This is a genomic window from Vibrio sp. MA40-2 (assembly GCF_047302445.1).
Classification (GTDB): domain Bacteria; phylum Pseudomonadota; class Gammaproteobacteria; order Enterobacterales; family Vibrionaceae; genus Vibrio.
Genome location: NZ_CP178628.1, coordinates 2,248,665 through 2,306,335 on the forward strand (window position 1 = coordinate 2,248,665; position 57,671 = coordinate 2,306,335).

General features: G+C 39.3%; 47 protein-coding genes and 1 pseudogene (1 of these 48 only partly in view). 31 read left to right on the forward strand and 17 right to left on the reverse strand.

Translation table 11 applies throughout. The features are described 5' to 3' along the window. The 5 genes from ACLKML_RS17865 to ACLKML_RS17885 all read left to right on the forward strand — a co-directional run. A protein-coding gene (locus ACLKML_RS17865) for an allantoate amidohydrolase (RefSeq protein ID WP_413284333.1) crosses the window boundary here: on the forward strand, positions 1-323 show its end. It extends 931 nt beyond the left edge of the window; 323 of the gene's 1,254 nt are visible here — the last part of the coding sequence; its start codon lies beyond the left edge, outside the window; the stop codon is at positions 321-323. A 46-nt stretch (positions 324-369) separates the two neighbouring features. After that, positions 370-630 (forward strand): SemiSWEET transporter, encoded by a 261-nt coding sequence (locus tag ACLKML_RS17870; protein WP_413284334.1) that lies wholly within the window; start codon positions 370-372, stop codon positions 628-630. 130 nt (positions 631-760) lie between these two features. Continuing rightward, on the forward strand, positions 761-3,589 hold the full coding sequence (locus tag ACLKML_RS17875; RefSeq protein ID WP_413284335.1) for an EAL domain-containing protein: 2,829 nt from the start codon (positions 761-763) through the stop codon (positions 3,587-3,589). A gap of 36 nt (positions 3,590-3,625) precedes the next feature. Beyond that, positions 3,626-4,468, forward strand: coding sequence for an SMP-30/gluconolactonase/LRE family protein (locus ACLKML_RS17880; RefSeq protein WP_413284336.1), 843 nt, complete (start codon positions 3,626-3,628; stop codon positions 4,466-4,468). Between the two features lie 128 nt (positions 4,469-4,596). Beyond that, positions 4,597-4,815, forward strand: a complete 219-nt coding sequence (locus ACLKML_RS17885; RefSeq protein WP_413284337.1) for a hypothetical protein — start codon at positions 4,597-4,599, stop codon at positions 4,813-4,815. Positions 4,816-4,861: 46 nt separating this feature from the next. Here ACLKML_RS17885 and ACLKML_RS17890 read toward each other — a convergent pair whose 3' ends face one another. Together ACLKML_RS17890 and ACLKML_RS17895 are read right to left on the reverse strand one after the other, a co-directional pair. Beyond that, positions 4,862-5,770: a 1-aminocyclopropane-1-carboxylate deaminase/D-cysteine desulfhydrase gene (locus tag ACLKML_RS17890; protein ID WP_413284338.1), complete on the reverse strand. Its 909-nt coding sequence runs from the start codon at positions 5,768-5,770 to the stop codon at positions 4,862-4,864. A gap of 212 nt (positions 5,771-5,982) precedes the next feature. Then, entirely contained in the window at positions 5,983-6,879 is an 897-nt protein-coding gene (locus ACLKML_RS17895) for a LysR family transcriptional regulator (RefSeq protein ID WP_413284339.1), read from the reverse strand. 103 nt (positions 6,880-6,982) lie between these two features. Here ACLKML_RS17895 and ACLKML_RS17900 point away from each other — a divergent pair, with 103 nt between their 5' ends. Both ACLKML_RS17900 and mak read left to right on the forward strand, forming a co-directional pair. Continuing rightward, entirely contained in the window at positions 6,983-7,678 is a 696-nt protein-coding gene (locus ACLKML_RS17900) for an aspartate/glutamate racemase family protein (protein ID WP_413284340.1), read from the forward strand. A gap of 179 nt (positions 7,679-7,857) precedes the next feature. Further along, positions 7,858-8,766 carry a fructokinase gene (mak, locus tag ACLKML_RS17905; RefSeq protein WP_413284341.1) on the forward strand — a complete coding sequence of 303 codons (909 nt, stop codon included), beginning with the start codon at positions 7,858-7,860 and terminating at the stop codon, positions 8,764-8,766. A 38-nt stretch (positions 8,767-8,804) separates the two neighbouring features. Here the strand turns inward: mak and ACLKML_RS17910 are convergent, their stop codons facing one another. Then, positions 8,805-10,031 (reverse strand): DEAD/DEAH box helicase, encoded by a 1,227-nt coding sequence (locus tag ACLKML_RS17910; RefSeq protein ID WP_413284342.1) that lies wholly within the window; start codon positions 10,029-10,031, stop codon positions 8,805-8,807. Positions 10,032-10,078: 47 nt separating this feature from the next. Next, positions 10,079-10,549, reverse strand: a complete 471-nt coding sequence (locus ACLKML_RS17915; protein ID WP_317717398.1) for a DUF1456 family protein — start codon at positions 10,547-10,549, stop codon at positions 10,079-10,081. 353 nt (positions 10,550-10,902) lie between these two features. Between ACLKML_RS17915 and ACLKML_RS17920 the strand changes: the two genes are divergently transcribed. Further along, positions 10,903-11,997 carry an alkene reductase gene (locus ACLKML_RS17920; RefSeq protein ID WP_413284343.1) on the forward strand — a complete coding sequence of 365 codons (1,095 nt, stop codon included), beginning with the start codon at positions 10,903-10,905 and terminating at the stop codon, positions 11,995-11,997. Between the two features lie 49 nt (positions 11,998-12,046). Beyond that, positions 12,047-12,952 (forward strand): LysR substrate-binding domain-containing protein, encoded by a 906-nt coding sequence (locus ACLKML_RS17925; protein ID WP_413284344.1) that lies wholly within the window; start codon positions 12,047-12,049, stop codon positions 12,950-12,952. 85 nt (positions 12,953-13,037) lie between these two features. On the opposite strand, the gene ACLKML_RS17930 is transcribed toward ACLKML_RS17925, so the two are convergent. The 3 genes from ACLKML_RS17930 to ACLKML_RS17940 all read right to left on the reverse strand — a co-directional run bounded on the left by ACLKML_RS17930 (position 13,038) and on the right by ACLKML_RS17940 (position 16,258). Then, entirely contained in the window at positions 13,038-14,009 is a 972-nt protein-coding gene (locus ACLKML_RS17930) for a TAXI family TRAP transporter solute-binding subunit (protein ID WP_413284345.1), read from the reverse strand. A 66-nt stretch (positions 14,010-14,075) separates the two neighbouring features. Further along, on the reverse strand, positions 14,076-14,936 hold the full coding sequence (locus tag ACLKML_RS17935) for a 3-keto-5-aminohexanoate cleavage protein (protein WP_413284346.1): 861 nt from the start codon (positions 14,934-14,936) through the stop codon (positions 14,076-14,078). Beyond that, on the reverse strand, positions 14,927-16,258 hold the full coding sequence (locus ACLKML_RS17940; RefSeq protein ID WP_413284347.1) for an aspartate aminotransferase family protein: 1,332 nt from the start codon (positions 16,256-16,258) through the stop codon (positions 14,927-14,929). Before ACLKML_RS17940 ends, ACLKML_RS17935 begins: the two co-directional genes overlap by 10 nt. 336 nt (positions 16,259-16,594) lie before the next feature. On the opposite strand from ACLKML_RS17940, the gene ACLKML_RS17945 reads away from it, so the two are divergent. Beyond that, positions 16,595-19,108: a cache domain-containing protein gene (locus tag ACLKML_RS17945; protein ID WP_413284348.1), complete on the forward strand. Its 2,514-nt coding sequence runs from the start codon at positions 16,595-16,597 to the stop codon at positions 19,106-19,108. A 49-nt stretch (positions 19,109-19,157) separates the two neighbouring features. On the opposite strand, the pseudogene ACLKML_RS17950 reads toward ACLKML_RS17945, so the two are convergent. Next, positions 19,158-21,335 (reverse strand): annotated as a pseudogene (locus ACLKML_RS17950) (YgiQ family radical SAM protein); the annotation flags it as partial. Between the two features lie 127 nt (positions 21,336-21,462). Here ACLKML_RS17950 and ACLKML_RS17955 point away from each other — a divergent pair. Next, on the forward strand, positions 21,463-22,158 hold the full coding sequence (locus ACLKML_RS17955) for a hypothetical protein (protein WP_413285924.1): 696 nt from the start codon (positions 21,463-21,465) through the stop codon (positions 22,156-22,158). A gap of 130 nt (positions 22,159-22,288) precedes the next feature. On the opposite strand, the gene ACLKML_RS17960 is transcribed toward ACLKML_RS17955, so the two are convergent. Both ACLKML_RS17960 and ACLKML_RS17965 read right to left on the reverse strand, forming a co-directional pair. Continuing rightward, positions 22,289-23,200, reverse strand: coding sequence for a LysR substrate-binding domain-containing protein (locus ACLKML_RS17960; RefSeq protein ID WP_317717403.1), 912 nt, complete (start codon positions 23,198-23,200; stop codon positions 22,289-22,291). 177 nt (positions 23,201-23,377) lie between these two features. Then, on the reverse strand, positions 23,378-23,818 hold the full coding sequence (locus ACLKML_RS17965) for an META domain-containing protein (RefSeq protein ID WP_413284349.1): 441 nt from the start codon (positions 23,816-23,818) through the stop codon (positions 23,378-23,380). A 160-nt stretch (positions 23,819-23,978) separates the two neighbouring features. Between ACLKML_RS17965 and ACLKML_RS17970 the strand changes: the two genes are divergently transcribed. Then, the gene (locus ACLKML_RS17970) at positions 23,979-24,236 is read left to right on the forward strand and encodes a DUF1289 domain-containing protein (protein WP_413284350.1); all 258 of its coding nucleotides are present in this window, start codon (positions 23,979-23,981) and stop codon (positions 24,234-24,236) included. Between the two features lie 89 nt (positions 24,237-24,325). Continuing rightward, on the forward strand, positions 24,326-24,544 hold the full coding sequence (locus ACLKML_RS17975) for a DUF1289 domain-containing protein (RefSeq protein WP_413284351.1): 219 nt from the start codon (positions 24,326-24,328) through the stop codon (positions 24,542-24,544). Between the two features lie 8 nt (positions 24,545-24,552). Here the strand turns inward: ACLKML_RS17975 and ACLKML_RS17980 are convergent, their stop codons facing one another. Further along, positions 24,553-25,110 (reverse strand): GNAT family N-acetyltransferase, encoded by a 558-nt coding sequence (locus ACLKML_RS17980; protein WP_413284352.1) that lies wholly within the window; start codon positions 25,108-25,110, stop codon positions 24,553-24,555. 47 nt (positions 25,111-25,157) lie between these two features. Next, positions 25,158-27,128, reverse strand: a complete 1,971-nt coding sequence (gene dhaR, locus ACLKML_RS17985; protein ID WP_413284353.1) for a dihydroxyacetone kinase operon transcriptional regulator DhaR — start codon at positions 27,126-27,128, stop codon at positions 25,158-25,160. A gap of 348 nt (positions 27,129-27,476) precedes the next feature. On the opposite strand from dhaR, the gene dhaK reads away from it, so the two are divergent. The 7 genes from dhaK (at position 27,477) to ACLKML_RS18020 (ending at position 35,866) form a co-directional block, all read left to right on the forward strand. Beyond that, positions 27,477-28,541 carry a dihydroxyacetone kinase subunit DhaK gene (gene dhaK, locus ACLKML_RS17990; protein ID WP_317717408.1) on the forward strand — a complete coding sequence of 355 codons (1,065 nt, stop codon included), beginning with the start codon at positions 27,477-27,479 and terminating at the stop codon, positions 28,539-28,541. A gap of 16 nt (positions 28,542-28,557) precedes the next feature. Next, on the forward strand, positions 28,558-29,181 hold the full coding sequence (dhaL, locus tag ACLKML_RS17995) for a dihydroxyacetone kinase subunit DhaL (protein ID WP_413284354.1): 624 nt from the start codon (positions 28,558-28,560) through the stop codon (positions 29,179-29,181). An 86-nt stretch (positions 29,182-29,267) separates the two neighbouring features. Further along, positions 29,268-31,814 (forward strand): phosphoenolpyruvate--protein phosphotransferase, encoded by a 2,547-nt coding sequence (gene ptsP / locus ACLKML_RS18000; RefSeq protein ID WP_413284355.1) that lies wholly within the window; start codon positions 29,268-29,270, stop codon positions 31,812-31,814. A 109-nt stretch (positions 31,815-31,923) separates the two neighbouring features. Then, a complete protein-coding gene (locus ACLKML_RS18005; protein ID WP_413284356.1) occupies positions 31,924-32,805 on the forward strand; it encodes an AEC family transporter in 882 nt (293 codons plus the stop codon). A gap of 139 nt (positions 32,806-32,944) precedes the next feature. Next, the gene (locus tag ACLKML_RS18010) at positions 32,945-33,454 is read left to right on the forward strand and encodes a lipocalin family protein (protein WP_413285925.1); all 510 of its coding nucleotides are present in this window, start codon (positions 32,945-32,947) and stop codon (positions 33,452-33,454) included. A 159-nt stretch (positions 33,455-33,613) separates the two neighbouring features. Then, positions 33,614-34,573: a transposase gene (locus tag ACLKML_RS18015; RefSeq protein WP_413284357.1), complete on the forward strand. Its 960-nt coding sequence runs from the start codon at positions 33,614-33,616 to the stop codon at positions 34,571-34,573. Positions 34,574-34,801: 228 nt separating this feature from the next. Next, positions 34,802-35,866: a formylglycine-generating enzyme family protein gene (locus tag ACLKML_RS18020; RefSeq protein WP_413284358.1), complete on the forward strand. Its 1,065-nt coding sequence runs from the start codon at positions 34,802-34,804 to the stop codon at positions 35,864-35,866. 352 nt (positions 35,867-36,218) lie between these two features. On the opposite strand, the gene rplY is transcribed toward ACLKML_RS18020, so the two are convergent. Both rplY and ACLKML_RS18030 read right to left on the reverse strand, forming a co-directional pair. Further along, positions 36,219-36,497: a 50S ribosomal protein L25 gene (gene rplY / locus ACLKML_RS18025; protein WP_317716615.1), complete on the reverse strand. Its 279-nt coding sequence runs from the start codon at positions 36,495-36,497 to the stop codon at positions 36,219-36,221. A gap of 266 nt (positions 36,498-36,763) precedes the next feature. Then, a complete protein-coding gene (locus ACLKML_RS18030; protein ID WP_413284359.1) occupies positions 36,764-38,503 on the reverse strand; it encodes a DEAD/DEAH box helicase family protein in 1,740 nt (579 codons plus the stop codon). Positions 38,504-38,580: 77 nt separating this feature from the next. Here ACLKML_RS18030 and rsuA point away from each other — a divergent pair, with 77 nt between their 5' ends. The 3 genes from rsuA to ACLKML_RS18045 all read left to right on the forward strand — a co-directional run bounded on the left by rsuA (position 38,581) and on the right by ACLKML_RS18045 (position 41,375). Next, positions 38,581-39,276 carry a 16S rRNA pseudouridine(516) synthase RsuA gene (gene rsuA, locus ACLKML_RS18035; RefSeq protein ID WP_413284360.1) on the forward strand — a complete coding sequence of 232 codons (696 nt, stop codon included), beginning with the start codon at positions 38,581-38,583 and terminating at the stop codon, positions 39,274-39,276. A 255-nt stretch (positions 39,277-39,531) separates the two neighbouring features. Next, the gene (locus tag ACLKML_RS18040) at positions 39,532-40,722 is read left to right on the forward strand and encodes a Bcr/CflA family multidrug efflux MFS transporter (RefSeq protein WP_413284361.1); all 1,191 of its coding nucleotides are present in this window, start codon (positions 39,532-39,534) and stop codon (positions 40,720-40,722) included. After that, complete coding sequence (locus ACLKML_RS18045; protein WP_413284362.1) at positions 40,722-41,375, forward strand: DUF2913 family protein; 654 nt, start codon at positions 40,722-40,724, stop codon at positions 41,373-41,375. Before ACLKML_RS18040 ends, ACLKML_RS18045 begins: the two co-directional genes overlap by 1 nt. Before the next feature lie 91 nt (positions 41,376-41,466). Here the strand turns inward: ACLKML_RS18045 and ACLKML_RS18050 are convergent, their stop codons facing one another. Continuing rightward, positions 41,467-42,894 (reverse strand): DUF2867 domain-containing protein, encoded by a 1,428-nt coding sequence (locus ACLKML_RS18050; RefSeq protein ID WP_413284363.1) that lies wholly within the window; start codon positions 42,892-42,894, stop codon positions 41,467-41,469. A gap of 169 nt (positions 42,895-43,063) precedes the next feature. On the opposite strand from ACLKML_RS18050, the gene ACLKML_RS18055 reads away from it, so the two are divergent. From ACLKML_RS18055 to fabV, 8 genes are all read left to right on the forward strand, one after another. Then, entirely contained in the window at positions 43,064-44,443 is a 1,380-nt protein-coding gene (locus ACLKML_RS18055; protein ID WP_413284364.1) for an MATE family efflux transporter, read from the forward strand. A gap of 204 nt (positions 44,444-44,647) precedes the next feature. After that, the gene (locus ACLKML_RS18060) at positions 44,648-45,319 is read left to right on the forward strand and encodes an ABC transporter ATP-binding protein (RefSeq protein ID WP_413284365.1); all 672 of its coding nucleotides are present in this window, start codon (positions 44,648-44,650) and stop codon (positions 45,317-45,319) included. Then, positions 45,300-47,753 (forward strand): ABC transporter permease, encoded by a 2,454-nt coding sequence (locus ACLKML_RS18065; protein WP_413284366.1) that lies wholly within the window; start codon positions 45,300-45,302, stop codon positions 47,751-47,753. The genes ACLKML_RS18060 and ACLKML_RS18065 overlap by 20 nt, the downstream gene beginning before the upstream one ends. A gap of 2 nt (positions 47,754-47,755) precedes the next feature. Beyond that, positions 47,756-48,895 carry a lipocalin-like domain-containing protein gene (locus ACLKML_RS18070; protein WP_413284367.1) on the forward strand — a complete coding sequence of 380 codons (1,140 nt, stop codon included), beginning with the start codon at positions 47,756-47,758 and terminating at the stop codon, positions 48,893-48,895. Between the two features lie 217 nt (positions 48,896-49,112). Beyond that, complete coding sequence (gene nhaA / locus ACLKML_RS18075; RefSeq protein WP_413284368.1) at positions 49,113-50,258, forward strand: Na+/H+ antiporter NhaA; 1,146 nt, start codon at positions 49,113-49,115, stop codon at positions 50,256-50,258. Positions 50,259-50,678: 420 nt separating this feature from the next. Further along, positions 50,679-51,305 carry a TetR/AcrR family transcriptional regulator gene (locus ACLKML_RS18080; protein WP_413284369.1) on the forward strand — a complete coding sequence of 209 codons (627 nt, stop codon included), beginning with the start codon at positions 50,679-50,681 and terminating at the stop codon, positions 51,303-51,305. Positions 51,306-51,393: 88 nt separating this feature from the next. Then, complete coding sequence (locus ACLKML_RS18085; RefSeq protein WP_413284370.1) at positions 51,394-53,676, forward strand: acyl-CoA dehydrogenase; 2,283 nt, start codon at positions 51,394-51,396, stop codon at positions 53,674-53,676. Between the two features lie 321 nt (positions 53,677-53,997). After that, complete coding sequence (gene fabV, locus ACLKML_RS18090) at positions 53,998-55,200, forward strand: enoyl-ACP reductase FabV (protein WP_413284371.1); 1,203 nt, start codon at positions 53,998-54,000, stop codon at positions 55,198-55,200. 74 nt (positions 55,201-55,274) lie between these two features. Here the strand turns inward: fabV and ACLKML_RS18095 are convergent, their stop codons facing one another. Together ACLKML_RS18095 and ACLKML_RS18100 are read right to left on the reverse strand one after the other, a co-directional pair. Then, positions 55,275-56,957, reverse strand: a complete 1,683-nt coding sequence (locus tag ACLKML_RS18095; protein WP_413284372.1) for an aspartate:alanine antiporter — start codon at positions 56,955-56,957, stop codon at positions 55,275-55,277. Between the two features lie 261 nt (positions 56,958-57,218). Next, positions 57,219-57,476: a GrxA family glutaredoxin gene (locus tag ACLKML_RS18100; RefSeq protein WP_317716630.1), complete on the reverse strand. Its 258-nt coding sequence runs from the start codon at positions 57,474-57,476 to the stop codon at positions 57,219-57,221. Between the last annotated feature and the right edge of the window lie 195 nt (positions 57,477-57,671).

The following is a 57,671-nucleotide window of genomic DNA, read 5'->3' on the forward strand; positions in this document are numbered from 1 at the left end:
CGCAACTACATACCCTAGCGGACAGAGATGGCTTAAACGTTACGATTGAAGAAACACATACTGCTCAGGCGGTTTATTGTGATCCTAAGTTAACCCATGCTATGGCTCAGGTTGTTGGTGGATTGACTGGTACGCCACTCACGTTAACCTCTGGAGCTGGACATGATGCCATGGTGTTTGCCGATTTTGTTGCTACCACAATGTTGTTTGTACGTTGCAAAGAAGGGATAAGTCATAACCCCAGAGAATCGGTAAATGTTGAAGATGTAGCCATTTCATTAATTGCATTAGTTAATTTCATAAACGAATTCAAAATTAATTGATACAATGCGGCTGGTGTTATTATTTATCAATCTACTGGAACTTTTAATGAATGAATATTTAGGTTATTTGGCGGCATTTTGTACAACGTTTTCTTTTGTTCCTCAAGTGATTTCAATCCTCAAAACTAAAAATGTTGATGGAATTTCCACCGGAATGTACGCCATGTTTGTTGTTGGTGTATTGTGTTGGCTTGTTTACGGGCTGATTAATAACGATTGGCCACTCGTTGTTGCTAACACCATTACCGGTATTCTTGCTACGATGGTTTTGGTACTTAAACTTTTGTCCTCCAAAACTCGAAACTAAAGGTGTAAGTCAAAGTCTTGTGTGATTAACTCCTTTGGAGAGTATTATTACTGGATTGCAACTGTTACTATTTCGTTAAATTATTAACGGTATGTTATAGTGTAAAAAGCTGAACTTTATAGGGCGAATAATGAAATCTGTTGGGAATACTTCCTCACTTAAAAGCTCTATACTGCTTTTAACATTGGCTATCTGCCTGCTTCTTGCGTCGTCGCTAACTCATGCTTTTGAGGTAGAGAAAAAACGCGTTTTGCTTATTTATTCTTACCATCCGACATTCGCAACAACACATCAAATATATCAAGGCTTACTTTCTGGTCTTGATGGTGCACCTATCGATATTGATATCGAATATATGGATAGCAAGTCATGGTATGACGATACCAGCATCAATAACTTTTATCGTTCTTTGAGTTATAAGCTATCTCATCGCTCTCAATATGACTATGTTATAACCTCAGATGATAATGCATTAGATTTTGCTCTGGCTTATAGAAAACAATTATTTCCGACTATCCCTATTACGTTTTTAGGGGTGAATGATCTTGAATTAGCCAATGCGCAAAATGATGACCCATTAGTTAGTGGTGTGGTTGAGTCTACTTCTATTACTAAAAATATTGCTGCCGTACAATCCATATTTCCTAATAAGACCGATATTTACGTTATCGGTGATGGTACAACGACCGGAAAAGTAGATATAGATAAATGGGCAGCATTGGCGAATGATTATCCGTCAATACACTGGCATCTATTAGACTTGGCAGCAATGAGTTGGGATGAATTTATCCAAGCGCTTAATGTTATTGAACCTGATTCTAGTAGCCTTTTGTTGCTTTCTGCTTTTCGAGATAAAGACAATGTGAATGTAACTTTTGATGAATCTCTGGAGCTGATATTAGAAAATACTGACGCTGCTATTTTTCATCCATATCAACATGGTATTGGTCAAGGCATATTAGGTGGTGTGATTATTGATCATGAACAACAAGGCGTTGAAGCCGGAAAAATCATATTGCGTTATCTTCAAAGTGAGGAAAAACAAAACATACCTGTAATGGATTCTAGCCCTAGCTTACCTGTTTTTGATTCTAGGCAGTTACAACGTTATAAGGTGAATTCCTCTCGTTTACCTGATGGGTCGATAGTTCTGTTTAAAAAAACCAGTGTTTTTGAACGTTATAACTCAGAGATTATCGGTCTTCTTTTACTTACCGTAGTGCTGCTTATTGTGCATGGTTTTGTTCGATATAAAACCAACAAGCAGACCAAAGCAAGTGAAAAAAAGCTGCGAATTATTTTAGACAGCATTGATGCCTTTGTGTACTTAAAAGATATATCTGGTAAATACTTATTTGCGAATAAATCAGCAAGAGAACAGTTTGGATTATCATTTGATGAGATGTTGGGTAAGAGTGATTATGATTTATTCGATGAACAAACCGCTAAAAGAATCGAACAGGTCGATCAAAGAGTTTTAAAGTACAAGCATAAATATAGCCAAAACGAGAGTTTTTGGCGTGAAGAGTCGCAATCGTTACAAGAAATCACTACCACAAAAACGGTGTTGGTTGATGACAATTCTAACGCCTACGCTTTGTGTGGTGTCTCTGTAGATATTACCGCGCAAAAGAGACATGAAAGGTTATTAGAACAGTCTGCATTTTATGACACGTTAACTGGTGTTCCAAATCGTTTGGTGTTTATAGAACGATTAACCCAAGCTATGTGCAAGAGTGAACGAAACAATAATACGCTCTTTGTGGTATTTTTTGATATGGACAATTTTAGTCAAATTAACAAAAAATATGGTCACGATTTTGGTGATTTAGTGCTTAAAACGATCATTAATAGAACCAAAACAGTAATGAATAAAGATAGCGTTATTGCCAGATTGGGGGGTGATGAGTTCTATTTATTGTTTGAGTCTGAATCAAACTCACAGCATGAACCCAAACGTGTTTTAGAGTCTATTTCAGAACCGATAGAAATTAATAACCATCAAATAGTACTTACTGCTTGTGCCGGCCTGACCAGTTATCCGCAAACTAATAGCATAGAACCAGAGCATTTGATGCGTCAATCTGAGCAAGCTTTGTATATCGCGAAAAGTTATGGGGCAAACCAAATACGTCATTTTAACGGTTACGAACCGAATTTAGAAAACTCTAGCCAGTTTAACGAATTACTAAATGCCTTTTCTTGTAATGAATTTATGCTTTATTATCAGCCTAAAGTGAGTTTGGTTGATGGAAGCATTGTGGGTCTCGAAGCGTTAATTCGCTGGAATCATCCAAAGAAAGGTGTGATGGCGCCTAACTTATTTCTTCCTGATGTAGAGCGGTATAACTTAATTAAAACATTGGATGATTGGGTTATAGATAGAGCGTTGAAACAAGTAAATACCTGGTTTGAACTCGGTTTAACCATTCCCGTGAGTATCAATGTCAGCCATGCCTACTTTAGACAGAAAAATATTGCTGATTTATTGAAACACAAATTATATCAATACCCAGCTCTGCCTCCATCGCTTATTGAAATAGAAATTGTAGAAACCAACGCTTTGGATAATCTTACTGAAGTTGCTGATACAATACGGTCATGTAAAGAACTGGGAATTTGCTTTTCTTTAGATGATTTTGGAACGGGCTATTCATCGTTAACTTATTTACAACAGTTGCCAGTTAACTCTTTAAAAGTGGATAGAAGCTTTGTCATTAATATGCTAACCAGTAAAACTGACTTGAGTATATTGCAAGGTATATTGGGCTTTTGTCGTGCATTTAACATGACATCGGTTGCTGAAGGTGTAGAAAGCATAGAGCATGGGCGTAGGCTTAAAATTATGGGTTATCAAGTTGCTCAAGGATACGGCATCGCTAGGCCAATGCCACATGACCAAGTACCCGAATGGGCAAATAATTGGGTGTCGCCCAGAGAGTGGGAAGAAGTGCAGTAGGCCATCAATATTTATATCAGCTATTAAAGGCTAGTAATGGAAGCAGCAAAGTTATTGATCGATTGTAAAAATGCGCACGGCGAGGGCATTGTTTGGTGTAATCAAAGCCAACAAGTGCTTTGGACCGATATAGAAGGATGTACTCTGTGGACGTACAGTGTACAAAATCAATCCTATCAGACCTATAAAATGCCCAATCGCTTATGTGCATTTATGCTTAAAGCGGATGGCACGTTGCTCGCAGGATTTGATCAGTATGTTGCTGTCATTGATCTAGAATCCAATCACATAGAAAAATTATTCGATTTTGAACCAGAGAACCCTTTTAGCCGTTTAAATGATGGCAAACCCGATCTAAATGGTAACTTTATTATTGGTGGCGTAAACGAGTCAGACGATGATAATTATTGCTCGTCAGTGATTAAAATCGACCAAGATTTAAGCGTTCACACATTAATAAAAGATGTTGTCTGTGCAAATAGTATTTGTTTCTCTCCAGATGGTAAAACACTGTATTTTGCCGATACACCAAAACATAACATCATTGCTTATGACTATTCACCAACCTGTTCCAAGTTATCTAAAGGACGTGTTATTTATACCGGTGTTGGTCGATTCTCTCTTCCAGACGGGTCGACAGTAGACCAAGACGGCTATATTTGGAATGCAGTGTGGGGAGGAAGTGCCGTTATTCGAATCGATCCAAACAATGGCAAAATTGATCGCATAATTGAAGTGCCAGTAAAGAATCCAACCTGCGTTGCGATAGGTGGCAATGATTTAAATACACTGTTTATTACTTCTTCTCGGCAAGGCTTAACCGAACAAGAGTTACGTGATGTGCCTCAATCGGGTGGTCTATTTACTATCGACTTGTAGAGTAACTGGTTATCAAGTACCGATTGATAGAGTACAGGTTTATAGATTTATAGAATAAATAAAGTTGACTAATAACTCACTACAAAGTACTGTGTATATGTACAGTATTTATTGTAAAGGAGAAAAATATGTTAGCCGACACAATAGAACGCGTAAATAAACTAAGAAAACAAGCAATGAATGACCCCGAGTTTATTCGTTCATCAAAGGAACACGAGCGCAGTATTGTATTGAACGAAAAGAGAACCAGTGCTGATAACTGCCAAGCTAATAAAACGCCGAAACGATTTGATAAAGTATTCAAACAAGCTGAGTTTGGCGTTAATCCTTCAGGCGTTACTCACTGATTCGTGCTGTAACTAGCTAACCATTTACTACTCACTCGTTTATTCTCTACTTATCTAACCAATATCGGTAGCGGCCTACCATGCTTTCGTTACCTAAGATCCCACCTTGGTGTATATACAGCAAGGTTTTACTTGGGTTATTTGGTATCCAAGTAAGTAAACATTGCCACATGAACGGATCGTATAGTAGGTCGAATTCAACTTGGGTCTGTATTTCTAACGCTTGCCATAGTTGATATTCATCTATGTTTAACCGCCCAAAATGATGTTTTTTGTCGCTAGCAAGAATAGTGGGATGAGGTGCATTTTTATCTACTTCTGCAAATTGTTCAATTAAGTAGTCTTGATCACCAACACAGGCACAAGTTATAACCTCTATTCCGGCTGGTTGTAAATGTTTTTGCAGATAAAGTGATGTGGTACCAGTGCCTGATGGCAGTGCTACAACCCACTCTTGTTTCGGCTGAACAAGTGTCCATTGTATGATTTCTTGAGCAAGTTGTTTTACGCCTTGTTCTGCGATTGGCGAGCGCCCACCTTCTGGTACGATAAGTGTGTCCGGTCTATTACTATAATTATCGTGAATATATTGACTTGCATGCCGTCCATTACGATTTTTTACTTGTGATAGATCGATAATATTTACCCCTAGTTCCGAAGCACCTCGATAATTACCACTAGGCTTTTGTTTTACGTACTTGGGAATATGGTCAACGATAAAAGTGAGTTTCCATTTTCTTATTGCGCAAAGTGCTGCTAGAGAATACAAAGAGTTGGCTTGAATCGAACCGTAACAGACTAGCTGCTCAACTTGGGGCAATTCATCTGTCAGTAATGACATAAATTTTCGGGCTTTGTTGCCTGAAAATTGAGGGTGTAATAAATCGTCTCTCTTTAAATAAAAAGAGATATTGTTGAAGGTATGTTGAGTAGTAGGGCTGTCAGATAATTTCATTTTCACATCGCTGAACATGCTTTGTTACAGAATTCAGCATCATAAAGTAATTTCTAGTCAATAACAGCTTTTAGCCGACAACAGTCTTTAATTACCTACAAAGCCTTTAATTACCGATAACAGCTTTTAATTAATAGCAGCTTGCACATTCAAGAATAAAATGGCTTTGCCTATTTATGTTTATAGAGCTTATGTTTCCAGAGTCGTGGCATTTATTGCGCGATAAATATGGTGTTGTGTTCGCAAATTCGCTTCCAAACCCGTTCACCTGCAGGGTGTAGTTTGGTACGAGAGCGATATGCATATAATTCTGTGTTAACCGTTGCGTTTTCTGGCTCAAGAATAATCAATTTATTTTGTTTGAGTTCTTCGGTTATGGCGTAATCCGGAAGCCAACCGATACCTTCCCCTTGTAAGATAAGCGCCTTCACTAGATCGGTCATTGAAGAGGAGAATATAGGTTTAAGTGCATAGTGGTTGCTAGTTTGACGAGTGAGCCTGCCCATATAACTGGAGGTAGAATGCATAATAAATGGCGTGATTTCAGTTTTAGATAATGAGTATTTTGCTTGGTTATCATCCAACACACTAACACAATAATTCTTGGAGTCGCCCAGTTTATGAGCTAAATAAGGTTCGGTAAGCAGCTGAGGGTTTTGATAGCTTAATACAATATCACAAGCACTGTCTTCAAGCATTTTAACGGCATCATCGACATCAATAGCGCGTACATCAAGAATAACGTCGTGCTCTTCAGCAAACAGGTTGAACTTAAACAGCGGTAATATATCGGTAGCGATAGAATGTCCTGCAACAATACTAACTTTTTGGTTGCCTAGAATAGACAAATCATTGAGTCGTTCTAATTCATATTCCAATTGGATTATCAGAGACCGGGCGCTAGTACGAAACTCTTTGCCACTTTGAGTAAGTGCAACGGGAGTTTTATCTCTATCAAACAGTTGGCAGCCTACCGCATTTTCCAATGCTTGAATTCGACGGCTAAAAGTCGATTGAGTGACATTTCTTTCTATTGCGGCTTTAGAAAAATTGCCTAGCTCGGCAAGTTTTAAAAAATCCTGTAACCATTTTGTTTCGATATTTAGCATGGTTTATCTCGTCTTGGCTATGCAATATATGCATAGGTATGCCAGTTATTTCATTTCTTATCAAGATTTATTTTTGCTAATTTATCAACGAAAAGGAGCGGATATGAACAAAAAACTAGGTGTATTAGGTGGTATGGGGCCGATGGCGACCGTAGACTTTGTTCGACGGATTGTCGAAAAGAGTCCAGCAAGTTCAGATCAAGAACATATGGCTATGATTATTTCGAATGATCCCGTTATTCCTGATCGAACCAAACATATTATGGAAAATGGAGAAAATCCATTAACTAAAATGTTAAATAACTTGATGACTCTGAGAGAATCGGGGGCAACTAAAGTGGTGATCCCTTGTAATACGGCACATTATTGGTTAGATAAATTAAGTGCTAATGAGAAGGTTTCATTTATTAGTATTATTGAGGCGGTGATGAATGAAGCAAGCCGCAGACATATGAGCAAAGTTGGCGTTATGGCGACCAATGCAACTATTCAAACCGGTATCTATGCTCGAGCTATTGAAAATCGGTCGATGACTGCTATTCTTCCCACTGAACCGCAGCAACAGCAAGTTATGCAAGGTATTTATAGTGTAAAATCGGGAAAGATTGAGCAGGGCAGAGAGATGATGGAACCTGTATTTGATGATCTTATTGCGAGAGGAGCGGAAGGCGTTGTATTAGGTTGTACAGAAATACCTATCGCCTTTGATCATTTTGGTGCAGAAAAGAAATCCAAAGCATTAGATTCACTAGATATCTTGGCTGACCAGTGTGTTAAGTATTATTACTATGAAGTGTAATTACTCGTGGTTTGAGCATTGTTATTGTACAGCGCTATTTTGACTGAATATATTCCTTGTAATTAATAAAAATTTATTGGATGTCTTGACCCTCCGCACAGACTAAAGTGGTTTAATGCGTCACAATATTTTTTTGAACTATTGTTTTATATTTTTTATCAGTAAAAAGGAAAATCTGAATGCGCATAGGAATTGATTTAGGTGGAACCAAAATAGAAGTGATTGCGCTGTCAGACCAAGGTGACGAGCTGTTTAGAAAACGTGTTGATACACCGCAAGGGTCTTATCAAGATACACTTTATGCGATAAAAGGCTTGGTAGAAGATGCCGAAAAAGCCACAGGGCAAACTGGTAGTGTAGGAATCGGTATTCCTGGCACGATTTCTCCTTATTCAAAGAAAGTTAAGAACGCAAACTCAATATGGTTAAATGGAAAACCGATTGATGTAGACTTGACCATTTTACTCAAGCGAGAAGTTCGCGTCGCAAATGATGCAAATTGTATGGCTGTGTCAGAAGCGACTGATGGTGCAGGGGCTGGGCATAAAGTGGTTCTCGCGCTTATTTTAGGCACTGGTGCGGGTGCAGGTATAGTTATTAACGGCATTCCTCATGCCGGAGGTAATGGTATTGGTGGTGAGTGGGGACATAATCCTCTGCCGTGGCAAGATGCTGAAGAGCGAGCGATTGGAGATGCGACACAATGTTACTGTGGGCAACATGGTTGTATTGAACAGTTTGTGTCGGGTACTGGTTTGTGTGCGGATTATCAACGTAGGACAGGCACTTTACTGAACGGTAAACAGATCTCGGAATTAGCCGATCAAGGCGATAAAACCGCACTGCTAACGTTGGAGGTTTATGAACACAGGTTGGCAAAGTCTATTGCCAGTGTCATTAATCTTCTTGATCCGGACGTTGTTGTGTTAGCAGGTGGTGCATGTAACATAAAACGATTGTATGAAAATGTACCTAGAATTCTGCCTAATTATACTTTTGGTGGCGAATGTCATACCCCTATTAAAGCTGCGATTCATGGGGATTCAAGTGGCGTACGAGGTGCGGCTTGGTTGTGGCCAAATGAATAATAGAGTATTAAGGAATTGTTCGGGCTTATAAATACGACTTAGCGTTGTTTGTTGGTTTTGAATGCCTTAATCGATTTTTTGTTATTAGTGCGCCGATTGGCTTGTTTATCTCTTGGTCTACGCGCACTTTCGCCACAAGAAGGTTTATCCGTCACTGGAAATTGTTCTAATTGGTCTAACTTTAATTCCCTTTTAGTAAATTGACGAATTGAATCTAACTGTTGGTTTTCATTATGGCAAACTAAAGAAACAGCTAAGCCTTCCTCACCCATTCTGGCGGTTCGACCAATTCGGTGTACATAGGTTTCTGGGTTAGCAGGTAAGTCAAAATTAACCACTACTGGCAAACGTTCAATATGCAAACCGCGAGCAAGTACGTCAGTCGCAATTATAACCATCAGCTTATGTTGTTTAAATAGATCTAATGTTTCATCTCGTTGTTGCTGACTCTTATTTCCATGTAATGCTGCGCAAGAAATCCCGGCTTTATTCAGCTTTTTACTCAACGCATCGGCATTTTCTCGTGTGGAAATAAACACCAATACTTGTTGCCATTGATGTTGTTTTATTTGGTGTATTAATACTTTAGCCTTGTTTCCTTTATTGACCAGATAAAGGCGCTCTTTTATCTGTTCGACAACACTATTGATAGCATGCACTTGAATTTGAACCGGGTCAGACAAAAGGCTGTTGGCTTTTTCCTGCAATGCTTCTGGCATGGTAGCTGAAAAAAGAGCAGTTTGATTAATAGCCGGCAACTGACTAATTATAGCCGTTAGGTCAGGCCAAAATCCCATGTCCAGTAATCTGTCAACTTCATCTAGTACCAGCGATTTTACTTGTTGAACGTTGATCAAGTTTTGTTTGAGCAATTCAAGTAACCGTCCGGGTGTTGCCACAATAATGGCAGGATTGTTAGCCAATAAAGTAATCTGCTGTTCTATTTCTATTCCACCGCAAAGCGTTATCACCTGCACATCTATCTGTTGAGATATGCTTGATAGTTCATTGCTAATTTGGGTCGCAAGTTCTCGTGTTGGAACTAATACGATGGCTTGTTCAGCAAAGCGGCGCCGCATTGCTTTTTCAATAAGTGGCAACCCATAGGCCAGTGTTTTACCGCTGCCTGTTTGAGCTAAAGCCAATATATCCTGGTTGTCCATCATTACTGGAATAGTGCGTTTTTGTATCTCTTTGGCCGTTTGTATTTCTGCCGGTAGAGACGATATCAAGGTGGCACTAATCGGTAACTCATGAAATGACATAGATGGATTCTTATTAATGGTTATAGAATATAGAACAGACGGTTTGCTTAGTCTTGTTGTTCTGGACGAAGTTTAAGCTGAACGCCTTTTAAGAAATTGCGTAAAATTTGGTCTTTACATTCACGGTAATGCTTATTGTCTGGCTTGCGGAAGAAAGCGCTTAGTTCATGTTTGCTCATGATAAAGTTGGCTAACTCCATAGTGTGCAAAATGTCTTCCGATTTCATATTAAGCGCGATTCGCAGCTTCATGAAAATCATATTGTTCGAAAGTTTCTTTTCTGGTGCAGGTTGTTCACCGTCACGCTTGCCTCGTTTAGTATTGATCAAACCGTTTAAAAAGATAGCTAAGTCTTTATCCACCATGTTTTTGTAGTCTGGATCATCATCTTTTTTCAGCCAATTGCTAATCTGAGCACGGGTTACGGTATGATCGGCTGCGGCAAATATTGCGATCATTTGTGCATCTTTAAAATCAAAAGTGTAACGGATTCGGCGTAAAATATCGTTATTAGTCAAAATAATTCCTCATGTTTGTTAATACTTAGTCATCAGTCGATGCTTGGTTCAGGTTAATACTTGGTTATTTACAAGTCGATGTTTGCGCGTAAACTCTGCACCCTTAAACCGTGACTAAGAATAATAGCGCGCACCTTACCACAGCAGGTAATTCCAATACATACTGGATGAGAATCTAATTGGTTTTGTTTCAGATTATTGAGTCGTTATTATAAAAAATTATTGAATAGATAATTTATGATAATTTTTAGTTGGAATTACTTTTGAGTATAGTGGCTAGTATAGAATATCTTGCCGCTATCGCCAGTAAGATATTGCATTAATTTTGGTGTCTGAACTCAGAGGAAAATACATTGGATAACACGCTTTTCCAACCAATACAACTTGGTCAACTTCGTCTAAAAAATCGTATCGTTATGCCACCTATGACTCGATCTCGCGCGAGTCAACCTGGTAACGTGGCGAACGAGATAATGGCAGAATATTACGCACAAAGGGCCTCGGCAGGACTCATTATTGCTGAAGGCACTCAAATTTCAGCGTTAGGACAAGGCTATGCTTGGACTCCGGGGATTTACTCTGCACAACAAATTGAGGGTTGGAAGAAGGTAACTAAGGCTGTGCATGGTCAAAAAGGAGTTATTTTTGCTCAACTATGGCATGTAGGTCGAGTGACGCACCCTGATAATATTGGTGGTAAGCAACCAATCTCCTCTTCTGCTTTAAAAGCAGAGAATGTGAAAGTATTTATTGATAATGGCAGCGATGAACCTGGTTTTGTTGATGTGGTCGAACCGAGAGAAATGACTATAGTAGACATTAAAAATACTGTGGCGGAATATCGTCAAGCGGCTTTAAATGCGATAGAGGCGGGATTTGATGGGATTGAATTACACGCCGCGAACGGTTACTTAGTGAACCAATTTATTGATTCTGAAGCGAATAAGCGCACTGATGAATACGGTGGTTGTGTTGAAAATAGATTGCGCTTTTTAAATGAAGTAGTTGCCGCAATGGTCGAGGCTATTGGGGCGGAACGAGTCGGTGTTCGTCTGGCGCCATTTACTTCGCTTAATGGCACGGTAGACGCTAATCCGACCGAAACTTACGTTGCTGCAGCGGCGTTACTTAATAAGCATAAGATTGTATATTTGCATATTGCAGAAGTTGATTGGGATGACGCGCCTGATACACCAGAAGCGTTTAAGCTTGCTATGCGTGAAGCTTATCAAGGAACATTAATTTATGCAGGACGCTATAATAAAGATAGAGCGGTTGAGGCGATTGAGACTGGTCTAGCAGATATGATTGGCTTTGGACGTCCTTTTGTGGCTAATCCTGATTTACCAAATAGAATAAAACAAGATTATCCTCTTGCAGCACATAATCCGGATACGTTATTTGGTGGTGGCGAAGAAGGACTGATAGATTACCCTGTTTATATTTAGATTCTGGATTGTAATCATAATAAAGTGTTTGGCGGGATGAGATAGTATTATGCAGAAAGGCAGTGAATTACCTTCAATAAAAGCACTTAGAACATTTATTGCTGTTGCAAATAATATGAGCTTTTCGAAAGCGGCGAATGAATTGTCACTTACTCAAGGTGCAATAAGTAAGCAAATTTCTTCCTTAGAACAGCAGCTAGGTCAACCTTTATTTCAAAGAGGATTAAATGGTGTTGAATTAACCAATGCAGGTATAAGGTATTTACCAAAAATTACCCAAGCATTAGAGATAATTCAGTACGCAACCGCAAGTCTAATTCAAACCGAACAATTAGAGGAGGTGTTAACCGTTAATGTTACGCCTTCTTTTGCTAGTTTGTGGTTGATCCCTAATATAAATGTCTTTAACCAGACGCACAAAAATATTCAATTAAGAATTAAAACAGGTGATGGGCCGATCAAGAAAATAGAGTCTGATACAGAAATCATGATTCGTTGTTTACCTATTTCTAAGCATTATGAACATACTCGTTTATTGCAGAAAGAGAGGCTAATTTTAGTTGCGTCACCTCACTTGTTAAAAACAAAAAAACTACACACTACTGACGATCTGAAATATGTTACTTTTATACCTCATGTAACCCGACCACATTTGTGGGAACAGTTTAAGCAAGCACACCAACTGGTTTTTACCGCTCAATATCATAAGGTGGCATTCGAACATTTCTATATGTCACTAGAAGCGGTAAAACAGGGCGTTGGTGTCGCGTTATTGCCTGATTTTATGGTGCAGGACTCGCTTGAACAAGGAGAGTTAGTCAATCCACTTAGCTTAAGTATGTCGACAAATTATGGCTATTATATTCACATACCAAATTATAAACTCGCATCTCGAAAGATATATGAGTTTAACCTTTGGTTGATTGATCGACTGGGTACGAGCGGTGAAAAATAGGCATAAAAAATGTCTAACCAATTTTGATTAGACATTTTGATCATTAATTAACTTTTGAGCTTAGGTCAACTGGTCTTGGTGATAATTATAGAAGACCGGCTTCTTTATAATATTTTACAGCACCAGGATGAAGAGGAGCAGAAAGACCATCTTTGATCATCTCTTCTTTCTTCAAGTTTGCGAATGCAGGGTGAAGTTTCTTAAACGTATCAAAGTTTTCAAATACTGCTTTTACAATAGCGTAAACAACATTATCTGGAACAGAGGTTGAAGAAACAAATGTTGCACCTACACCGAATGTCATGACATCTGAGTCGTTGCCGTTGTACATGCCGCCCGGTACTGTCGCAGTACGATAGAAGCTGTTTTCCGCTAATAGTGCATCAACTTCTGCACCACTGACATCTACAATAGTACTGTCACAAGATGTGGTTGCTTCTTTTATTGCACCACTTGGATGGCCTACAACATAGACCATAGCGTCAATTTTGTTGTCACATAGTGCTTTAGACTGCTCTGATGCTTTTAATTCAGAAGCCAGTTTAAAGTCATCATTGGTCCAACCATATTCCTTCATAAGTATTTCTATGGTACCGCGTTGGCCTGAACCTGGGTTACCAATGTTTACTCGTTTGCCCTTTAAGTCTTTAAAGGTTTTGATGCCTGAATCGGCACGAGCTACAACGGTGAAGGGTTCTGGGTGAATAGAGAATACTGCACGAAGTTCTTTAAACTCGCCTTGATCGGCAAATTTGCTTGTACCGTTGTACGCATGATATTGCCAATCTGATTGGGCGATACCAAGATCTAGCTCTCCAGCACGTATTGTGTTGATGTTGTAGATCGAACCACCAGTACTTTCCACAGAACAACGTATTCCGTGCTCTTTTTTGGTTTTATTTACCAGACGACAGATTGCTCCGCCAGTCGGATAATACACTCCAGTTACCCCACCAGTACCAATGGTAACGAACTGGTCTGCGGCACTAGCAGCAAATGATGCGCCTAACAGCATAGTAGTTGTTGTTGTTGCCAACAGGGTTTTCAATCGAGACATATTAGTTCCTTTCTTATGTGTATTTATTTTCCATGTTACTAAATCGATAAGTCGCCAAAACGGCAACTAACTGGTTAACGCTTTGCGGTAACTCGACGCATTATGCCTGTAAATATTTAGAAAATCTGCTATATCGCTAATATTATTAACTTGTTCTGCGTTATTTTTTGCCATTTTTCCGCGACTATTTACGTGATTATTTTCAAATCCAACTCGAACATCGGCTCCTAATAACATAGCAGAAACTAGGCATTTTTGCTCTTGAACGCCAAATGCGCATACCGCCCATCTATGTTTACTGGTGAGTATCTCGTTGTTAATTAGAGGGAGTAATTCTCTGGGTGAGGACTGTAAAAATTGACTGTATCGACCCAACACCAACAAAATATGATGGTGCCGAGCAGGTAAAATGCCCCGTTTTAACAATGAAAAATATCGTTGTATATCGTCTAAGCTGTACAGTATATATTGAGCGATCATACCTGTATCGGCGACCCATTGGAAAAATGTTTGCGCTTTTGATAGGTAACTATCGTTCGGTATGAGTTCTTTTAGTGCAAATGATGCGGCTTCGGGTTGTGCATGATAAATCAATTGCATTTGTTGTTCTGGCGTATACATAGCAATGGCTTCGGTAGTGAGCTGAATGATTATGCTGTCACCCAGTGCTGATTTGACCGCTTGCAGGAGAGAAATATTCTCGTCTATAGCAAGAGAGTGATGCCCTTGGTGGTCTCTTGCATGCAGGTGAACCATCGCGGCACCTGCGTCTCGACAAGCTAATACATCTTGAATAATTTGTTGTTCGGTTATCGGGACAGCGGGGTGGTCTAGTCTGCTTTTTCTCGCGCCATTTGGAGCCACTATGATGGCGATTTTATGTCTATCGACCGTATTATTGATGTTTGTCTCTTGATCTATTTCCATGTTAATGACGCCTGTTGCAATGATGATTTTAGTTTTGATACCAATTCATCAAGTTGTTGCTCGGTAATGATAAATGGAGGAGCGAGTAGAATATGGTGGCCTGTTTTGCCATCGATAGTTCCCGACATTGGGTAACACATAACGCCATTATTCATTGCGAGTTTTTTGATAGTTTTGTGTGCCAATGTTGAACTCGCTAAGGGTGATTTACTGGTTTTATCACTAACTAACTCGATGGCTAAAAAGAGTCCTCGCCCTCGAATATCACCAATATATGGCAGAGGAAGTAATGCTTGTTGCAGTTTTTCTTTTAGTTGTTTACCTAGCTGTACTACGTTCGTTAGCAACTGCTGATCAACTATAGTGTTTATGGTCGCTAGTGCCGAAGCGCAAGCCATTGGATGGCCCATAAAGGTATGTCCGTGTTGGAAAAAACCGCTACCATTTGCAATTGTGTTGTAAATTTTGTCACTGGCGACAACCGCGCCGATTGGCTGGTATCCAGCGCCTAAACCTTTGGCAATTGTAACTAGATCGGGGACAATATGGTCTTGTTCAAATGCAAAGAATGTACCTGTTCGACCTATACCACACATCACTTCGTCTAAAATTAGTAGCACATCATATTGATCACAAATTTCTCGAATACGGGTGAAATAACCTTGTGTCGCTGGCACGGCACCAGATGTTGCGCCTACTACCGGTTCGGCCACAAATGCCATGATATTGTCCGCACCAATTTCAAGTATTTTATACTCTAATTCATTGGCGACTCTAAGTGAGTATTCGTGTTCTGATTCGTTGGCTTGCTGGTCTCTATAAGCATTACATGGGGAAATATGGTGGACATTACTTAATAAAGGCTTAAACGGTTCTCTGCGCCATTCATTACCACCAACAGATAACGCACCTAACGTATTTCCGTGATAGCTTTGACGACGTGCGATAAATTGGTTTTTGCTTGATTTACCTTGTTCGACAAAATATTGGCGAGCCATTTTTAGCGCTGACTCAACGGCTTCCGAGCCACCACTGACGAGATAAACGTAATTCAGTGGGTTTGGCGCTAATTGGCAAATTGTTGTGGCTAAATTTTCACTGGCTTCGTTGGTAAAAAATGCACTGTGAGCGTAAGGGATTTTATCAAGTTGATCGATTATGGCTTGTTTCACAGCTTGATGATTATGCCCCAAGTTTGAAACCGCGGCACCACCGCATCCATCTAAATATTGTTTACCCTGTGTATCATATAAATACACGCCTTCTCCATACGCAATAGTAGGAAGTTCAACATGACAGTGGCGATGAAATACGTTGGTCATTCTAGAATCCTTGAAATTAGAAACAAAGTAACCAGGCTATCTTTGCTTTTAAGTTCAGGCGGTTCAAACGAAAAAAACTCTGCCCGTATTACTAAGTGGAATACTAAAGAAATTAAGTGAATGAACGCAGTCAACACAAAAACTTCAAGGATAACGGTTATCTCTATACGGTTGATGGTTGTGTTACTTGTTACTTTGTGCGTAATATCGTCGTGTTGAAGCGATCGAGACGTTATTTATACAATAATCAGCAAAAATTTTACATTTAGCTCTTTATATAGGGTTGCATGTTCTATACTCATCAAAAGGTTACTAGATTCAGGTAATGAAGAATATATGCCATTGATTAATGATACAAAATTACTTCGGTTAATTCGCTATGCCCCAGTGGTATTTATTGTGTTGTTTATCATGTGTATTAATGTGGTTATTATTCAAGACAACCGAGTGAAAGCAAAAAAAAGCATACAATCTTTGCGTTATGAGGTGATAGAAAGACAAAAAAATATTATTCGCCAGCATGTTGAATTAGTCGCTAATGAAATTAATTATCAAAGTACTAAAACAAGAGAAATATTAAGGCGACAGGCAAAACAAAGAGTTAATGAAGCGTACGCTATTGCCAATAATCTTTATTTAAATAATCAAGACAAATCTAAAGATGAAATTATTAAACTTATATCGGATGCACTAAGACCGATCCGTTTTTTTGAAGGAAGAGGCTACTATTTTATCTTTCAAATGGATGGTGTGAGTGTTATGCACGGGTTAAAACCCGAGATTGAAGGTAAATCTGCGTGGAATGCTAAAGACACTCGTGGGACTTATATTCTTCAGCAGCACATCCAACTTATAAAGCAAGACAGTGAAGCATTTTATCGTTGGTGGTATCGAAAACCTGATGAGCCGAAAACTGAAGAGTTTGAAAAAATAGGTTTTGGCAAACTATTTGAACCTTACAATTGGATGATTGGTACTGGTGAATATGTTGTCGACGTAGAGCATGATGTGCAAGCTGAGATTATTGATTGGGTAACCGATTATGGCTATGAAGATAAAGGTTTTATTTTCCTATTAGATGGTGATGGTACTGTTCTATCTCACCGCGAGCCAAACTTTGTTGGTACCAACATTGCCGACTCTAAGCTTATTACACAATTAAACAGAAAAAACATGATGCTTAAAGCTGCACAAGGCGGTGGTTTTGTAAGCTATAAAATTCCTGCTATTTATCCCGATGCAAACCAAGGTACCGAAAATAAACAACGTGAGAAAATCAGTTTTGTACAAGGTATAGACGGTTGGGATTGGGTGATAGGAACGGGATTTTATCTTGACGATTTTGAAGAATATTTAGCGGAAAAACAAGCTTTGTTGCGTGAGCAAAATCAACAAGAATTTATAAAGATGCTAACGTTGAGTTCTATCCTTACCGCTTTAACGGTTGCTTTATCATTGGTGCTAAACAATATGATTGCCAATCGTTTTAACAATTTCCAATTACGCATAAATGCCGACTTTCGTGAATTAGAAAATACTAAAAATAAAATGCAACATATGGCGACACACGATGCTTTGACAGGACTGCCTAACCGATTGTTGTTAATTGACGAAATCTCTCAAGGTATAGAGTATGCGCAAAAGAATGGCTTTGAATTAGCTGTTGTTTTTGTTGATTTGGATGACTTTAAGAAAGTTAATGATTTATATGGTCATGCTTCTGGTGACAAATTGTTGGAGATAGTTAGTCGAAAGTTTGAAACTATTTTAGGGCCTAAAGATACTATTTCACGCTTTGGAGGCGATGAATTTATTTTCTGCTTTCCTCAGTTGAGTGGTATGGAACAAGCTCGGGATAAATTGAATAGTATTAGTCGTGTCTTTGATGATCCATTCGTTATAAACGGAAAAGTCTTGGTTACAAATTGTAGTATAGGCGTAAGTATGTTTCCTTCCGACAGCGATAATGCCGAGAGCCTTATACGTAAAGCAGATATTGTTTTGTATAAATCGAAGGCGATTCAAAAAGGCAAAGTCATGTTTTACGACGATAGCATTAATGAGCAAATTCAATATGAATATAGGTTAGAAGAAGAGTTGCGTGATGCTGTTGCTAAAGAAGAAATTTTCGTTTTATATCAACCACAAATAGAAGTTGAATCTGGTCAATTAGTTGGTGTAGAGGCATTAGCTCGCTGGAGTAGTGGAAGATTTGGTGTTATTTCTCCGGTGAAATTTATAGAAGTATCTGAACGTATTGGTGTCATCAATCAAATAGGTCAGTTTGTATTCAGGCGTGCTTGTGAAGATATTTTATCCATTTCACCTAATGGTCAAAATGCGATTGATTTGTCGATAAATATTTCGCCAAAACAGCTTATGGAACCGGGTTTTTCTGTGAGTTTAGTCGAGATTGTTAATGATGTTGGTATTGCTATTGAACGGCTTACGTTAGAAATAACAGAAAATATTTTGATCAATGATGTGAATAAAGTATCACCAATTTTACACGCATTACGCGACTTAGGTTTTGGTATTTCATTGGATGATTTTGGTACAGGGTACTCTTCACTTAGTTATCTTAATAACTTGCCTATTTCTGAGATAAAAATAGATCGGTGTTTTATTGATAAGGTTATTCAAAGTCCGCAAAGTGTTAGCTTGATTAAAGCGATTATAGCTATTGGACGTTCATGTGAAATGAAAGTTGTTGCTGAAGGGGTAGAATCAGAAGAACAATATAATAAACTTGTGGACCTAGGCTGCTCCTTGGTTCAAGGATATTATTTTGATAAGCCACTATCGATTGAAGAATTGATATTAAGGGAAGAAGGCAAAGTAAGTGCTTAGATATACATTAAACTAAGCACTTAATAGAGTTGTTTTTCTAGCTTCTAGCTTTTTGCTTATTACCATTGGTTCGTTTAGAACGTTGGTTATCCGTTCTAATATCCGGTTGACCTTTGGTGTGTTTAGTTGCAAATCGTTTGGCACCATGACGGCCAGAGCCTCGTCTCTGAGCTGGTGTTTTACTCGCGACATCTTCTGCTGGAACCAAACAGGTTTCTTTATCACCAATAAGATGCTTTTTGCCCATTTCAGTTAACGCTTGTCTCAGTAAAGGCCAATTTTCAGGATCGTGGTAGCGCAATAATGCTTTATGTAAGCGACGCTGTTTTTCACCTTTTGCCACTGGCACGTCTTCGCGCTTCTTATATTTAACGCGTTTCAATGGGTTTGTTTCAGAGTAATACATCGCCGTTGCATTACACATAGGAGAAGGGTAGAAGTTTTGTACTTGGTCGCACTCGAAATCATTCGATTTTAACCACAGCGCTAGGTTGAGCATATCTTCATCTTCTGTACCAGGATGAGCCGATATAAAGTAAGGAATGAGATACTGTTTCTTGCCTGCTTCAGCGCTGTACTTGAAGAACATCTCTTTAAACTGATCATATGTGCCCATACCGGGTTTCATCATTTTATCTAATGGCCCCTTTTCGGTATGTTCTGGTGCAATTTTCAGATAACCACCAACATGATGTGTGACTAATTCTCGCACATACTCTGGCGACTGAATCGCTAAATCATAACGAACACCTGAGGCGATCATTACTTTTTTAATGCCGTCTACTTTGCGAGCCGAACGATATAAATCAATCAATTCTTGGTGATTAGTATCTAACTTGCTGCATATTTTCGGGAATACACAAGAAGGGTGTCGGCAATTTCTCTCGGCCTTTGGATCGGAACAGCCTAGTCGGTACATGTTAGCGGTTGGACCGCCAAGATCAGAAATCGTACCGGTAAAACCAGGGACTTTATCACGTATTTCTTCTAGTTCCGTTAGGATCGATTCTTTAGAACGGTTTTGGATAATTCGACCTTCATGTTCAGTGATCGAACAAAATGAGCAACCACCAAAACAGCCTCGCATGATATTTACCGAGGTTTTTATCATGTCATAAGCAGGGATTTTAGCCTTTCCGTACATAGGATGTGGAACCCGAGCATAAGGTAAGGCAAAAACATAATCCATTTCCTCTGTGGTAAGAGGGATTGGCGGTTGGTTAACCCAAAGTTCACGATCACCATGTTTTTGAATGAGCGCGCGTCCCGAATAAGGGTTAGTTTCCAAGTGCATAATGCGACTAGCATGAGCATATAGAATGCGATCATTTTTTAATTTTTCAAAAGGCGGTAACCTTACTGCGGTTGTTTTTGCATCATGTCGAGAAGGGCGAACGGTAATCGGTTGGCTTTTTACTTCAAGTTGCTCTTCTTTTATATCGTCACATTTTGTTTCGACTTCATAAGGGTTGATTGGTACGAACGCTCGACCTGGTTTTTCGATGCGTGAAGAGTCGACAATTTTGTATTGTTCTGGAGCAGCAGGTAAGTTTATGGCTGTACCACGTATAGCGGTCATCTCTTGTAATGTTTCACCATTAGCTAATCGGTGAGCCACTTCCACTAATGCGCGTTCTGCATTACCAAATAGTAGGATATCGGCTTTGGCATCGAATAATACGGAACGACGAACTTTGTCTGACCAATAATCATAATGCGCAATACGGCGTAAACTTGCTTCAATACCACCTAATACAATAGGTGTTTCTTTATATGCTTCGCGGCATCGCTGTGAATAAACAAGCGTGGCTCTATCCGGACGTTTGCCGCCTTCATTGTTAGGGGTATAAGCATCATCATGGCGTAATTTACGATCAGCGGTGTATCGATTGATCATCGAATCCATGTTACCAGCAGTAATGCCAAAGAATAAATTGGGCTGGCCTAATGCCATAAACGCGTCTTTATTGTGCCACTCTGGTTGGGCAATAATGCCAACTCGAAAACCTTGTGCTTCTAATAAACGTCCAATAATGGCCATGCCAAAACTAGGGTGATCGACATAGGCATCACCAGTAACAATAATAATGTCACAGCTATCCCATCCGAGTGCATCCATCTCTTTTCTACTAGTAGGTAAAAATTGTGATGTGCCGTAACATTCTGCCCAATAAGGCTTTTGTTTGTGGATAGGAGTAATATCTTTACTGAGTTGTACGCTGTGCATTTTTTGACCTCTGATTTGGCTGGCGGGCATTATATCAGAACGATTGTTCTAGGCTAGGAGTTTTGTTGCTTGCTTATGTGTTATCATCCGCGGCTGAATTAATTTGAACAATATGATGAAATATATTATGACCGAATCTTTGCTTGCTTTGTTGGCTCCAATGCTTCTAGGCGCACAACTTGTTTTAACTTTAGTATTGGTTAAAGGTGAAATTTGTCCAGGACAGCGCGGTAGAGTACATAAATTACTACCTGCAATAGGCGTACTTTGGTTATCTATTGTTACAATTAAAATGAGCGCTTTTATTGTCGCTTGTGCCATTTTTTATTTTTTCTCTAAGGTTCAAATAAGTAAAACACGCAATCAGGGTCCTTTATGGGTTTTGTATTTAGCCGATTTATTAGCATTTTTATTTGTAGCAATGCAGGCGTCTGTATTGCCAACGGTCTTTGCATCTATTGAGTGGGTGCTACACATTAGTTTATTAGGGGCTATTTTGGCTCAACTACTGTTACTAATCGCCCGTTCACGTTTGCAAGCATTTCACAGAGTTTTGCCGGTGATCGGTATTGTCAGTAGTATGAGTTTAGCCCTAGTCGTTGCTTTACACGTTATTGGTTTAGAGCAGGCAAGTATGGACAGCTTGTATCAGACGATATTAATTGGGTTAGCCTGTTTACTTGTCGGTAGTGTCGTGTGGTGTTGGCACTTGGTTACTCGACATACAGTCAACAAAGTTCAGCTTTCGATTAGCTTAACGTTGTTACTATTGGCAGGGGTGCAGTTATATCCACTAATCTCTTGGTCACAGCCACTATCATGAGTGTTACTTTTGTCAGTATTATTTTTCTAAGTAGTAAGTAGTAAGTAGTAAGTAGTAAGTGGCATGTAACGTTGGTTAGAACTTAGAACCTAGAACTTAGATTAGGTGGCAATAATGCGACGCTAGTTTGCTAGGGCATCTTTATCCCTTCTAAATTACTTTTACATTGAAGCCTTGCGGTATTGAAGAAGGCTTGTAAATAACTCCTGTCGTGTTCAGAGTGACGAGTCGCAGCGAATAGTCGTCGCCATAAACCATTGCCTAATGGTTTACTAGTGATCAAACCTTGCCTAGAAAATTCATGAATCGCCCAATTAGGAATAACAGCCACACCGAGTCCAGCAGAGACCATTTGAATCAACATTAATGTGTTGTCCGCTTTCTTCCATTTGATTGGCTCGACGCCAGCGGGTTGCATGAAGTGTTTATAGGCGTCTAAACGACTTTTATGAACAGGGTAGGTGATCATTGTTTGATCAAGAAAATCCTCGGGTTGGATTTGTTGTTTATCGGCTAGAGGGTGATGAGTTGATGTAACCAAACACATTTCAAAGTCGAATAATGCTTCGTAATGGACTTCTGACCGAGGCACGATATCTGATGTAATAACCAGATCAAGTTCTCCAGAGACTAGAGCAGGTATAGGTTCAAAGTCAAAACCTGAAATGAAATCTAGGCCAACACTAGGCCAGCTGAGTTGATATTCGCGTAATGCAGGCATTAGCCACTGAAAACAAGAATGGCAATCGATAGCCATATGTAATCGACCATCTACATCTTGTTTTAAATTGGATAACTTACTTTCGGCTACGGCAATTTTGTGCAGTATCTCATCGGCTAATTGAAGAAATATTTGTCCTTCAGCGGTGAATTTTACCGGGCGAGTTTTTCTTAGAAACAGCTGCCCACCGATCCGTGATTCTAAATCCTTAATCTGGTGCGATAGAGCCGATTGGGTTAAGTGCAATGAGGTTGCTGTTGCGGTAAGTGACCCGGTATCTCGTAATGACGCAAGTGTTCGTAGGTGTTTTAATTCAATCATTAGTATTTTTCATCAGCTATGCTCTTACATTAATGTGTCTCATAAATTAACTGATTATACACTGATTGTAAACGTCTAGACGTCTATACTTTCAGGTTTAATAAAAAATATTAAATATTATTCGTAGCGCATAAAAAAGCCTTACTAACGATAGTAAGGCTTTCATTGCTAAGATTTTTATTTCCAATCGTTCAGAGTGAAGGTTAATGTGTGTTGATCGTTAGACAGTGTCATAGTGTCATTAGTAAGTTCTATGTCACTCCAATCACTTAAAGATTGGGATACTGCCTTTTCGGTGCCCATAACATCGTTAATGCACATTTTCATGGTCATCCCCATCTGCATGATACGGAATTTGTTATCGTCTAATTCTCCCTGGCCAAAGAAATTGTTGCACCCTGCGTTGCCATTAGCCGTCATTTTTTCACCAATTTCTAAACGCGGAGGCTGCATATTACTTGGAGTAACAATCGATTCACCGTCAATTTCGACTAGTTGCCAATTATGGTGTTGCAGATCTTGCTCTGAAATAATGTGGTTTGCAGTACTCCCTTGGGTGCTATTCTGACAAGCGGCTAGTAGTAAAGGTAAGCTAATCATAGCAATAACTTTTTTCATGTGTTGCTCCGGAGTGAGAAAGTCTAATTTTTCTAAAAGTATAGACCGTAATAGGATGGTGATGTCAGATAAAGGTAATTGTTTTGCTGACTATGTAAATTGTTATCAAGGCATTATGGAACTAATATAATGTTAATGATTGCAAAAAGTCGTCTATTTTATGGAACAGTTAGAATTTTTTAGCGTACCAAATCCATGTGTGGGAGTGTGCTCAGTAGATGAAAAAGGGTACTGCAATGGTTGTATGCGTAAACGAGAAGAACGTTTTAATTGGTTAGATTTAACGCCAGCGCAGCAACTTCATGTGATTAAATTATGCAGACAACGTTATAGAAGAAAAGCAATGAAAGGTAAGAAAATTTTGCAAGCAGAAGACGATCAAGTATCCGTTCAACATGATCTTTTTACCGAGAACTAATCATTTGGCTAGTTACTAACTAATCAGGACAGGCACGTTATTTTATTAGGACAGGCACGTTATTTTAACTAACAATGAGCATAGGACACATGACAAAACATAAGCAAACTGACCTTTTTACCAACGAGTCTCAATCGATCGCTTCTCCTTGCGTTCGTCACTGCTGTTTGGATGACGATGATGTTTGCCTTGGTTGTAATAGAACGTTGTCAGAAATACTCGGTTGGTCTGCATCAACTAATCAAAAAAAAGCTGAGATTTTAGCATGGGCTCAAGTTAGGAAAAATGGGCGAAAATATTCGTTTTGACATCGTCATTATGTTGTCGATTTCATCCACTGCTCTAACGTTATTTTGTATAAACAATGCTTGGCGAGTGGGTGATCTTCGCTAAGTTGAGGATGACTAAAATTTTTGTTGGTATTAATCATGCCTATTTTTTGCATAACTCTCCTTGAGGGCTGGTTGGTCACAGTTGTAAATGCGTACACCGCGGGCTGTTGTAATTGTTCAAAAGCAAATTTAAGTGCTTTTGTTGCGGCTTCTGGTGCATAGCCATGTCCCCAATGATTTGCTGATAGTCTCCAACCTATTTCGATAAAAGGGCTTTCTGGGATAGCCTGATCTTGATAGTGTAATCCGACAAAACCAATAAACTCAGATGAAGATTTCAGTTCTAATGCCCAAAATCCCCATCCATTTTTATCTATAAGTCGACGGATTTTGTCTGCTAATTGGTTACTTTCTATTTCTGACAATATTGAAGGGAAGTACTTCATTACTTTAGAGTCGGAGGTCATTTTGGCGAATTCTTGATAATCAGACGGTTTCCATGCACGTAAGATTAAACGATTTGTTTTCAATTCAATGGCCACAATCACTCCTATAATATTCTAATTTTTATATAAATTTGGGGGTTACATTATTTAAAATCGTTTAATGTAATCTGATAAGTTTTCAGTTTTCGCCATAATGATGTACGGCTAATATTTAGCTCTAGGCACATTTTACTCGGTTTACCTGAACAACGAATAGCAGAACAGGTAATAGCATCTCGTTCTGTTTCAGCTAAGGTTTTCTTCGCTGCTATTTCTGGTGTATGGCCTAATGTTTGTCTAACAGAGTCGGGAAGATCTCGTTCTAATATTTTTCTTCCGTTACCATAACTAAACGCTCGTTCTAGCACATTTCTCAACTCACGATTATTTCCTGGCCAGTGGTACTGAGATAATACCTTCATTGCATCGTTAGCAAGAGAAATGTTTTTGTTACTATTACCGCGCAAAAACTTTAATGTCCTATTCGCTAGCACAGCAATATCATCAATACGTTGTCGTAGTGGAGGAATATAAATGTCGAATGATTGTAATTCATACATTAACTGGCGACCAAAGCGTTTTTCGTCTACGTACTGCGTGATATCTATATCTGAAGTTGCGATAACTCGGACATCGACTGGAAGAATTGTGTGATTAAGTCGATTAATGAGTCCAGTTTTTAACAGATGTAATAAGGCGGCTTGAATCTCTGCTGTTAAGCATTCAACATGCTCCAAAAATAGCGTTCCTCCACTGGCTAATTCAAATTTAGAAGGAAATGGATTCGCACTATTTGCATCAGAGCCGAGAAATTCAGTGTTCATTGATACTTGAGGAATAGCTTGGCAATTAATAGAAATAAATGCCTTGTTACTGCGATCACTGGCATTGTGAATTGCCTGAGCTAGGTCTGTTTTGCCTAACCCCTCTTCACCATGTAAAAAAACTGAACCACGGCCCTTTGCTGCATGTTGTGCAAGACGTATTACACGGTGCATGTCCTCCGATTGGTATTCTATATCTTCAAAAGTCAATCTTGCTTGATTCCCCACTTGATGATGAACAATCTGGCGAATATGTTCAATCGGATGCATGAGTACCATAGAAGTGTGTATCTCGCCATGTTCGTCTTTGACCAGACGTAACGAAATCCATAATGAAATAAGGCGTTGATTGATTTCTATGCTTGTTTCAAACATTGCTAGATCTTGTTTAGCAGCGATTGCATGTTTAATTTGTGGAGGTAGATTAATCACCGAATCAATTTCACAACCTAATACTTTGCTGCTTGTTAGACCTAATAGATTGCTTCCTTTACTATTTAAATAGTGAATTGTACCTTTTGAATCCCATGCTAGGACGCCTTCTTCTACACCTTCTAGTAATACATGAACTTCACTAAGATGCTGATTAGATTCACTTAAACAATAATCTGCATACAAATTAGTTCCAATTTCTTTAGAAGCTGAATAGATGAGGCCTAGAATAAAGTCACTTGCCGAATGAATCGGTAAGATCATTGCAATGGAGCCAAGAATATTGCCTTCATTGTTAAATAAAGGTGCTGCATAACATGCGAGTGAGTGAAGTGCTTGTTTAAAATGTTGGTAACCGACAGTTTGGGCAACTTTTGCTTGATGGATTGCAGTAGAAATAGCGGTATTGCCTAAAATATCTTCTCGCCAGTACACGCCATCAGTGAGTCCTAATTCAGTCAATTGTGTTTTCATGTACTTATCGCTGTACAACGATAAAGTGCAACCTGTTTCGTCGGTTAATAGTAAAGCACAATTTTTATTTTCTAAGAATTCATGGATATCTTCGATAACCGGAATGGCCATATCAATTAAACGTGCTTTCTTTTTTTTAATAGAGGAAAGGGTAACGCCTTTGGCATAACTCAGTTGCGGCCAGTGATCGTAGCGTTGTCTGTGCTGGCACCGCAACCAATGTTCACGTAATTCTTGGTCAAATTCAGCTATTTCAAAGTCAGATTGACCTTGTGCAACTATCTTGTTCCAATATTTTTTAACATGATGATCTCTTGTTAAGACGCTGTTACTTTCAAGTTGCATAAATTCGGTTTCCAGATAATGTCGACTTAGTTACGATAAAAACTTAACAATCTTTTCGATTCTTTTGCATCATGTTTATCTTGTTTGTGAGTAACTCAGCGTATTACTAATTATCTTATATTTGGCTTAGTTAAATTTTGAACTTGGTCATGATAATGCTGTTTGAGTGCTATTTAAGTTTCAATTTGAAACTTAATGAGTGAATAAGTCGTTTCATATTGAATCACAAATTAAATTTTCTTATCCAAGTTTCTATTAGGTAAAGTAGAACCAGAAAAATGATCGCACTATCAAAAATATAAGCGAATAAAAATTCAATAACCTTTTACGCCCTACAAGGATAAAACCATGAAAAAAATGATTAACGAGATTGATGATGTCATTATTGAAACGTTGCAAGGGATTGCTAAAGCGCATCCGGAATTAGATGTCAACATGGAGCCTATGTATATTGTGAATAAACAAGACAAGCCCAAAGTTGCTTTAGTTTCTGGTGGGGGCAGTGGCCACGAGCCCATGCATGGTGGTTTTGTCGGATTAGGGATGTTAGATGGTGCATGCCCTGGGCAAATGTTTACGTCTCCTACACCCGATCAGATGTATGAATGTGGTCAGAAAGTAGATTCAGGGGAAGGCGTTTTATTTCTAGTGAAAAACTATACTGGCGATGTACTCAATTTCGAAACGGCGGTTGAATTATTGCATGACGATGGCATAAAAGTGCAAGCGGCACTTATTGATGACGATGTTGCGGTTAAAGACAGTTTATACACTGCAGGTCGCCGTGGGGTTGCCGTAACCGTCCTTGCTGAGAAGATTCTTGGCGCAGCTGCTGAAAAAGGATATAGCTTAGAAAAATGTAATGAATTGGCCATTCGTATTGCAAATCGTGGACGTTCATTTGGTGTCGCACTCGATGCTTGTACTGTACCAGCAGCAGGAAAACCGAGTTTTGTATTAGCAGATGATGAAATTGAATTTGGTGTTGGTATTCACGGAGAACCGGGCATTAAACGCACTAAATTTACTAGTGGTGATGCAATTACAGCCGATATGATGGCTGAAATTCTTGATAATACGCCATATCAACGAATTGTACGTTCTTGGGATATTGACTCGGCAAGTTGGATTGAAGAAAACCGTACGACAGAAGCGTTGAACAAAGGCGATAAAGTGATTGTACTAGTCAACAGCTTAGGCAGTACTCCTCAATCTGAATTGTATTGCGTATATCGGAAAGTCGCGGAAATGCTGGAGCAACAAGGCATCACTATTGCGAGAAATCTTGTGGGAACTTATTGTAGTTCTATTGATATGCAAGGCTTATCTATTTCTGTTCTTAAAGTTGATGATGAAATGTTGTCTCTTTGGGATGCTCCAGTTAACACACCAGCGTTGCGCTGGGGAATATAAATTATAGGAGTTGATAATGGTTGTCACAAAGGAACACATTGTTGCTTGGTTGGAAGATTTAGCCGAAGTTTTTCAACAGAACCAAGATTTTCTTACCCAATTGGATCGTGAGATTGGTGATGCAGATCATGGGCTTAATATGAATCGTGGTTTTCGTAAAGTGATAGAACGTTTGCCTACTGTAGCGGACAAGGATATAGGCACCATTCTGAAAACAACAGGCATGACGTTGTTGTCAAGTATTGGTGGGGCTAGTGGGCCTTTATACGGTACGTTTTTTATTCGTGCCGCTTCCAGTGTAATGGCTAAAGAAGAGCTCACACTAAAAGATGTGACCGTAATGTTTACTGATGCTTGTGAGGGTGTTCAAAAACGTGGTAAGGCCGTTATCGGTGATAAGACGATGATTGATGCTATGGTTCCAATGGTGGAATCACTACAGCAGTCTCAATCAACATCTTTGCAGCAGGCTTTAGAACACGCTTTACAAGCAGCGGAAAAAGGCATGAAGGACACCATACCTTTGGTTGCAAAAAAAGGGCGAGCGAGTTATCTCGGAGAACGTTCGGCCGGACATCAAGATCCAGGTGCAACGTCTACTTATTTGATAGTCAACTCATTGGTTAAAGCAGCGTTTTAATCTTTTCAGCAATTTTCCGTAACTCTTTCAATGTTATTTAATCATTTAATGAGGTGGCAATTGCCACCTCTATGGTAGGTTATATTATGGTCAGTATTGTGATTGTGTCTCACAGTAAACAGCTTGCAGAAGGCGTATTAGAGCTTGCCCAACAGATGTCTCAGGGAAAAGTCGTCATGACGATCGCCGCAGGTGTTGACGATCCGGACAACCCAATAGGTACAGATGCGATTGCAATCATGACGGCCATCGACGAGGTTTTTTCTACTCAAGGTGTTTTAGTTTTGGTTGATATGGGGAGTGCGATTCTTAGTACTGATATGGCATTAGAGCTTCTAGAACCAGAGCAGGCCAGTGTCGTCCACGTTTGTGCTGCCCCTTTAATTGAAGGAACAATGGCGGCCTGTGTCGCTGCGGCTGCAGGTATGCCGATGCAGCAAGTTATTGATGAGACCAATGGCGCGATTGTGGCTAAATATCAATTGTTACAGCAATCATCCGCACTCGCTGGCGCTATTGGTACTCCTGAACATTCAGAGTCTACTTCCATTACGTTGGAAGATTCTGTTATTGAAGATGAGCAGGTATTGACGTTTTCTTGGCAAGTACAAAATCCAAATGGGATTCATGCTCGTCCAGCTTCAGAGATTGTTACTTTAGCGTGTGATTATGAAGCAAAGACGTGGCTAGTAAATGGTGACAAAGTTGCTAATGCACGCAGCCTAAATAGTGTGGCTTTGTTGACTGCAAAACAAAACGATACCATAGCTTTTAAAGCTCAAGGTAAAGATGCGCAACAGGCTATAAATGCTTTTTCTAGTTTGGCTGAATCTCACTTTGGAGAGTCTTTAGATACAGCCTTAATTCCTCAACAAACCTCTAATGATCATAAAGTTCCTCTAGCTAACGTTGAACCACAACAAGAGGGTTCAATGGTTGTAGGTATTGCCGCTTCTGATGGTATTAGCATCGCACCAGCGCTGTGTTATAGAACGGCAATGCCACCCGTTCCGCAACGCGAGATCTATGGGTTAGAGAGTGAAATGAACCATTTAACACGAGCACTTGAGGCCGCACATGTTGAATTACAAACTTTAATCAATGACGTTTCAACTAAAGTATCGCTATCAGATGCTGAAATATTCAAAGCTCATCAGCAGATGCTTTCAGATCCTGAATTAATAAATCAAGTAAAAAATAACCTTATAGATAGCCAAGTTATCGCTGAAAAAGCATGGATCGACGCGATTAACCAAATGGCTGATGCTTACAACCAAACCGGCGATTCTTACCTTATGCAACGTGCCAACGATATTTTTGATATTGGTCGACGTGTTATGCAAATAATGGTAGGTGAACAGTCGTCGAATATCGTATTAGAACAAGCCAGTATTTTATTTGCTAGTGATCTATCGCCATCCGATACTGCTCAACTTGACCCCAGCTTAGTGAAAGGTTTGTGTCTTGAAAAAGGTGGCAATACATCTCATTCGGCCATCTTAGCGCGGAGTCTCGGTATTCCTGCAGTCGTTGGAGTTGATAGCATTTTAGAGCAAGTACAAGAAGGGAGCGAAGTGATCCTTGATGGATATAAAGGAACCATTTGCTTAAATCCAACCCGCACTCAATTAGAAAAGAATAGACAACAGATAACTGAAAATCTAGCAAAACAACAACAAGATCAAGCAGTAGCACAGCTTCCGGCAGTTACGAAAGATGGCAAGTGTATCGAAGTCTTCGCTAATATAGCAACATTAGAGGATGTAGATAAAGCGTTGGAAAATGGAGCAGAAGGGGTAGGGTTACTGAGAAGTGAGTTTTTGTTTATGGATTCAGCTCAACCACCAACCGAAGAGCAACAAGTTCGTTTCTATTCTAAAATAGCGCAGAGTTTCGAAGGCAAAACAGTCATAGTTCGCACACTCGATATTGGTGGTGATAAACCTCTACAATATTTACAGCAAAATAAAGAAGATAATCCATTTTTAGGGTGTCGTGGTATACGTTTATGTCTGAAAAATAGTGATGTATTTAAAACTCAACTTAAAGCCTTACTAAGGACTCGAGCGCAGTTTGACAATATTAAAATAATGTTTCCAATGATAGCAACAGTAGAAGAGTTACTCGATGCAAAATCAATGATAGCAGATATGCATCAACAGCTCACATTACAGGGACAGGCATCATTAATTCCTGCAATTGGTATTATGATAGAAGTGCCAGCTGCCGTAGTAAATGCAAAACATTTAGCACAGTATGTCGATTTTTTTAGCATAGGAACCAACGATTTAACGCAGTATGTTATGGCCGCGGATAGAGGAAATGAATCAGTTGCTTATCTAACATTAACTCACCAACCTGCAGTATTGAATATGATACAAACCGCGGTTAATGCTGCTCATTCTGAAAGTATTAGTGTTGGAGTGTGTGGGGAAATGGCAGGCGATCCGAGGTTAACTTCACTATTAGTTGGTCTTGGTGTTGATGAATTAAGTATGAGCTCTGTAAGAATTGCGGCAGTTAAAGCCCAGGTTCGAACAACTAACTTCGTAACCTCTATAACATTAGCGGAAAATGTTTTAGTCTCGGCGACACTTGCAGAAGTCGATTTAAAAGTAAAATCAAACGAATAAATGATTATCGATAGTAGCGATAAATATTCGTTTCCCTATTTAGTCACTACCAAATAGTGGTTAAATGGGGTAACTTAGTTGCATAAGTGAACCTAGTTAGAAGGTAAGTATGTTTGAAACCGTTGTAGGGATACTCTTTCCTGTTTTTGCGCTAGCTGCGGTTGGATTTTCGGTTGGAAAATGGATAAAACCAGATTTTGGGCCTATTAATCGTCTCAATATGGAAGTCTTTGTCCCTGCGATCGTTTTTTCATCCTTAGTTACCATGCCTCTTGATTCTTCTCAGATTCCATTATTAACAGCATCATTTATTGCGGTATTGCTACCTGGTATCTTAATTTGGCCTATTTGTCGTATCGCCAATTTAAAATATAAAACTTGGGCTCCACCTATAATGTTTCGTAATAGTGGAAACTTAGCGATTCCTTTATTTACTTATACATTTGGGGAGTCAGCACTAGCCTCTGCGGTACTATTGTTTGTTGTGTCCGCTTGTCTTCATGTTAGCGTAGGTTTGCTGTTACTTAGTGAAGGCAATCCATTTAAGCAAGTTGTTAAAATGCCGGTTTTTCTCGCTTCATTAATAGCGCTTACTTTAAATTTAAGTGGAGTTGGGATCTGGAACCCATTATATGAAGCAACGGCATTATTAGGTCAAGCTGCTGTACCTGTTATGCTGGTGTCCTTAGGGTCGCAAATGTGTAATATACAATTGAGCGGATTGAGAATTGGTTTGGGTTGTACTTTATTATCAATTGCAGTTGGCGCGATATCGTTCGGTATGATTTATTATTTTGTGCCATTACCTACCTTACAGCTTCAAATGATGGTGTTATTTACGATGCTTCCGCCTGCGGTAATGAACTTTATGTTTGCTGAACGGTTTAATGTTGAGCCTCAGAAAGTTGCGTCAATGGTTTTGTTTAGTAACTTTTTTTGTGTTCTAACCTTGCCACTTTTACTTACTTTTGCTCTATCTTATATAAAGTAAATCTTAGTATTTAGAATGTATTTATAGGAGTGGTCGTGTGCTTTATTTAACCATTAGGTTAGATTTATACACGAATAACGACTTTATTTGATTATGTATTGGGAGTGATAAACGAATGCAGTTTTCAACAAGAGTGTGGATGAAATATTCCTTGTTATCAGTACTAGTTCTTTTGTTAGGTGGATGCCTTGGTATGCCGGCTAAAGTCGAGCCAGTAATGGACTTTGAAGTAGAGAAATATATGGGGGAATGGTATGAGATTGCTCGATTAGACCATTCGTTTGAACGCGGCCTTACCCAAGTTAGTGCCGAATATACGTTACAAGAAAATGGACGAGTTGACGTAGTAAATAAGGGATATTTAGCCTCTAAGGACGAATGGAAAGAAGCAGAAGGTAAAGCATACTTTGTCGACGCTCAAAATGAAGGATATTTGAAAGTATCATTTTTTGGACCATTTTATGGTTCATATGTTGTTTTTGAATTGGAATCAAATTATCAATACGCCTTTGTTTCTGGACCTGATACAGATTATCTATGGTTGCTATCCAGAACAAAAACAGTCAGTGATGAGATATTAGCGAAGTTCAAGCGTATGGCTACAGAGCGTGAATTTGATCTAAGTAAGCTTATCTATGTTGAGCAATAGATGTTTATGTTGTTTCTTTTTATAAGGACAGGCACCTTATGAAACAAACTAACCGTTTACATTAAAAAATAAATTATCGCTCGAAAGGCGATTAATCATTTATCTGCTCTCAACGTATTTCCGTTATATTGGTTGCGATACCTAACATAGGAAGCATCCATGACCACTGCAAGAAGCCAACAAGTTAGTATTGACGCCACACCTTATTATCACTGCGTTTCTCGTTGTGTTCGCCGCTCTTTTCTATGTGGTTATGATGCCTTTTCACAAACAAGTTACGAGCACAGAAGAGACTGGATTGAATCTCGTATCAAAATGCTCGCCACTGTCTATTGTATCGATATTTGCGCTTATGCGGTGATGAGTAATCACTATCACCTTGTGGTGCACATTAACAAAGCCAAATTGGATGAATTAACTGATAGTGATGTTATTCAGCGTTGGTCTCAACTTCACACCACACCAGACATCATAAAACGATTTATGGGCCATGATTTGAAAGGGAAAGCTGAAATCAGCTTAGCGAATAAGATAATTCTGCAATGGCGAGAGCGACTCTATAGTTTGAGTTGGTTTATGCGTGAGCTAAATTTTGATATCGCTTTGAAAGCGAATAAAGAAGATAATTGCAAAGGCCACTTTTGGGAAAGTCGATACAAAAGTCAGGCTTTGCTCGATGAAAAAGCGTTGCTTGCTGCAATGGCTTACACTGACTTGAATCCCGTCCGTTCAGGTACCGCTAAAGCCCTCGACACCTCTGATTACACTTCAATCAAAAGTCGATTAAAGGGGCTTTATCAACAACAACCCACCGAGCCGAATTTATTTCCTTTCGTTGGCAGTATAAACGGCAAAATTAACGCCGGAATACCATTTAGACTGATGGATTATATAGAGTTGGTTGAATGGTCAGGCAAAAGATTGAAAAAAGGCAAAGCGAGCTTACATCTGTGTACTCCGCCTATTTTACAAAGGTTAAATCTAACGGATAAAGATTGGTTAATTGCTTGCTCTGAGTTAGAGAAACAACGAGCCATTTTAGTTGGGTGCAGACAAAGTTTTCCATCAGCTCTACCTAAATTACGCCGAAGTCGAATACGTGGATACCAGTTAAGTTAAATAAATATTGAGAGCATTACTTTATAAGAATTTTTATATTAAAAGATTAACGGAAGATGACTAACAGTGTCTGCATACTTAAATTATGGCAGAGTAATCATTTCGAGTAAGTCAAACTACCAATTAATTGAACTTCCCTTCTTTCGATCAAATACTGTTTTGAAATACATATAGTTAGTCATTTGAAATCAAGTTTATAAAGGATTGAAGCCTTAACTAGGAGATAATATGTCTATTGCTCGTATACGTCCTTTTTTGTTATTAGTTAGCATGCTAACGATTTCTTCGATAAGCTGGGCAAGTAAAGGAATATTAGAAATAGTCACGTATCCCGGTGATGCTCGTATTTATATTAACGGTCAGCGTAAAGGTAATTCTCCCGTTAGTCCTAAGGACGTTTTTACGATAAAACTTAAGGAGGGCGGATATAAAATAGAAGCCGTAAAACCAGATGGTACAAATTACAATCTATTTGGAGAAAAAGTGGATGTTTTTGTGTCGGATGATTCAAAGCAAATCATCAAGATTAAATTATCTGAACGTGTGGTTTCTGATATGTTTCGCCAGAAATTAGCAATGAAATATTTAGGAAGTATTCCCGAACCAGAAATGGTGGATATTCCTGGTGGTAGTTTTGAAATGGGCAGTACAAGATGCTGTAGTAGTGAAAAACCAGTACACAAAGTGACTATTTCGGCATTTCAGATGAGTAAAACTGAAACCACTTTTGAGCAATGGGATGCTTGTGTTGCCGATGGTGGGTGTGACCATTACCCTGATGATGAAGGGTGGGGCAGAGGTCGTCGACCCGTTATAAATGTAAGCTGGGATGATGTTGATAGTTATGCACGTTGGTTAAAGCAAAGAACAGGTAAGAATTATCGTATACCAAGTGAAGCTGAATGGGAATACGCGACACGGGCTGGCAGTTCAACGCTTTATAGTTGGGGTGACCAAATAGGTGAAAATAAAGCGAACTGCTCCGATTGTAAGAGTCAATGGGATAATGACAAAACGGCTCCAGTTGCCTCTTTTGATGCGAACGCTTTTGGGTTGTTTGATATGCATGGAAATGTATGGGAATGGACTCAAGATTGTTGGAAAGGTAATTACAAGGGGGCTCCAATAGATGGACAACCTTGGTTCAGTAATAATTGTGGGCGTCGTGTTCTTCGCGGCGGTTCTTGGAGCAGCAAACATTTATCCTTACGTTCGGCTGCGCGCATCGATCATTATATTGGTTCACGATCTCGATATAATCATAATGGCTTTCGTCTAGTTAAGGCCAAATAAGCGAAAATAAGTGAAAAATAAGCGGGACAGGACAAAATAAGTGGGACAGGCACTTTAAAATAAAAATACCGATATTATAAAATGACCTTGCCTACTAGCATTAGACATTCTAATTAAAGTTATTATTTTAATATCTAAGGTTGCACTCCTTACAGTACTCGTAATAAATCATTGATATTATAAGGTGCCTGTCCTTATAGTAAGTTACTCTGATAATCCATTATCTAAAACGGCGAAGCCCCAGATGTTGGTAGCATCTGGGGCTTCTAAACTTTAGACTTTTCGAATGGTAAGTTCGATAGTCTCTATGCAAAAAGTTGGCTTTTATCCTAACAATTCTGTGGTAGCAGAATTAGATACGGATGAAGTCCATGTGCTCAACTTTTGGCTTAAATGCGTGACGTTGAACATCTTGTGGCTTAACCTTAACTTCTGCGCCGTCAATCACTAGAGTGATTTCTTCGTAGAATTCTGGCTTATCCATTTGGTGGATAACGTCAGAGTGTTGAAGTGCGATAGAAACTGGTGCTGCTTCACCACCGTAAACGATTGCTGGGAATTGGCCCGCGTGACGTAGGCGGCGGCTCGCACCCTTACCTAGTTCAGTACGTACTACTGCTTCGATTTTCATAGTATTTACTCTCAAATTAGTAAAAAATTAGTGTTGTTTATCAGCATAGCGACCTAGCCGATAATGCATAACGCGAAACTAAACCTAAGGGTTACATGTTCGCGAGCGCGGATACTACCATTCCTGCCATTATCGGGCAATAGAATCGAGCTCAGTTTTTCTATTAAATGGAGTATTACGCGTTAATTTTACAAATTAAAGATAGCTGGATGAAAATTCTTAATACTTGAATTTATCTATTTTAATAAGATCGGTTTTAGTTAACTTTATTTAGGCTGTAATTCATCCTCAAAAATTTTGTCTCTTATCTTCCAGAAACGTCCCGATTTTCTGGCGATAATAAACAGCGGCAATCGAAAGCGATGTTGATTTTCGACTACCTTGCTAGGAGATGATTCATTAAATGGTCGATGCCGATCGGCTAAATGAGGCCTTACAAATTGCTGAGAAAAACGTTTTTTTTGACTCTTAGTAGAGAGAGCCCAAAATTCGTGTACTTGAGTATTGTTATCCCCGATATAGCTGATTTTTAACTGATTTTTGCCTGATTTATCTTTAATTATAGAACATTGCATATCTCGACATTCAAAGACTAGTGCATCCTTTAGGTTGAGTGCTTCTTTTAATTTTTTATCAGGGTCAACTAAGGTTGCATCACATTCATGGCATATACGTGCTGCAATATCATTGTCTGCACCACATTCATTGCAATATTTTGCTCTAAATCGATAGCCACAATGTTCTCTGGTTCCATCTTCTTGTTCGAAATAACCTTGGCAGCGGCGGCCATAGTGTTCTAACAGAAAACCGTTATTATCAAGTTTGCCCCAAAAATTGTTGTTAAATCCACAGGAAGGACAAGGTATTGTGACAATGTCACTTTCTGAGTCTGGCTTAGTTGTACCTACTTCGGGTTGATAGAGGTCGTAATTGTTACCCGCATAATCTAATATCAAGCATTCTGTTTTTCCGGGTGACAATCTTAGTCCACGCCCTACAATTTGCTGATATAAGCTGACTGACTCAGTAGGACGTAGAATTGCGATTAAATCGACATGTGGTGCGTCAAAGCCGGTTGTGAGCACCGATACATTGACTAAAAATTTGATTTGTTTATTTTTGAAGTTCTGTATTATTCGGTCGCGATCTGGACTAGGTGTATCACCAATGACCAATTCCGATTGGTTTTCTGGTAGGAGTGAATGAATCTCCTGTGCATGACGTACTGTTGCGGCAAAAATCATTATACCTTGTCTATTCTTACCTATCTGAATAATTTGCTGGACAATTTGTGGTGTAGCGCGTTTCGCATTTTCAATCACCATATCCAATTCTGATTCTTTGTATCGACCGGTGTTAGCCGGTTTCAACGTAGAAAAGTCATAACTTAATACGGGTGCGTCGATCATTTTTGCAGGTGTTAGAAAACCCTCATCAAGTAAATAACGTATTGGTAGTTCGAAGATACAGTCTCGGAAAAAGCGACTGTCCTCACAACGGATTTGACCTCGAGTATGATATTGATAAATCCATCCCATACCTAAACGATAAGGCGTAGCGGTTAAGCCAAGCACTTTTATCCCAGGATTAAGGTCTCTTAAATGAGAGATGACTTTCTGATAGCTACTTGTTTGTACATCTGGAACTCGATGGCACTCATCAATAATCAATAAAGAAAATTGATTAGCGAAAGCGTCAAGATTACGCACGACAGATTGAACGGATGCGAAAACAACCTGTTGATCGGTTTCTTTTTTACCTAAACCAGCAGAAAAAATCGCACCTTTTTGTCCGTACCCTTCGTATTTCGCGTGGTTTTGTTCTACCAGTTCTTTTACATGGGCGAGCACTAATACTCGACCTTTTGCTAAACGCGCTAATTCAGCGATAACCAAACTTTTTCCTGCACCGGTTGGTAATACAATAACCGCTGGTGATGTATGCTTTCTAAAGTAGTGAATAACGGCTTTCACTGAATCAGCTTGATAAGGTCGAAGTTTATACATAAAAGGAAAAGTGTGAAATTGTTCAACTATTTAGTAAAGATCTCTATAATACCGCACAAGCAACAGAAGAGGTATGCATGCGTTTAGATAAATTTTTGTGTGATGGATTGGGTGCAACACGTAAAGAAGCAACCAAAATCATTAAAAGCGGCGATGTAACGGTTAACAACGTTATGGTTAAGAGTGGTGCTCATAAGGTCACTGACACTTGCGTTGTGGAGTGGCAAAACCGAGTGGTTAAAGTTCATGGCCCTAGATATATTATGCTATTCAAACCGGATGGGTATGTATGTTCGCATGAAGACGGTTTTAATCCGACTGCGTTTATTTTGCTGGATGAAGTTAAAATGGAAAACCTCCATTTTGCGGGTCGTCTAGATGCAGATACGACAGGGTTAGTTTTGATTACTGATGATGGCAAGTGGTCGCATAAAATCACATCACCCAAGCATAAATGTGAAAAAACGTACCGCGTCTGGCTAGTAGATGAGATAGGAGAGGATTACGTTACTCAGTTTGAGCAAGGTATTGAATTGAGAAATGAGCGAGAGCCAACCTTGCCAGCGAAACTAGAAGTGATAGATAGCCATCAAGCGCTGTTGACTATAGTGGAAGGAAAATATCACCAAGTGAAACGAATGTTTGCTGCCTTGGGTAATAAAGTAGAGCAGTTGCATCGAGAGCGAATAGGGGACATTGTATTAGATGAGCAACTAGAACCTGGAGAATATCGTTATTTAACCGAACAGGAAGTAAATTCGGTTTGGAATTGATATTTGTATGATAATAGAACTTTAAATAATACTATGCTCAGACCAGCTACTTATTAAACTGTGTTACTATCAGACAATATTCTTACATGTCGCATTTTTGTAGAGCTTTGTTGTTTGGTAGGTACATTAACATAGGTAAATAGACTATCAAATCCCGGCTGTTTTAAAATAATGCTCTTTAAAATCACCTTTCTTTTAGGCGAATATTCTAGTGTTACATGATCCTCACCGCAAACTAAGTAAATTTGGAGTCATATGACAAATAGCAACACCACCCAATTAAGCCTGTTAATGTTCATTATATTGGGTGCAATTGGTGCATTGACACCTCTGGCTATTGATATGTATTTGCCTGCTATGCCGATTATAGCGAAAGAACTTGGTGTTAATCCTGGCGCAGTTCAGATCACGTTAACTATGTATACCGCTGGATTTGCTCTTGGGCAGTTACTACATGGGCCACTTTCAGATAGTTTTGGTAGAAAACCAGTATTAATTGTTGGCATATTATTGTTTGCTATTGGTTCAGTAGTTTGCGCCACTACATCAGATATCGAATCGTTGACCTATGTGCGAGCAGCTCAGGGTTTTGCAGGTGCTTCAGCCGCGGTTGTTATTCAAGCTCTGGTCCGCGATATGTTTGAGAAAGAAGATTTTGCACGGACCATGTCCTTTGTCACACTGGTTATTATGGTTGCACCGCTTATTGCGCCAATGTTGGGTGGACACTTAGCAGAATGGTTTGGCTGGCGTTCTATTTTTTGGGTATTAACATTGGTCTCTGGCTTTGTTATTGCCGCCGTGGTTTGGAAAATTCCTGAAACGCTGGCTCCAGAAAATAGACAAAAATTACACATTCGAACTACTTTACATAATTATGTGCGCTTGTTTTTAAACCCAGTAGCGGCGGGGCTGATGTTTGCTGGGGCGTTCTCTTTTGCTGGTATGTTCGCTTTTTTAACCGCAGGATCGTTTGTTTATATTGACATATACGGCGTCGAAACTGCTCAATTCGGTTATCTATTTGGTTTGAATGTGGTTGGTTTAATTATTATGACCACTATTAACGGACGAATAGTAAAAAGGGTCAGTTCGAAATGGATGCTATCATTGGCGATTATGACTCAGCTCGTGGCTGGTATCGGCCTATTTTTTGGTTGGTTAATGGATATTGGTTTATGGGGAATTGTCCCATTTACGATGCTTTATATCAGTATGATGTCGACAGTAGGCAGTAATTCTATGGCAATCTTATTATCTGCTTATCCAAGTATGGCAGGTACGGCATCTTCATTGGCTGGAACATTAAGGTTTGGCGTTGGATCTATTGTAGGCATCGTGGTGGCGATGTTACCGAGTGATAGCGCTTGGCCAATGATTTTATTAATGACAATGTGTGCAGTATCGTCTGCCGCATTTTACTGGTTTTTAGGACGAAAGGCTTAATGGCATTATATTCAGTTGAAATACAAAATGTTGTCAACTCTGCTCTAGATGAGATAGAGCAGCAACATACCAAGGGTAAGCTTGCGAATACGCCCGTTAGTAATACGCATTTTTTATTGCGATGGGTGACACTAAGTCTAAAAAGTCAGCGTTTTGATCGATGTGTTCGTGATGACCTGGTGCGTTGGCAAAAGATGGGAAGAAGCAAAGGGACTCAATCTGATTTGATGTCTAGGTTTAGCAATATTTCAAAATTTTATGGCAAGTTAGTTCCAATTGATGCCGATCCTAAACAGATTACCGATGCTGATATTGAAGCATTTCTAGAGTTGATGGAGAAAGCTGATTGGGGAGTGAGCACTGAATTTGAATTAACTGAAAAAATTCAAGTCTTTACCGAAGGGGATAACTCTTTTCTCTTATGCGCAAAACAATGTGATGATTGTTTTGACGGCGGTACAGAATTGGTCAAACCGATGAGCTTTTTTGTTCGTGGCCACCATGCTGAATTTATTCGGCTAGCCAGTGAATTTGGCTTTATGCTTCACAAACGTACCGACTATAAGTCTTTAGTGAAGTATCACGGAGAATATCTAATTTATCCTAAAAATCAAGGGATACAATTGGCAGAAATTCCGCTCGGTTTTCAGTAAGACTGATTGGTTTTTAGTCGCACGTATTGACGTATCTCCAGCTTAACTATTCACTTTTCAGTATCGGTCTTTTTAATAAGGCCTATACTGACTAGGCTTTTTTAACAATGGTTTTTACCATCCCTTTAAAAATAAACAGATGCGCCGGCATCATTGCGAACCAGTATAATAAGCCTCGAAACCCTTGAGGATGCCACCAAGCCCTTACGTCTAACTCTCTATAGTCTCCATGATCTTTAATACTGCATTCTAAACGACCTAAACCGGGTGCTGTCATCCCAAAAAGTAGGGATATAAATTGATTTTGTTCGCAGCGGATCACTTTCCATGAATCAATGTGATCGCCTACCTTGAGTTCGTCACCTGCAGGGTAACGACGCTTTGGAAAACCACCGCCAACGAATAAATCTAGCCATTCTCTTATTCGCCATAGAATGTTAGCAAAGAAATAACCTTCTTTTGGGCTACCGATTTGTTTAACCATTTGCCATAATTGTTCTGCTGTTTTAGTGGTTTTAATTGTTGCACCCGCATTTTTAGCATAATAACCATAGCCTGCTTGCCAACGGTTTAGAGCTGCAGAGTCAAATCCCCATACATTACTTCGAATAAATTCGCCTTCTGATTCGATTGAGCGGATTACTGCTTGTTGGTAGGAAATTAGATCTTGAGGATATTTTTGGCGTATTTTCTGTGAGTCTGCAATGTAGTCGTGTGATAATCCTGCTAGTAAAGCACGACCAATATTAGAGGGTACAGAAGTAACTAAACCTAACCAGTAGGAAGCCATTTTTGGCGTTAATAGTGAAGTAGACCACAAGCGAAATGGATGATTGATAGCTCTACATATAACAGCAAATTGTTGACGATAACTAATAATATCAGGTCCACCAACTTCATAATATTCGCTTTCAGTTGGACACGCGTCGACCTGTGCAAGTAGGTAATGATTAAGGTTGTCTAAAGCAATTGGATTGGCTTTGGAATCTACCCATTTCGGGGTGATAAGGATAGGTAAATTATAGGTGAAATCTTTCATTATCTCGAATGCCGCCGAGCCAGAACCAATGATAACACCTGCTCTTAATTCGGTAACGGGAATATTGGTTTGTTTAAGAATCTTACCGGTTTCTTTTCTAGCGATCAGGTGAGCAGAATTACCCGATTGTGGCTGTATAGCACTTAGATAAACCACATGTCTAACACTGCTGTTAATCAGTGCATCTTTAAAGTTAACCGCAAGAGATAATTCGTAATCGAGAAAATCGTGTCCATGAGCCATGCCATGAACAAGGAAAAAAACCAAATCGTGCCCTTCAACTACCTCGTGTGTAAGCTGTTTATCGACTAGATCAACGTAGACCGTTGTTAGGTTGTCATGGTGAGGAATACGAGCTTGTATATATTCGATTTGTCTAGCCGCAGCCGTTACTCTGTGTCCTTGTTCTAGTAGCAAAGGAACGAGCTGAGAGCCAACGTAACCAGAAGCACCTAATACCAATATATTTTTGTTTTTCATAACAAGTATCTTCGTTCCTTTTCGTGGTGATTAACCAATAATCAGAGTAGAATAGCCAAGCCGTTTTCATACTAATATTTAGTCTAACATCCTTTAGACATTGTGGCTTTGTTACTCACTCATTCATTTCGTTCCTTACGAACTTTGATTTTGTTTTTTATGAGGTTTTATGACCAACACCTTATCACTAGTTTATAAGTATACTAAGGGCAACTTTCTTCGACAGTTGTTAGCCATCGCTTTACCCATTGCTGTGCAAAATATTATGTTTTCTAGCCGAGGTTTGGTTGATGTGCTGATGCTTGGTCAATTGGGTGAAGCCGATATCGCGGCGGTAGGAGTGGCGAGCCGTGCGATGTTTGTCACTACTATCATGTTGGTTGGAGTCAATACAGGCGGAGCATTGTTAACTGCCCAGTTCTGGGGGGCAGGTAACAAGGATGGTGTAAAAGAAAGTACCGCGTTAACTTGGATAATTGCCAATTTATTTGCTTTATTGACAGTCGTTCTATTTATCCTTTTTCCCGAAAATGTGATGAGCTTAGCGACTGATTCTCCAGAGGTCATCGCGTTAGGAAGTCAATATATTGTTATAACGTCATTCAGCATGTTTGCAGTGGCATGTGTGAGTAGTATGGCTGTTGGTTTAAGGGCGATGCATCGCCCTGGTGTCAGCACGTTTTTTAGCGGTATTGGTATATTATCTAATGTGTTCCTTAATTGGGTACTTATTTTTGGTCATTTTGGCTTACCTGCGATGGGGATTAAAGGGGCGGCAGTTGCAACGGTGCTTAGTGGCGCGATAGAAGTCATTTTTTTATATGGATTTTTGTATAAGAAAAACTACTTGTTGGCATTTAGAATTAGCGATATAAAAATAGCTTTTTCGACAGAAAAAATTTCTCGCTTTCTCAAGCTGTCTTTACCTACTACGCTTAACTTCTTTACTTGGGCTGCGGGCATATTTGCTTATCATGCCATTATGGGACAAACCGGAGTACAAGGTTTAGCGGCTCTTTCCGTTATGACGCCAGTTGATTCAATAGGTATCAGCTTATTGATTGGTACATCAAATGCTGCTGCGGTATTAACCGGCAATCAAATAGGGGCAAAACACTATGAAGCGGTATATTATCAGTCAGTAGGGGTATTACTTCTTAGTATTGGTTTAGGTTTTGTCACCGGTTTGCTGCTGTTTACGATTCAAACACCAATTTTAGATTCATTTAGTGCGCTGACTGCTGAGACCAGAGCACTAGCTGACAAATTTATTTTGATCCTTAGCTTTGGAATGGTGATTCGATCGATACCACTCACGCTCGTCGTTGGTGTTTTAAGAGCTGGAGGCGACGTTAAATATTGTCTGTTTCAAGATGTTGCCACGCAATGGTTTATCGGGATCCCGCTAGCAGCGTTTGCGGCTATTTATTTGGGATTACGCCCCGAACATGTATATATGTTTTTTTTACTGGAAGAATTTATTAAATGCTTCAGTGCAATTTATCGATTGAGAAGTCGTAAGTGGATACGCAATTTGATAGACAAATAAAAGTAAGACGAGTAGATGGATGAATAAACTTTGTATTAGCTATTTTTGATAGTGTTCAATTTAAATTGAATGGTTTTGAATCTATATCATTCTTGTATGATAAATTTCTTTAAAATATGTGATCAGATTAGTAAAATACTTCCGAATTGTGGGCTTTTAGTGTACCTTCACTAGCCCAATTATTTGATATGAGTGTGAGTGTAAATGCTAGACCTGTCGGACTTAAGTAAAGGCTATGTAGATGGTGGAGAGTTTCATCCAGTATTACAAGGCGCCAATCTAAAGTTGGAACAGGGAGAACAGCTTGCACTTATGGGTGAAAGTGGCTCGGGTAAAAGTACACTACTCAACCTGATTGCAGGTTTAGATTCTGTGGATTCTGGTGAAATTTGGTTTCCTAATTTTCCTATGCACAGCAGCTCTGAAGTAAAAAAAACCGCTTATCGAAGATATAATATTGGTCATATATTTCAACAATATAATCTTCTTCCTACACTTAATATCGCCGATAATATTCGGTTTTGTCGACAACTTAAAGGCCAACCTGAAGATAAAGAATTGTGGCGACAAATATTATCAGCTCTGGATTTAATGCCGTTGCTTGGTCGTTATCCTGAAGAGGTATCCGGTGGTCAGCAGCAACGTACCGCGATCGCGCGAGCTCTTTATATGGAACCGAAACTGTTACTTGCCGATGAACCAACGGGGAGTTTAGATGAAAGAAATGCAGAAGCGGTGATGAGATTATTGACTCGTTTGGCTCGAGAGCTTAACTGCACGCTTTTGTTGGTGACTCACAGTGAAACAGTTGCTCGACATATGGATGGGTGTATCCGTCTTCAAGGAGGGCAATTGCATGTTATGGCCCGTAGTTAAAGCTCTACTGGGACATTATAGAAGACACCCTTTACAATTGTTGCTCGTTTGGTTTGGGCTTACGTTAGGCGTGTCTGTTTTTGTTGGTGTTGCGGCGATTAATCAACATGCAAAAGAGAGTTACCAGCACTCTGAAATACTTTTCACCAATCCATTACCCTATAGAATTACACCAAAATACAGTGCAGATAAAATCCCTCAAGGATTTTATATTCAACTTCGTCGTGAAGGTTTCAATCAATGTGTGCCGTTTGACAATGTAAAACTTGAGACACAAAGTGGCCAAGATCTTTCGCTAGTCGGAATCGATCCCTTTTCACTATTAGGTTTAGCTTCTCTACAAACCACAAATGACGTATCGATATTACAGTTAACAGAACCTAACCGACCATTATTAATGTCGTCAGAATTAGCGGAATACTTAGGCAAGAAAAGTGGCGATTTTATTCGGTTAAGTAATGGAAACAAAATTGGCCCATTGATACTGGATCATAATGAGTTTATTTCTGGTACGCGGTTATTGGCCGATATTTCCAAAGTAAGAGAAACGACTAAAGAAGGCGGTTTTTCATTACTCGCGTGCGAAAATATGCCCCAAGAGAAATTAGATACTCTCAGGCGTATTTTACCTAACGGCATGACGTTGTCGAAAAGTTCTCGCGTGGAATTAGAGTCGCTTACTCAGGCGTTTCATTTAAACTTATCTGCAATGGGAATGTTAGCTTTTGTTGTTGGTGTGTTCATATTCTATCAAGCAATGTCGCTTTCGTTTATTCAGCGACAAACGCTGGTCGGTGTGATGCGTCAAGCGGGCGTTTCTGGCTGGCATTTAACCAAAGCATTAGCACTAGAACTTTTACTATTTATATTTGTTGGTTGGTTTTTTGGTAATGTATTTGGCTTAATGTTAGCTAATAAACTAATGCCATCAGTATCGACTACCCTAGCCGATCTTTATGCAGCCAACATATCTTTGACCGTTGACTGGAATTGGCAATGGAGTAAAGATAGCTTGATAATGGCTATCTTAGGTACAATGCTCGCTTGCAGTTGGCCGCTGGTACGTTTGGTTAGAACACCGCCGATACGGCTTTCTTCTAAGCTTTCCCTGGTTCGATTTGCTGGGCGTGAATTTGCTTGGCAGGCGATTGCCGCTAGCGTTTTCTGTTTTGCGGCGATTGGAGTATATCAATTACCTGCAACACCAATGCTCGGTTTTATTATTGTTGCTTTGCTTTTGTTAAGCGTCGCGTTGTTCATGCCTTTTGTTATTTTTGAATTGTTTACTGCGTTTTCATTTTCTCTACGCTGGACTAAAGTACGTTGGTTTTTTTCTGATGCGGCCTCCAGTATGAGTTTTAGGGGCGTTGCTGTTATGGCTTTCATGTTAGCAATGTCAGCCAATATTACAGTAGAAACCTTAGTTGGCAGCTTTAGAGCAACAACAGAAAACTGGTTAACCCAAAGACTCGCCGCGGATATTTATATTTATCCTACTAAAAGTTCTGCTTCACGTATGAGTAACTGGTTAGCTAACCAACCTGATGTTAAAGATGTTTGGTGGCGTTGGGAAATAGATATAGCCACTAAATCAGGCGTACTTGAAGTGGTAAGTACTGGTAATAGTGAAGGTGAACAAAGTTCTGTACCAGTCAAGATAGGCATTCCAGACTATTGGTATCATTTGAATCACTCTAAGGGTGTGATGATAAGTGAGGCAATGGCACTTAAAGAACGAATTCGTCCAGGAGACAAGATACAACTAGGTAGTTTATCGGCTGACAAATGGCAAGTTGTTGGTGTGTACTATGATTATGGTAACCCTTACAATCAAGTATTGATGTCACAAACAAACTGGATTAGTCGATTTGGCGGTCAGGGTAATATTGGGCTTGGTGTTATCGTTTCTGAAAAGACAGATACCGCTGCTTTAATCGAAAGATTAAGGGCTAATTATGCTATCCCTGTAGATCGGGTTTTGCAGAATAAAAATCTTCACAACCAAGCAATGCGTATATTTGACCGTACGTTCGTGATAGCAGACTCTTTGGGAAATTTAACACTTTTAATCGCTGTTTTCGGTATTTTCTTTGCGACGTTAGCAGGTGAAATATCTAAGCAACGAAATACCGCTTTATTACGTTGCTTTGGTATTTCAACGTTTGAGCTAATTGCTTTGAGCGGTATTCAGTTATTTCTATTTGGTCTGATTTCAGCCATGGTTGCAATGCCGTTAGGGTTGTCCTTGGCAAAAGTGATGGTTGAAGTGGTGTTAAAAGAGTCATTTGGTTGGACGATGCCACTTTATGTTATTCCATGGCAGTACTTGAATACGTTTGCTTGGGCGATGATAGCACTTGTTATTGCAGGGATATTGCCCACTTTAGGGATGATTAAACGTACTCCGATGAAATCTTTGCGAGACGCATTATAAACATGAAGCCCATTATCACTATCAGGTCACTCGCGACATTATCTAAGCGAATAAAAATCATTATTGTATTATCGATAGTGTGCTTAGTTGTGGTGGTTGCCGTATCGAATTCTATTTTTTCACAAAAAAAATCAGCCATCCAGACAATGAAGTTAACCTTTGTATCTGACAATAAAGTTGTATTCGAACCGGTATTGCCTGATATTCCCGTTACACTGCCAGACGATTTTGCCTTTCATAATCAATTCCATGACGATGAATGGCAATATTTTGCTAATTTAGTTGGTAATGATGGTAAAGAATATACGGTTCAATGGAATTATTCACGTATATCCCGAGATGACAAACCGGGAAGAGGGTGGAATAGTTCACAAATTTATTTGTCCCAAACAATAATTGTTAGCAAGGATAAAGTCTGGAAGCAACAGCGTATTGCTCGAGGCGGTATTGGGCAAGCTGGATTGCTAGTGAAACCATTTCGACTTTGGATAGACAATTGGAGTTGGCGTTCGGTAAATGAGTCACCTCTCCCTGGTACTTTAATGATTAACAGTGATGAGTTTTCAATTCAATTACACTCGTCAGCGAAGACGCCATTTATATTGAATGGTGAAAATGGCTACCTTGCTCAACATGATTTATTGCCTCTAGCTTCGTATGGTTTTTTTGTACCTTCTATAAAAGCAGCGGGAAGATTAATACTAGGTGATACCGTTATAGATGTGAATGGACAAGCCTGGCTTAGCAAAGAGTGGAGCAGCAACGGATTAAAAGCCACCAATCCGCGACAGGTCAGAATCAGTCTTCATTTAGATGATGGCAGAAGCTTGCAAATAAACCAATCTAGACTGTCTCATTACCCTGCTTATGCATATGGGGTACTCATTAACAAAGATGGCTCAACAAGTCTTTTGTCAGATAATGATATTTCTATGCTAGCAACCAAACCTTTCATTTTAGAAAATGGGCAATCCTTACCAGTGGAATGGAAAATTAATATTGCTAGGCTTGGTATTGAAATGATCATTTCTCCTCAACATACGGATATGTGGCATGCTTTTTATAACCCATATTGGCAAGGCCCAGTGTTAGGATCAGGAACAATAATGGGCAATGGAGTACTCAAAATTACCGGTTTTTAGTCATTTTATTACGGAATTTTAATTCACATTTATACCTTATCTTACCAAAGCATCGGAAATACCGAACTTATTCATCTAAACAATCGATTATTCTTTCGTTATTTCTTTATATAAACTACCTTTATTGTTATTAAAAGAACTTATCAAATATACTGAGCCAATTGGGCCTTCAACAACGTTTAAACAATTGGTGTAACAGTTCGTTAGAGGAAAGCAAATGAGTGATACAATTCGCGACTTTTTTAAGATGGAATCAGCAGGTGGAATACTATTAGTTATTGCAGCAGTAATTGCTATGGTAGTGGCGAATACAGGGTTAAGTGATCTCTATTATTCGGCTTTACATTCATATGTTGGTGGGATGTCAATTTCTCATTGGATAAATGATGGGTTAATGGCGGTTTTCTTTCTTTTAATCGGTTTAGAAGTGAAGAGAGAGCTATTAGAAGGAGCTCTTAAATCTAAAGAGACTGCTATTTTCCCTGCAATAGCAGCGATAGGTGGTATGCTCGCACCAGCATTAATTTATGTACTATTTAACTATTCAGATGCGCAAGCGATACAAGGATGGGCAATTCCAGCAGCAACAGATATTGCTTTTGCTTTAGGGATTATGGCGCTGCTAGGTAATCGTGTTCCAGTTGCGTTAAAAGTATTTTTACTTGCGTTGGCGATTATAGATGATCTTGGCGTTATTGTTATTATTGCACTATTTTATAGTGGCGAGTTATCTACTTTAGCGTTAACTATCGGCTTCATTATGACTGGTGTGCTATTTTTGATGAATTCAAAAAATGTAACCAAGCTGACTTACTATGTGATTGCCGGGCTTATTTTGTGGGTAGCAGTGTTAAAATCGGGAGTACATGCGACTCTAGCTGGTGTGGTGATTGGTTTCGCTATTCCGCTGAAAGGAAAACCAAATGAACATTCGCCTTTGAAACATTTAGAACATGCATTACATCCGTATGTTGCGTTCTTAATCTTACCAATATTCGCTTTTGCAAATGCTGGTGTTTCATTAGCGGGAATTTCATTATCTTCATTAACACCTATGTTGCCAATCGGTGTTGCATTAGGTCTATTAATTGGTAAACCGCTTGGTATATTTAGTTTTAGCTGGGTTGCGGTTAAAGCGGGTGTCGCGAAATTACCTGAAGGCGTCAATATGAAACATATCTTTGCGGTTTCTGTGCTTTGTGGTATTGGTTTTACTATGTCAATATTTATATCGTCATTGGCATTTGCAGGAGTGAGTGAAGAGTTTGATAAACTTGCTCGCTTGGGTATTCTAATAGGGTCAACGACGGCTGCTGTACTAGGCTATATGTTACTTAAATTGACCTTACCTAAAAAAGCGTAACTTGCAGAACTTATTTTTTAGAAATTGATTGGGATAAAATAGTGTTTAAGCCCTTGAGCCTTATGGTTTGAGGGCTTTTTATTTGCTCTTCTTAAATTTTGCTGTTGTAAAAGATAGTCCTTTTGCCGAAAAAGCCCCAAAAAAAAGCCCAACTCAAAATTAGTCGGGCGATACAAACATAGGAGTTAATAAGAAAAAGCAGTATGAAGTAACACAGTAAGATAACGAGTTTATTACTACCTAAACTTAACGATATTCTGCTTACTACATATCTTATGACCAGCAACATTCAGGACAGTTCAAAATAAATATCAATATATTTAGCTCTATGGGCAATTATCATAAATGTGATGTTGCATGCTTGTTAATATTGTTTAGAGGATGTATATTTCAAACAGTTGTTTAATACGGTTGATTGAAATGAATCAAAAGAATAAAACTAAAGACAAAATATTAGATGTTGCAGAGACCCTGTTTGCAGAACATGGCTTTAACGATACATCATTAAGAGCAATTACCAGCAAGGCTAATGTGAATTTAGCGTCGGTCAATTATCACTTTGGCGATAAGAAGACTTTAGTAAGAGCGGTGTTAGATAGATATTTAGAAGCGTTTATGCCTGCGGTTGGTGAAGAGCTCGACCGATTGTCGAAAGAGCAACAATATTCTATGGAAGATGTTTTTTCCTGTTTGCAAACGCCATTACTAAAACTTGATGAATTAAGACCGTCAGGGGCGTCACGATTTATGTCCTTAATTGGCCGCGGTTATACCGATGTACAAGGTCATTTAAGATGGTTTATTACCACTCGTTACAGTGGTGTTTTATCCCAATTTACCGATCTAATCATTAAAGCTAACCCCAATTTATCAGCTGAAACACTTTTTTGGCGTTTACATTTTACTCTAGGTACCTGTGTTTTCACGATGGCCTCAAGTCAAGCGTTATCGGAAATCGCGTTTAATGATTATGGAAAGGCTGTCGATTCATCGGTAGTGATTAACCAATTGATACCTTATTTAGCGGCCGGCGTAGCGGCTAAATAAAATAATGTAATTAATAGCAACAACAATACTAATAATAAAAATACAAAACTAAATAATAACGGACCCTATAGAACAAAAGGATCAAGCTATGTGCTCTCTACGTAGAAAATGGGTAAGCGACCCAGCATTTAAAATGTTTAAAAAACTATTACCACCTTTGTCCGATACCGAAAAGGAAGCAATGGAAGCAGGAAGTGTGTGGTGGGATGGTGAGCTTTTTTCTGGTTCTCCGGATTGGAAAAAGTTGCACAATTACCCTAAACCTTCATTAACGGACGAGGAGCAATCCTTTATTGATAATGAAGTTGAAACGCTACTTGAAATGCTAGACGACCACCAGATTGTTAAGGTAGATAGAGATATGCCCAAAGAGGTTTGGGACTATATACTGAAAGAGCGTTTTTTCTCTCTTATCATTTCAAAAGAGTATGGAGGAAGAGCGTTTTCTGCGCATGCCAATTCAACGATTGTTTCTAAAATAGCCACGCGAAATAATAGTGCAGGGGTCACTATTATGGTGCCAAATTCATTAGGGCCAGGCGAATTGCTTTCCCATTATGGTACGCAACAACAAAAAGATTACTGGTTACCTAGATTAGCGGATGGACGTGAAATCCCTTGTTTTGCACTAACGGGCCCAGAAGCAGGTTCAGATGCAGGTGCCATTCCAGACCAAGGTGTTGTGTGTATGGGCTACCATGAAGGTAAAGAAGTCCTTGGAATGCGCATTAGTTGGGATAAGCGTTATATAACCTTAGCACCTGTTGCAACCGTTTTGGGTTTAGCTTACAAGTTACAAGATCCAGATGGACTATTGGGAGGTGAGGTGGATCTAGGTATTACCTGCGCGTTAATTCCCACCGACCACGTTGGAGTGGAAATAGGCGAAAGACATGACCCATTAGGACTCGCGTTTATGAATGGGCCAACACGTGGTAAAGATGTGTTTATCCCTATGGATTGGGTGATTGGCGGTCAAGATTATGTTGGTAAAGGTTGGCGAATGTTGGTGGAATGCTTATCTGCTGGGCGCGGTATTTCATTGCCAGCGATGGGAGCAGCAACTGGGCATCTAACCTCCAGAACAACGGGCGCATATGCGTATGTTCGTAAGCAATTCGGTTTATCTATTGGCAAATTTGAAGGCGTAGCAGAAGCGATGGGACGAATTGGTGGGCTCACGTACATGCTAGAGGCGACACGGACGTTAACAACTACTTCACTTGATTTAAAAGAAAGGCCTGGCATTGTAACAGCCATCGCTAAGTATCATATGACAGAGATGGCTCGTACCTTATTAAACGATTCGATGGATATTCATGCCGGTCGTGGTATACAACAAGGGCCGATGAATTACTTAGCCAATCAATATATTGGTGCGCCAGTTGCTATCACGGTTGAAGGTGCCAATATACTGACTCGCAACCTGATGATTTTTGGTCAGGGTGCCACTCGTTGTCATCCGTATGTATTAAAAGAAATGGAAGCGGCTGCAAATCCAGATCAACAACAAGGTGCTGATGATTTTGACCAGTTATTATTTAAACATATCAAGCATGGCATAAAAAACACCTTTGGAGCATTGTCAGCAGGTCTTACAGGATCGGTATTCATCAAAACACCGATGAGTGGCCCAACTAAGCAATATTATAAAGACTTAACCCGAGTCAGTCGTGCGTTGGCGTTAAGCTCTGATGTGGCGATGGCAGTTTTGGGAGGAGGATTAAAACGTAAAGAAATGATATCTGCACGGTTAGGAGATGCGCTTAGTTATCTCTATATGGCTTCTGCTGTTCTTAAAAAATATGAAGATGAAGGGCGTCAGAACAGTGATTTAATTTACGTAGATTATGCAATTCAACACTGCTTGTATAATGCCACTACCTCTTTACAGCAAGCCTATGCGAATTTCCCTAATCGTATTGCAGGGCGATTATTGAATACGTTAGTTTTTCCTGTTGGAAATCACTTCAATAAACCAGCGGATGCACTATCAGTTAACATTGCTGAGTCTTTGATGACTCCTGGTAAACAACGAGATCGTTTGACTCATTTGTGCTACGTGGGTAAAACAGAAGATGATGCCGTTGGATTGATAGAACGAGCCTTTAACAAAATGTATCAAATTCGCGACTTAGAAAAGAAACTCATTCAAGGCGTAAAAGAAGGTAAAGTGGTCAGAAAAGGACCATTAATAGAACGGCTACAGCAGGCGTTGGATGCTGGTGTTCTGAGCCAACAAGAGGTGGATCAAGTTAACGAGGCAGAAACATTGCGTATAAAAGCAATACAAGTTGATCATTTCAGCCATGATTTTTCTGAAATAAGAACCCACAAAGTAATCGAGCCAAAATTAGATAGTGTGGCATAACTTCTTTGATGGTGTTTGTCTAACTGGAGCATCTAGTTTAGGTGCTCCAGCTGGTTGTATTTATCCACACCGATCACATCGATAACTAGATGCCTCGGCTATGTTCATTTATTTCCTAAATGCAATGCTAATCATTTTGGGTATACTAGCAATACCTGATTTAGCGCATTGACCGGTTGTGAACTACTCCAACCACTTCATATTTAATCACAATTTGTGAGAAAATTGATGCGATTTGTTTATTATCCTTTTATCCTACTCAAAATATTTGCGGCAACATTATTTATCGTTGCCTTAGTCTTACATTAAAGGACGCTGAAAATGATCATAAAACCTAGAATTCGTGGTTTCATCTGTACTACTACCCATCCTGTTGGCTGTGAAGCGAATATCAAGGAGCAAATTGACTACACTAAAGCACAAGGCCCAATCGCAAACGCGCCGAAACGTGTTTTGGTTGTTGGTTCTTCTAGTGGTTATGGGATGTCTTCTCGTATTACTGCTGCATTTGGTGGTGGTGCATCTACCATCGGTGTGTTCTTTGAAAAAGCGGGTACAGAAAGAAAACCGGGAACAGCTGGTTTTTATAATGCGGCTGCGTTTGATAAATTAGCGCATGAAGAAGGCCTATATGCTAAAAGCCTAAATGGCGATGCATTCTCCAATGAAGCCAAACAGAAAACCGTTGATTTGATTAAGCAAGATCTTGGACAAATTGATTTAGTTGTTTACTCACTCGCATCTCCCGTCCGTAAATTGCCAGAAACTGGAGAGTTAGTACGCTCTAGCCTCAAACCAATAGGTGAGACATATTCATCTACCGCAGTTGATACCAATAAAGATATGATCATTGAAGCCAGCATCGACCCTGCAACCGAGCAAGAAATTGACGATACTGTGACAGTAATGGGCGGTCAAGATTGGGAACTATGGATGAATGCATTAGCTGAAGCGGATGTGTTAGCAGAGGGATGTAAAACTGTTGCCTATAGTTATATTGGTACTGAGTTAACCTGGCCTATTTACTGGGATGGTGCCTTAGGCAAAGCGAAAATGGATTTAGACCGTGCAGCTCTAGCGCTTAATGAGAAGTTATACGCCTACAATGGTAGTGCTAACGTGGCAGTGCTTAAATCTGTTGTTACGCAAGCAAGCTCTGCGATACCCGTAATGCCACTTTATATCGCGATGGTGTTTAAGAAAATGCGAGAAGAAGGTGTGCATGAAGGATGTATTGAGCAAATTCAACGTATGTTCAGCCAACGTTTATACAAACAAGATGGTTCTAGTCCAGAAGTTGATGAGTGTAACCGCCTACGTCTTGACGACTGGGAACTACGTGATGACATTCAACAATACTGCCGTGATTTATGGCCTCAAATCACAACTGATAACCTAAAAGACCTGACAGATTATGTTGAATATAAAGAAGAATTTCTGAAGTTGTTTGGTTTTGGTGTCGATGGTGTCGATTATGAAGCGGATGTAAGTACAGAAGTTGCTTTTGACGTGATTGATATCTAATCGAATCTTTAAATTAAAAAAACGCTCTATTGAGCGTTTTTTTATATCTTTTTCAAAACCATTTAATTAAATAACTAACTTAAAATAATGAGCAAGGTTCCGGCTAAGGTCATCAAGATATTCGCTATAGCGTAAGTGCCTGCATAACCTAGTGCAGGAATCGTTGATCGGGCGTACCCATTCACAATATCCATTGCTGGGGCGCAAGTTCTGGCACCAATAATTGCACCAAATAATAAAGCTCTATTCATTTTAAATACGTAAGCGCCCACAAGATAAGCAAATACAACAGGGACGACACTTACGATTAAACTGATAAAAACAATTTGTAACCCAACTTGATTCATAAAGGTAAACAAATTACCGCCAGCACTAAGTCCGATTCCAGCCATAAAAAACATTAAGCCAAGGTCTTTTACCATATTTAAAGCACCTTGAGGAACATAACCAAAAGTTGGGTGGTTTGCTCTTAAAAAGCCTAGCGTAATTCCAGAAATCAGAAGGCCAACAGCATTACCTAATCCAAAAGTCACTTGACCAAATGTCATGGTGATTAATCCAAATAAAATGCCTAGAATAAAAAAACTACAAAAAGCGAGTAGATCAGCCATTTGACTATGTATAGAGATAAAACCAATACGTTCGGCTAAACCTAATACACGACTTTTCTCACCACTAACTTGCAGAATATCACCTTTAGCGAGCATGATATTAAGGTCCATTGGCATTTCTATTTGTGCTCGAACAACTCGATTTAAAAAGCAGCCATACTCCGATAAATTGAGTTCGGATAGTTTTTTACCCGCAATGCTATCGCTTTTAACCACGATTTCTTCTTCCACAATACGTAGATCAAGTAAGTTTCGGTCAAATACTTCTTTACCATTTCTAAAACTTGGTTCAAGCCTTGCGTGACTATCAGGAAAGCCGACTAAGGCTATTTCATCTCCATCCTGAAGTATCGCATCACCATCAGGGTGGGCGAGTATGCCATTGCGTCGAATTCGTTCAATGTAACAGCCTGTTTGCCGATAAATACCTAGTTCACGAAGATTTTTACCGTCAATCCAGTTGGTTAACTCTTGTCCTACTCGGTATGCTCGAATAATAGGCAGGTAAACTTTTTTTTGTGCCGCATTACCAATGCCCCTTTCTTGTGCTATTTGTTCGGCACTGTCATGTAAATCTTGTTTTTGTAGCTTTGGTAATAATTTTGCAAACAGAATCATACTTATTAAACCAACCAGATAGGCCAAGGCGTAGCCAACGGATAGGTTTTTCATTACTAAATCCATATCCATATTTCTTGGTAGGGTTGCTAACCCAGAGTTTAATGCGTCTTGAGCGCCAACTAAAACTGGCGTAGCAGTTAATGCCCCTGCCATGAGTCCAGCCGATAAACCAAATTCTATGTCAAGCGCGTGACTAAAAAAATACGTCAGTGATACGGCTGAAACCAGTACAATCAGACTCAATAAAAAATAGTGTTTGCCGTCTCTAAAAAAGATACTAAAAAAGTTTGGACCTGCTTCTATACCTACGCTGTAAATAAAAAGCATAAACCCGATAGTTAATGCTTCATTACCGATTGAAAAACCGATATTACCCATAACTAAAGCGGTAATTAACACGCCGATAGAATTGCCTAATTGAAAACCGCCAAACCGAATTTTCCCAATAGCCAGACCCATCGCCAATACAACAAAGACGAGTAATATTTGATTTTGTTCGAGGATTAAAGCAACGTCAATATTCACAGTGTTAACTCAAGGTTTAAGGTGTCGTGGACAGGATGATAGTGTAATTGTATACCAATATAATTAAAAAATAAGGTGGGATAATGTTTTTTATTGATATTAGTAATCTATTGTAAAAATGAAAGTTTTCTGGCTGTAATAAAGTTTGTAGGTGGTAATAAAATTAATTGGTTGTCTTGTACATACAAAAAAGGCCCACTATATGCGGACCTTAAAATTATATAAATTCAAATTTAGTTACTAATAAACGAGTCTGTTAGATTAGTAATCTAAATTCTCTCTCGCATATGCTTCAAATTCAGTACAACCACCAACATGATCTTGATCTACGAATATTTGTGGCACAGTTTCTACTGGTTTACCGACAGTTTTTTCTAGATCAGCTTTGCTAATACCTTCTGCATGGATGTCTACATAACGATAATTGAAGTCTTCACGACTTTCTTTTAAAGATTCTGCAATATCTTTAGCACGAACACAAAAAGGGCATCCAGGACGACCGAAAATCACAACAAACATAAATTAACTCCTCATTCTATTATGCTGTCACTATGCACTAATACAATCAGAAAATAAAGATGGATTAACCTTTGACTACAATAGGCTAAGGCTATCAACGATAGTCTCATTCTTATTTATTTTCGAAGGAGGTCAATGTAACGATGTAAGATGAAGTTAAAATTGTGAGCAAATACAAAATTTTGAAAAGGTAGC

What these genes read in the sequence shown, in the direction of transcription:
- ACLKML_RS17870 (WP_413284334.1), top strand. Translation starts at nt 370, where the DNA reads ATGAATGAATATTTAGGTTATTTGGCGGCATTTTGTACAACGTTTTCT.
- ACLKML_RS17875 (WP_413284335.1), top strand. Translation starts at nt 761, where the DNA reads ATGAAATCTGTTGGGAATACTTCCTCACTTAAAAGCTCTATACTGCTT.
- ACLKML_RS17880 (WP_413284336.1), top strand. Translation starts at nt 3,626, where the DNA reads ATGGAAGCAGCAAAGTTATTGATCGATTGTAAAAATGCGCACGGCGAG.
- ACLKML_RS17885 (WP_413284337.1), top strand. Translation starts at nt 4,597, where the DNA reads ATGTTAGCCGACACAATAGAACGCGTAAATAAACTAAGAAAACAAGCA.
- ACLKML_RS17890 (WP_413284338.1), bottom strand. Translation starts at nt 5,770, where the DNA reads ATGAAATTATCTGACAGCCCTACTACTCAACATACCTTCAACAATATC.
- ACLKML_RS17895 (WP_413284339.1), bottom strand. Translation starts at nt 6,879, where the DNA reads ATGCTAAATATCGAAACAAAATGGTTACAGGATTTTTTAAAACTTGCC.
- ACLKML_RS17900 (WP_413284340.1), top strand. Translation starts at nt 6,983, where the DNA reads ATGAACAAAAAACTAGGTGTATTAGGTGGTATGGGGCCGATGGCGACC.
- mak (WP_413284341.1), top strand. Translation starts at nt 7,858, where the DNA reads ATGCGCATAGGAATTGATTTAGGTGGAACCAAAATAGAAGTGATTGCG.
- ACLKML_RS17910 (WP_413284342.1), bottom strand. Translation starts at nt 10,031, where the DNA reads ATGTCATTTCATGAGTTACCGATTAGTGCCACCTTGATATCGTCTCTA.
- ACLKML_RS17925 (WP_413284344.1), top strand. Translation starts at nt 12,047, where the DNA reads ATGCAGAAAGGCAGTGAATTACCTTCAATAAAAGCACTTAGAACATTT.
- ACLKML_RS17930 (WP_413284345.1), bottom strand. Translation starts at nt 14,009, where the DNA reads ATGTCTCGATTGAAAACCCTGTTGGCAACAACAACAACTACTATGCTG.
- ACLKML_RS17935 (WP_413284346.1), bottom strand. Translation starts at nt 14,936, where the DNA reads ATGGAAATAGATCAAGAGACAAACATCAATAATACGGTCGATAGACAT.
- ACLKML_RS17940 (WP_413284347.1), bottom strand. Translation starts at nt 16,258, where the DNA reads ATGACCAACGTATTTCATCGCCACTGTCATGTTGAACTTCCTACTATT.
- ACLKML_RS17945 (WP_413284348.1), top strand. Translation starts at nt 16,595, where the DNA reads ATGCCATTGATTAATGATACAAAATTACTTCGGTTAATTCGCTATGCC.
- ACLKML_RS17955 (WP_413285924.1), top strand. Translation starts at nt 21,463, where the DNA reads ATGACCGAATCTTTGCTTGCTTTGTTGGCTCCAATGCTTCTAGGCGCA.
- ACLKML_RS17960 (WP_317717403.1), bottom strand. Translation starts at nt 23,200, where the DNA reads ATGATTGAATTAAAACACCTACGAACACTTGCGTCATTACGAGATACC.
- ACLKML_RS17965 (WP_413284349.1), bottom strand. Translation starts at nt 23,818, where the DNA reads ATGAAAAAAGTTATTGCTATGATTAGCTTACCTTTACTACTAGCCGCT.
- ACLKML_RS17970 (WP_413284350.1), top strand. Translation starts at nt 23,979, where the DNA reads ATGGAACAGTTAGAATTTTTTAGCGTACCAAATCCATGTGTGGGAGTG.
- ACLKML_RS17975 (WP_413284351.1), top strand. Translation starts at nt 24,326, where the DNA reads ATGACAAAACATAAGCAAACTGACCTTTTTACCAACGAGTCTCAATCG.
- dhaR (WP_413284353.1), bottom strand. Translation starts at nt 27,128, where the DNA reads ATGCAACTTGAAAGTAACAGCGTCTTAACAAGAGATCATCATGTTAAA.
- dhaK (WP_317717408.1), top strand. Translation starts at nt 27,477, where the DNA reads ATGAAAAAAATGATTAACGAGATTGATGATGTCATTATTGAAACGTTG.
- dhaL (WP_413284354.1), top strand. Translation starts at nt 28,558, where the DNA reads ATGGTTGTCACAAAGGAACACATTGTTGCTTGGTTGGAAGATTTAGCC.
- ptsP (WP_413284355.1), top strand. Translation starts at nt 29,268, where the DNA reads ATGGTCAGTATTGTGATTGTGTCTCACAGTAAACAGCTTGCAGAAGGC.
- ACLKML_RS18005 (WP_413284356.1), top strand. Translation starts at nt 31,924, where the DNA reads ATGTTTGAAACCGTTGTAGGGATACTCTTTCCTGTTTTTGCGCTAGCT.
- ACLKML_RS18010 (WP_413285925.1), top strand. Translation starts at nt 32,945, where the DNA reads ATGAAATATTCCTTGTTATCAGTACTAGTTCTTTTGTTAGGTGGATGC.
- ACLKML_RS18015 (WP_413284357.1), top strand. Translation starts at nt 33,614, where the DNA reads ATGACCACTGCAAGAAGCCAACAAGTTAGTATTGACGCCACACCTTAT.
- ACLKML_RS18020 (WP_413284358.1), top strand. Translation starts at nt 34,802, where the DNA reads ATGTCTATTGCTCGTATACGTCCTTTTTTGTTATTAGTTAGCATGCTA.
- rplY (WP_317716615.1), bottom strand. Translation starts at nt 36,497, where the DNA reads ATGAAAATCGAAGCAGTAGTACGTACTGAACTAGGTAAGGGTGCGAGC.
- ACLKML_RS18030 (WP_413284359.1), bottom strand. Translation starts at nt 38,503, where the DNA reads ATGTATAAACTTCGACCTTATCAAGCTGATTCAGTGAAAGCCGTTATT.
- rsuA (WP_413284360.1), top strand. Translation starts at nt 38,581, where the DNA reads ATGCGTTTAGATAAATTTTTGTGTGATGGATTGGGTGCAACACGTAAA.
- ACLKML_RS18040 (WP_413284361.1), top strand. Translation starts at nt 39,532, where the DNA reads ATGACAAATAGCAACACCACCCAATTAAGCCTGTTAATGTTCATTATA.
- ACLKML_RS18045 (WP_413284362.1), top strand. Translation starts at nt 40,722, where the DNA reads ATGGCATTATATTCAGTTGAAATACAAAATGTTGTCAACTCTGCTCTA.
- ACLKML_RS18050 (WP_413284363.1), bottom strand. Translation starts at nt 42,894, where the DNA reads ATGAAAAACAAAAATATATTGGTATTAGGTGCTTCTGGTTACGTTGGC.
- ACLKML_RS18055 (WP_413284364.1), top strand. Translation starts at nt 43,064, where the DNA reads ATGACCAACACCTTATCACTAGTTTATAAGTATACTAAGGGCAACTTT.
- ACLKML_RS18060 (WP_413284365.1), top strand. Translation starts at nt 44,648, where the DNA reads ATGCTAGACCTGTCGGACTTAAGTAAAGGCTATGTAGATGGTGGAGAG.
- ACLKML_RS18065 (WP_413284366.1), top strand. Translation starts at nt 45,300, where the DNA reads ATGTTATGGCCCGTAGTTAAAGCTCTACTGGGACATTATAGAAGACAC.
- ACLKML_RS18070 (WP_413284367.1), top strand. Translation starts at nt 47,756, where the DNA reads ATGAAGCCCATTATCACTATCAGGTCACTCGCGACATTATCTAAGCGA.
- nhaA (WP_413284368.1), top strand. Translation starts at nt 49,113, where the DNA reads ATGAGTGATACAATTCGCGACTTTTTTAAGATGGAATCAGCAGGTGGA.
- ACLKML_RS18080 (WP_413284369.1), top strand. Translation starts at nt 50,679, where the DNA reads ATGAATCAAAAGAATAAAACTAAAGACAAAATATTAGATGTTGCAGAG.
- ACLKML_RS18085 (WP_413284370.1), top strand. Translation starts at nt 51,394, where the DNA reads ATGTGCTCTCTACGTAGAAAATGGGTAAGCGACCCAGCATTTAAAATG.
- fabV (WP_413284371.1), top strand. Translation starts at nt 53,998, where the DNA reads ATGATCATAAAACCTAGAATTCGTGGTTTCATCTGTACTACTACCCAT.
- ACLKML_RS18100 (WP_317716630.1), bottom strand. Translation starts at nt 57,476, where the DNA reads ATGTTTGTTGTGATTTTCGGTCGTCCTGGATGCCCTTTTTGTGTTCGT.